The sequence below is a fragment of the Ruegeria profundi genome (assembly GCF_049800715.1).
Classification (GTDB): domain Bacteria; phylum Pseudomonadota; class Alphaproteobacteria; order Rhodobacterales; family Rhodobacteraceae; genus Ruegeria; species Ruegeria profundi_A.
The window spans coordinates 2,501-60,171 of record NZ_JBNAFO010000009.1; the positions used below are offsets into that span (position 1 = coordinate 2,501).

General features: G+C 57.7%; 47 protein-coding genes, 1 tRNA gene and 2 rRNA genes (1 of these 50 cut by a window edge). 33 read left to right on the forward strand and 17 right to left on the reverse strand.

Annotation, left to right across the window (positions count from 1 at the left end; translation table 11 throughout):
* Positions 1-166 precede the first annotated feature (166 nt).
* From ACP15L_RS14670 to ACP15L_RS14735, 14 genes are all read left to right on the forward strand, one after another.
* A 23S ribosomal RNA gene (locus tag ACP15L_RS14670) occupies positions 167-2,996 on the forward strand.
* 179 nt (positions 2,997-3,175) lie between these two features.
* Positions 3,176-3,290, forward strand: a 5S ribosomal RNA gene (gene rrf / locus ACP15L_RS14675).
* A gap of 124 nt (positions 3,291-3,414) precedes the next feature.
* A tRNA-Met gene (locus ACP15L_RS14680) sits at positions 3,415-3,491 on the forward strand.
* A 785-nt stretch (positions 3,492-4,276) separates the two neighbouring features.
* The gene (locus ACP15L_RS14685; protein WP_425084750.1) at positions 4,277-7,420 is read left to right on the forward strand and encodes an AAA family ATPase; all 3,144 of its coding nucleotides are present in this window, start codon (positions 4,277-4,279) and stop codon (positions 7,418-7,420) included.
* A gap of 278 nt (positions 7,421-7,698) precedes the next feature.
* On the forward strand, positions 7,699-8,637 hold the full coding sequence (locus ACP15L_RS14690) for a hypothetical protein (RefSeq protein ID WP_425084751.1): 939 nt from the start codon (positions 7,699-7,701) through the stop codon (positions 8,635-8,637).
* A 747-nt stretch (positions 8,638-9,384) separates the two neighbouring features.
* On the forward strand, positions 9,385-9,723 hold the full coding sequence (locus tag ACP15L_RS14695; RefSeq protein WP_425084752.1) for a hypothetical protein: 339 nt from the start codon (positions 9,385-9,387) through the stop codon (positions 9,721-9,723).
* Positions 9,716-10,942 carry a biotin/lipoyl-binding protein gene (locus ACP15L_RS14700; protein ID WP_170692426.1) on the forward strand — a complete coding sequence of 409 codons (1,227 nt, stop codon included), beginning with the start codon at positions 9,716-9,718 and terminating at the stop codon, positions 10,940-10,942. Before ACP15L_RS14695 ends, ACP15L_RS14700 begins: the two co-directional genes overlap by 8 nt.
* 32 nt (positions 10,943-10,974) lie before the next feature.
* A complete protein-coding gene (locus tag ACP15L_RS14705; RefSeq protein ID WP_170379822.1) occupies positions 10,975-11,301 on the forward strand; it encodes a potassium channel family protein in 327 nt (108 codons plus the stop codon).
* A gap of 529 nt (positions 11,302-11,830) precedes the next feature.
* Positions 11,831-12,727, forward strand: a complete 897-nt coding sequence (locus tag ACP15L_RS14710; protein WP_425084753.1) for a hypothetical protein — start codon at positions 11,831-11,833, stop codon at positions 12,725-12,727.
* A 256-nt stretch (positions 12,728-12,983) separates the two neighbouring features.
* Positions 12,984-14,906: a DUF3604 domain-containing protein gene (locus ACP15L_RS14715; RefSeq protein WP_170379816.1), complete on the forward strand. Its 1,923-nt coding sequence runs from the start codon at positions 12,984-12,986 to the stop codon at positions 14,904-14,906.
* 150 nt (positions 14,907-15,056) lie between these two features.
* Complete coding sequence (locus ACP15L_RS14720; protein ID WP_425084754.1) at positions 15,057-15,887, forward strand: peptidyl-prolyl cis-trans isomerase; 831 nt, start codon at positions 15,057-15,059, stop codon at positions 15,885-15,887.
* A complete protein-coding gene (locus tag ACP15L_RS14725; protein ID WP_425084755.1) occupies positions 15,884-16,873 on the forward strand; it encodes a HupE/UreJ family protein in 990 nt (329 codons plus the stop codon). The genes ACP15L_RS14720 and ACP15L_RS14725 overlap by 4 nt, the downstream gene beginning before the upstream one ends.
* A gap of 202 nt (positions 16,874-17,075) precedes the next feature.
* Positions 17,076-18,182 (forward strand): saccharopine dehydrogenase family protein, encoded by a 1,107-nt coding sequence (locus ACP15L_RS14730; RefSeq protein WP_425084756.1) that lies wholly within the window; start codon positions 17,076-17,078, stop codon positions 18,180-18,182.
* 18 nt (positions 18,183-18,200) lie between these two features.
* A complete protein-coding gene (locus ACP15L_RS14735) occupies positions 18,201-19,697 on the forward strand; it encodes an aldehyde dehydrogenase family protein (RefSeq protein ID WP_425084914.1) in 1,497 nt (498 codons plus the stop codon).
* Between the two features lie 36 nt (positions 19,698-19,733).
* Here ACP15L_RS14735 and ACP15L_RS14740 read toward each other — a convergent pair whose 3' ends face one another.
* Complete coding sequence (locus ACP15L_RS14740; protein ID WP_425084757.1) at positions 19,734-21,311, reverse strand: DUF5928 domain-containing protein; 1,578 nt, start codon at positions 21,309-21,311, stop codon at positions 19,734-19,736.
* A 141-nt stretch (positions 21,312-21,452) separates the two neighbouring features.
* Between ACP15L_RS14740 and ACP15L_RS14745 the strand changes: the two genes are divergently transcribed.
* Positions 21,453-22,271, forward strand: coding sequence for a sulfotransferase family protein (locus tag ACP15L_RS14745; protein ID WP_425084758.1), 819 nt, complete (start codon positions 21,453-21,455; stop codon positions 22,269-22,271).
* A gap of 502 nt (positions 22,272-22,773) precedes the next feature.
* Here the strand turns inward: ACP15L_RS14745 and ilvD are convergent.
* Positions 22,774-24,606: a dihydroxy-acid dehydratase gene (gene ilvD, locus ACP15L_RS14750; RefSeq protein ID WP_425084759.1), complete on the reverse strand. Its 1,833-nt coding sequence runs from the start codon at positions 24,604-24,606 to the stop codon at positions 22,774-22,776.
* 106 nt (positions 24,607-24,712) lie between these two features.
* Between ilvD and ACP15L_RS14755 the strand changes: the two genes are divergently transcribed.
* The 4 genes from ACP15L_RS14755 (at position 24,713) to ACP15L_RS14770 (ending at position 27,673) form a co-directional block, all read left to right on the forward strand.
* Entirely contained in the window at positions 24,713-25,267 is a 555-nt protein-coding gene (locus ACP15L_RS14755; protein ID WP_170379801.1) for an XRE family transcriptional regulator, read from the forward strand.
* A gap of 24 nt (positions 25,268-25,291) precedes the next feature.
* Positions 25,292-25,564: a CBU_0592 family membrane protein gene (locus ACP15L_RS14760; RefSeq protein ID WP_170379799.1), complete on the forward strand. Its 273-nt coding sequence runs from the start codon at positions 25,292-25,294 to the stop codon at positions 25,562-25,564.
* A gap of 70 nt (positions 25,565-25,634) precedes the next feature.
* Positions 25,635-26,489: a 3-mercaptopyruvate sulfurtransferase gene (gene sseA / locus ACP15L_RS14765; protein ID WP_425084760.1), complete on the forward strand. Its 855-nt coding sequence runs from the start codon at positions 25,635-25,637 to the stop codon at positions 26,487-26,489.
* Positions 26,489-27,673: an aromatic amino acid transaminase gene (locus tag ACP15L_RS14770; protein WP_425084761.1), complete on the forward strand. Its 1,185-nt coding sequence runs from the start codon at positions 26,489-26,491 to the stop codon at positions 27,671-27,673. The genes sseA and ACP15L_RS14770 overlap by 1 nt, the downstream gene beginning before the upstream one ends.
* A 55-nt stretch (positions 27,674-27,728) precedes the next feature.
* Here ACP15L_RS14770 and ACP15L_RS14775 read toward each other — a convergent pair whose 3' ends face one another.
* From ACP15L_RS14775 to ACP15L_RS14785, 3 genes are all read right to left on the reverse strand, one after another.
* Complete coding sequence (locus ACP15L_RS14775) at positions 27,729-28,094, reverse strand: STAS/SEC14 domain-containing protein (RefSeq protein WP_425084762.1); 366 nt, start codon at positions 28,092-28,094, stop codon at positions 27,729-27,731.
* Positions 28,095-28,251: 157 nt separating this feature from the next.
* On the reverse strand, positions 28,252-29,565 hold the full coding sequence (locus ACP15L_RS14780) for an ammonium transporter (protein WP_170644025.1): 1,314 nt from the start codon (positions 29,563-29,565) through the stop codon (positions 28,252-28,254).
* A gap of 34 nt (positions 29,566-29,599) precedes the next feature.
* Positions 29,600-29,938 (reverse strand): P-II family nitrogen regulator, encoded by a 339-nt coding sequence (locus ACP15L_RS14785; RefSeq protein ID WP_170379789.1) that lies wholly within the window; start codon positions 29,936-29,938, stop codon positions 29,600-29,602.
* Between the two features lie 260 nt (positions 29,939-30,198).
* On the opposite strand from ACP15L_RS14785, the gene ACP15L_RS14790 reads away from it, so the two are divergent.
* Positions 30,199-32,385: a transglycosylase domain-containing protein gene (locus ACP15L_RS14790; RefSeq protein WP_425084763.1), complete on the forward strand. Its 2,187-nt coding sequence runs from the start codon at positions 30,199-30,201 to the stop codon at positions 32,383-32,385.
* A gap of 72 nt (positions 32,386-32,457) precedes the next feature.
* On the opposite strand, the gene leuB is transcribed toward ACP15L_RS14790, so the two are convergent.
* Complete coding sequence (gene leuB, locus ACP15L_RS14795) at positions 32,458-33,561, reverse strand: 3-isopropylmalate dehydrogenase (RefSeq protein WP_170379785.1); 1,104 nt, start codon at positions 33,559-33,561, stop codon at positions 32,458-32,460.
* 91 nt (positions 33,562-33,652) lie between these two features.
* On the opposite strand from leuB, the gene ACP15L_RS14800 reads away from it, so the two are divergent.
* Positions 33,653-34,180 (forward strand): redoxin domain-containing protein, encoded by a 528-nt coding sequence (locus ACP15L_RS14800; RefSeq protein WP_425084764.1) that lies wholly within the window; start codon positions 33,653-33,655, stop codon positions 34,178-34,180.
* Between the two features lie 3 nt (positions 34,181-34,183).
* On the opposite strand, the gene ACP15L_RS14805 is transcribed toward ACP15L_RS14800, so the two are convergent.
* From ACP15L_RS14805 to ACP15L_RS14830, 6 genes are all read right to left on the reverse strand, one after another.
* A complete protein-coding gene (locus tag ACP15L_RS14805; RefSeq protein ID WP_425084765.1) occupies positions 34,184-35,212 on the reverse strand; it encodes an endonuclease/exonuclease/phosphatase family protein in 1,029 nt (342 codons plus the stop codon).
* Entirely contained in the window at positions 35,209-36,039 is an 831-nt protein-coding gene (locus tag ACP15L_RS14810) for a hypothetical protein (RefSeq protein ID WP_425084766.1), read from the reverse strand. Before ACP15L_RS14810 ends, ACP15L_RS14805 begins: the two co-directional genes overlap by 4 nt.
* Before the next feature lie 333 nt (positions 36,040-36,372).
* Positions 36,373-36,978, reverse strand: coding sequence for a 3-isopropylmalate dehydratase small subunit (leuD, locus tag ACP15L_RS14815; RefSeq protein WP_170379778.1), 606 nt, complete (start codon positions 36,976-36,978; stop codon positions 36,373-36,375).
* A 42-nt stretch (positions 36,979-37,020) separates the two neighbouring features.
* Positions 37,021-37,575, reverse strand: a complete 555-nt coding sequence (locus ACP15L_RS14820; RefSeq protein WP_170379776.1) for a DUF308 domain-containing protein — start codon at positions 37,573-37,575, stop codon at positions 37,021-37,023.
* A gap of 37 nt (positions 37,576-37,612) precedes the next feature.
* Positions 37,613-39,016, reverse strand: a complete 1,404-nt coding sequence (gene leuC, locus ACP15L_RS14825; RefSeq protein WP_425084767.1) for a 3-isopropylmalate dehydratase large subunit — start codon at positions 39,014-39,016, stop codon at positions 37,613-37,615.
* 43 nt (positions 39,017-39,059) lie between these two features.
* Positions 39,060-39,167, reverse strand: a complete 108-nt coding sequence (locus tag ACP15L_RS14830) for an isopropylmalate isomerase (RefSeq protein ID WP_425084768.1) — start codon at positions 39,165-39,167, stop codon at positions 39,060-39,062.
* Positions 39,168-39,397: 230 nt separating this feature from the next.
* Between ACP15L_RS14830 and rsfS the strand changes: the two genes are divergently transcribed.
* The 3 genes from rsfS to ACP15L_RS14845 are packed head-to-tail and all read left to right on the forward strand — an operon-like array spanning position 39,398 to position 40,770.
* Entirely contained in the window at positions 39,398-39,757 is a 360-nt protein-coding gene (rsfS, locus tag ACP15L_RS14835; RefSeq protein WP_170379770.1) for a ribosome silencing factor, read from the forward strand.
* A gap of 44 nt (positions 39,758-39,801) precedes the next feature.
* Positions 39,802-40,272, forward strand: coding sequence for a 23S rRNA (pseudouridine(1915)-N(3))-methyltransferase RlmH (gene rlmH / locus ACP15L_RS14840; protein WP_170379769.1), 471 nt, complete (start codon positions 39,802-39,804; stop codon positions 40,270-40,272).
* Between the two features lie 12 nt (positions 40,273-40,284).
* Complete coding sequence (locus ACP15L_RS14845) at positions 40,285-40,770, forward strand: flavodoxin family protein (protein ID WP_425084769.1); 486 nt, start codon at positions 40,285-40,287, stop codon at positions 40,768-40,770.
* 3 nt (positions 40,771-40,773) lie between these two features.
* Here ACP15L_RS14845 and ACP15L_RS14850 read toward each other — a convergent pair whose 3' ends face one another.
* Positions 40,774-41,121, reverse strand: coding sequence for a hypothetical protein (locus tag ACP15L_RS14850; RefSeq protein WP_425084770.1), 348 nt, complete (start codon positions 41,119-41,121; stop codon positions 40,774-40,776).
* Between the two features lie 35 nt (positions 41,122-41,156).
* The gene (locus ACP15L_RS14855) at positions 41,157-41,867 is read right to left on the reverse strand and encodes a DUF599 domain-containing protein (RefSeq protein ID WP_170667202.1); all 711 of its coding nucleotides are present in this window, start codon (positions 41,865-41,867) and stop codon (positions 41,157-41,159) included.
* Between the two features lie 81 nt (positions 41,868-41,948).
* On the opposite strand from ACP15L_RS14855, the gene ACP15L_RS14860 reads away from it, so the two are divergent.
* From ACP15L_RS14860 to ACP15L_RS14895, 8 genes are all read left to right on the forward strand, one after another.
* Positions 41,949-43,388 (forward strand): FAD-linked oxidase C-terminal domain-containing protein, encoded by a 1,440-nt coding sequence (locus tag ACP15L_RS14860; protein WP_425084771.1) that lies wholly within the window; start codon positions 41,949-41,951, stop codon positions 43,386-43,388.
* Between the two features lie 49 nt (positions 43,389-43,437).
* Positions 43,438-44,538 (forward strand): FAD-binding protein, encoded by a 1,101-nt coding sequence (locus ACP15L_RS14865; protein WP_425084772.1) that lies wholly within the window; start codon positions 43,438-43,440, stop codon positions 44,536-44,538.
* 4 nt (positions 44,539-44,542) lie between these two features.
* Entirely contained in the window at positions 44,543-45,862 is a 1,320-nt protein-coding gene (gene glcF / locus ACP15L_RS14870) for a glycolate oxidase subunit GlcF (protein WP_425084773.1), read from the forward strand.
* 119 nt (positions 45,863-45,981) lie between these two features.
* A complete protein-coding gene (locus ACP15L_RS14875; protein ID WP_425084774.1) occupies positions 45,982-46,773 on the forward strand; it encodes a trypsin-like serine peptidase in 792 nt (263 codons plus the stop codon).
* Positions 46,770-47,585: a trypsin-like serine peptidase gene (locus tag ACP15L_RS14880; RefSeq protein ID WP_425084775.1), complete on the forward strand. Its 816-nt coding sequence runs from the start codon at positions 46,770-46,772 to the stop codon at positions 47,583-47,585. Before ACP15L_RS14875 ends, ACP15L_RS14880 begins: the two co-directional genes overlap by 4 nt.
* A 126-nt stretch (positions 47,586-47,711) precedes the next feature.
* Complete coding sequence (locus ACP15L_RS14885; protein WP_425084776.1) at positions 47,712-48,179, forward strand: Hsp20 family protein; 468 nt, start codon at positions 47,712-47,714, stop codon at positions 48,177-48,179.
* A 189-nt stretch (positions 48,180-48,368) separates the two neighbouring features.
* Entirely contained in the window at positions 48,369-49,409 is a 1,041-nt protein-coding gene (locus ACP15L_RS14890) for a glycosyltransferase family 2 protein (RefSeq protein WP_425084777.1), read from the forward strand.
* Complete coding sequence (locus tag ACP15L_RS14895) at positions 49,409-51,652, forward strand: glycosyltransferase family 2 protein (protein ID WP_425084778.1); 2,244 nt, start codon at positions 49,409-49,411, stop codon at positions 51,650-51,652. The genes ACP15L_RS14890 and ACP15L_RS14895 overlap by 1 nt, the downstream gene beginning before the upstream one ends.
* Before the next feature lie 3 nt (positions 51,653-51,655).
* Here the strand turns inward: ACP15L_RS14895 and ACP15L_RS14900 are convergent, their stop codons facing one another.
* The gene (locus tag ACP15L_RS14900; protein ID WP_425084779.1) at positions 51,656-52,624 is read right to left on the reverse strand and encodes a glycosyltransferase family 2 protein; all 969 of its coding nucleotides are present in this window, start codon (positions 52,622-52,624) and stop codon (positions 51,656-51,658) included.
* Between the two features lie 193 nt (positions 52,625-52,817).
* Between ACP15L_RS14900 and ACP15L_RS14905 the strand changes: the two genes are divergently transcribed.
* A complete protein-coding gene (locus ACP15L_RS14905) occupies positions 52,818-55,028 on the forward strand; it encodes a hypothetical protein (protein WP_425084780.1) in 2,211 nt (736 codons plus the stop codon).
* Positions 55,029-55,037: 9 nt separating this feature from the next.
* Here the strand turns inward: ACP15L_RS14905 and dxs are convergent, their stop codons facing one another.
* Both dxs and ACP15L_RS14915 read right to left on the reverse strand, forming a co-directional pair.
* The gene (gene dxs, locus ACP15L_RS14910; protein WP_425084781.1) at positions 55,038-56,966 is read right to left on the reverse strand and encodes a 1-deoxy-D-xylulose-5-phosphate synthase; all 1,929 of its coding nucleotides are present in this window, start codon (positions 56,964-56,966) and stop codon (positions 55,038-55,040) included.
* A gap of 16 nt (positions 56,967-56,982) precedes the next feature.
* Positions 56,983-57,671, reverse strand: partial view of a polyprenyl synthetase family protein gene (locus tag ACP15L_RS14915; protein WP_425084782.1) — the 3' portion only. Its footprint extends 178 nt past the window's final position; the window shows 689 of its 867 coding nt (coding positions 179-867); its start codon lies beyond the right edge, outside the window; it ends in the stop codon at positions 56,983-56,985.

Here is a 57,671-nt window from a genome sequence, read left to right on the forward strand (position 1 = left end):
ACATCGGCAGCGCGGGTTCCAGGATGGAAGGCGGGAAAGTATGCTTTTGGTTCAGAAGAAAGATCGCCTTTAGTTACCAGCTGGGCGGTCGCGATTGACATACTTGTGCTCAAGTAGCCGAATAGGCGGTAGCACAAATATCGTGTGTCTTTCTCTTTCTGGATCAAATCAAGCGCGAGAAGGGCGTTTGGTGAATGCCTTGGCAGCAAGAGGCGATGAAAGACGTGATACTCTGCGATAAGCCATGGGGAGCTGAGAATAAGCTTTGATCCATGGATCTCTGAATGGGGCAACCCACCTGAAAGTTCGTTGTAAATTGCTCCGCAATATTACAACGGATTTAAACAGGTACTTAAGACCTGAATACATAGGGTTTTAAGAGCAAACCCGGGGAACTGAAACATCTAAGTACCCGGAGGAAAGGAAATCAATTGATACTCCCCTAGTAGCGGCGAGCGAACGGGGACCAGCCGAGCCAGATAAGTGACTAGAACACGTTGGGAAGCGTGGCCATAGCGGGTGACAGCCCCGTATAGGAAGCTTTGATGGACGTATTAAGTAGGGCGGAACACGTGAAATTCTGTCTGAAGATCGGAGGACCACCTTCGAAGGCTAAGTACTCCTTGCTGACCGATAGCGAACCAGTACCGTGAGGGAAAGGTGAAAAGCACCCCGACGAGGGGAGTGAAACAGTACCTGAAACCGAACGCCTACAATCAGTCGGAGGATCCTCGAGATCTGACGGCGTACCTTTTGTATAATGGGTCATCGACTTGGTCTCACGAGCAAGCTTAAGCCGTTAGGTGTAGGCGTAGCGAAAGCGAGTCTTAATAGGGCGCATGAGTTCGTGGGATCAGACCCGAAACCGAGTGATCTAGGCATGGCCAGGTTGAAGGTAAGGTAACACTTACTGGAGGACCGAACCCACATCCGTTGAAAAGGATCGGGATGAGCTGTGCCTAGGGGTGAAAGGCCAATCAAACTCGGAGATAGCTGGTTCTCTGCGAAATCTATTTAGGTAGAGCGTCATCCGAATACCCCGGGGGGTAGAGCACTGGATGGGTAATGGGGCCCCACAGGCTTACTGATCCTAACCAAACTCCGAATACCCGGGAGTACTAGATGGCAGACACACTGCGGATGCTAACGTCCGTAGTGGAGAGGGAAACAACCCTGACCTACGACTAAGGCCCCCAATTCATGGCTAAGTGGGAAAGCAGGTGGGACGACCAAAACAACCAGGAGGTTGGCTTAGAAGCAGCCATCCTTTAAAGATAGCGTAACAGCTCACTGGTCTAAATAAGTTGTCCTGCGGCGAAGATGTAACGGGGCTCAAGCCATGAGCCGAAGTCTAGGGATGCGTAAGCATCGGTAGCAGAGCGTAGTGTGACATAGAACTCATCCGTATTTGCATCCACCTGGATGTAATGACGGATCGAGTTCTTTCGATGAAGCCGGGGCGTGAGCCATCCGGTGGAGAGATCACTAGTGAGAATGATGACATGAGTAGCGACAAAGAGTGTGAGAGACACTCTCGCCGAAAGTCCAAGGGTTCCTGCTTAAAGCTAATCTGAGCAGGGTAAGCCGGCCCCTAAGCCGAGGCCGAAAGGCGTAGGCGATGGGAACTAGGTTAATATTCCTAGGCCAGGAGGATGTGACGGATCACAGGTGTAGTTCAATCTTATCGGATTGATTGGGCTGCTGAGTGGTTCCTGGAAATAGCCCTCCATCAGACCGTACCCTAAACCGACACAGGTGGACTGGTAGAGCATACCAAGGCGCTTGAGAGAACGATGTTGAAGGAACTCGGCAAAATACCTCCGTAAGTTCGCGAGAAGGAGGCCCGGTTCCTAGGCAACTAGGGGCTGGGGGCACAAACCAGGGGGTGGCGACTGTTTATTAAAAACACAGGGCTCTGCGAAGTCGCAAGACGACGTATAGGGTCTGACGCCTGCCCGGTGCCTGAAGGTTAAAAGGAGAGGTGAGAGCCTTGAATTGAAGCCCAGGTAAACGGCGGCCGTAACTATAACGGTCCTAAGGTAGCGAAATTCCTTGTCGGGTAAGTTCCGACCTGCACGAATGGCGTAACGACTTCCCCGCTGTCTCCAACATCGACTCAGCGAAATTGAATTGCCTGTCAAGATGCAGGCTTCCCGCGGTTAGACGGAAAGACCCCGTGCACCTTTACTACAGCTTCGCACTGGCATCAGGATTGTGATGTGCAGGATAGGTGGTAGGCTTTGAAGCGGAAACGCAAGTATCCGTGGAGCCTCCCTTGAGATACCACCCTTCGCACTCTTGATGTCTAACCGCGGTCCGTTATCCGGACCCGGGACCCTGCGTGGCGGGTAGTTTGACTGGGGCGGTCGCCTCCTAAAGCGTAACGGAGGCGCGCGAAGGTTGGCTCAGAGCGGTCGGAAATCGCTCGTTGAGTGCAATGGCAGAAGCCAGCCTGACTGCGAGACTGACAAGTCGAGCAGAGTCGAAAGACGGCCATAGTGATCCGGTGGTCCCGAGTGGAAGGGCCATCGCTCAACGGATAAAAGGTACGCCGGGGATAACAGGCTGATACTGCCCAAGAGTCCATATCGACGGCAGTGTTTGGCACCTCGATGTCGGCTCATCTCATCCTGGGGCTGGAGCAGGTCCCAAGGGTACGGCTGTTCGCCGTTTAAAGAGGTACGTGAGCTGGGTTTAGAACGTCGTGAGACAGTTCGGTCCCTATCTGCCGTGGGTGTAGGAGACTTGAGAGGAGTTGCCCCTAGTACGAGAGGACCGGGGTGAACGATCCACTGGTGGACCAGTTGTCGTGCCAACGGCAGTGCTGGGTAGCTATGATCGGACAGGATAACCGCTGAAGGCATCTAAGCGGGAAGCCCCCCTCAAAACAAGGTCTCCCTGAGGGCCGTGGAAGACCACCACGTCAATAGGCCGGAGATGTAAGCGCAGTAATGCGTTCAGTTGACCGGTACTAATCGCCCGATAGGCTTGATTTGATCCAGTAACAGAAAGACAAATCAAACCAAAAGCATACACCGACCTTGACAATGGATGACGTCGTAGCGCCAAGCCGCGATGTTGATTGAAAACACAACCGAGTGGCAACGCACATACGCTAACTGCCACCTCGTCGCTTTCTTGCACAGCAAGAAAGTCAACATGGGCTTTTCCTCGGTTTGGTGGTCATAGCGCAAGTGAAACACCCGGTCCCATCCCGAACCCGGAAGTTAAGCACTGCCGCGCCAATGGTACTTGGGCTTAAGCCCCGGGAGAGTAGGTCACCGCCAAACCTAGTAAAAGCCCACAGTCTCTCTAATACGATCAGAAGAACACTACACGGCCTCAAGTAGCGTAAGCGGTAGGCCAACAAATGGTCTCAAGTAGCCGAATAGGCGGTAGACCAACGCAAAGTGTCGCGGGATGGAGCAGCCCGGTAGCTCGTCAGGCTCATAACCTGAAGGTCGCAGGTTCAAATCCTGCTCCCGCAACCAGCGTCAGAAAATCCAAACAGCCCGATCAGACTACAAACAGTCAAGCGAACTGTTTTTGTAGCAAAAATACCTCGTCAGGCTCAGGCAGTGGGCAGGGTTGTTACAAGCTGGGTTGACCAAATTGTTGGGCAAGCCGCCGTCTTATGTGGGAAAGTATGAATTGGTGGAAAGCCGGTTGGAGATCGTGGAAACGAAGGCGTTGAAAGCCGACGCCTCGATTGTCATCCGCGCAGTTTCCGATTTGGCTCCAGACCATCTACGGTGACGTGCCGCAGAGGAAAGAAGGAGTTTCTACAAAGGTCGTGCAGTTATGGTGCATTTCGGGACGTCATGATCAACGCTCTCGAAGCGTGATATAGTCCTAAGAGGAGCGTGGGGCAATGCGTTGCAATAATTACCATTCGAATCCAAAAGCGGACTCGCGACCTATGGGTGCCGTCAAGCCGGTGCGCAAAAGCCACTGGTTTTGCGGGTTGGCAGCGTGGTGGCCTGGGACAGTATAGGCAACTACATAGGTATTGCTAGGAAGAAGTGGCAGGTAGCTGAGAACCGCTCGGACCGCTTGGGGCAGGGGAACCTGGTACGATTCAGGTTGATAGAGCCAGACCAATGTGAGTTTCTTCCGCCCATTTCAGAAAATCGAGTTTTCTGTTATTATCATCAGGTCTAATCTGCACGAACTATTTTCACAATAAAATCAAGACCTTTCAAAAGCTGTTTTCACAACTTTGAGAATTGTCAGAAGTTTCTAATTTCTGACTATCTCCGAAGTTCGGAGGGGAGAGATGGACCAACTCAAAGCCTGGCTAGAAAGTCATTCGCTAGACAAACACTATGATGTGTTCGCCAAAAACTCTGTCGACCTAGAAATAATAGCAGATCTGGAAGAGGTTGACTTTACAGAGTTGGGTCTAAACGTGGGTGATCGAAAACGCATAATGCGTGCTTTGAAAACTCTCAAAGGGGCCTCCAAGAGTTCTCTGACGTCAGTCAAGACCAACACACTTATTCAGAGTGCTACCGGCCAACTTAGCAATACCCAATCTGGCAACATAGTAGACACAACGGAGAAGCTGCATCTGACAATGATGTTTGTGGACCTAGTAGAGTCGACCGCACTTTCCAGCGAGCTTGATCTGGAAGACTATCGCGATGTGATACATCAGTATCAAAGGGTCGCACTCGAGGCGATTGGTCACCATCACGGGCACGTAGCTCAGTTCATCGGAGATGCGGTCACTGCCTATTTCGGATATCCCACTGCCGCCGAGGATGATGCAGAACGAGCTGTGAAAGCTGGTTTGGATATTTGCGGTGGACTGAGCAAGCACCTTTCCGCAGTGGGCCGCACCATTCGAGCTAGGATTGGGATAGCTACCGGTGATCTTGTTGTTGAAGAGCAATCGATGCGCGAGGGGCTGGCTTACGGCGATACGCCGAACTTGGCAGCCCGGATTGTGGCTGTCGCTCGGCCAGGAACAGTCGCGATAAGTGACCGAACGAAGAGGTTGTTGGGCACGTCCATAGAGTGTGAGTGGCTCGGTGAGTATAAATTAAAAGGCTTTCAGAAACCCCAAGGCGTTTGGTCTGTCAACGAATCTCCCGATACGGGATTGCGGTTTCGTTCGCGTCAAAAACGTGCGATTTCGCCAATGGTCAACCGCGAAGAGGAAATACGCTTGCTCGAAAGCCGATGGAGGTCAGTTTGTGACGGCCAAACACAAACTGTTCTACTCTCTGGTGAAGCCGGTATAGGCAAGTCGAGGCTTGTTGAGGAACTATGGAATAGGATTGGCGACGATGGCGGGCAACGTCTGAACTTTCAGTGTTCTGTTCACCACCAAAGCAACGCGTTATTCCCTCTTGTCTCGCTTGTTAACCAAGCTGCAAAAATTCGACGCTCGGACACGCAAGAACAGCAAGAAAGCAAACTCAGACGCCTATTGAATAGTTGGTTTTCCGGACCGGACTATGAGCGTGCATTCGCATCATTTGCAAATCTTCTATCAATCCGTACGGGTGTTAGTGATCGGGCAATCGACCTTTCGCCAGAGCAACTCAAATCTCTACTGAATCAACTATTGGTAAATCTTGCTGTCCGGCTTTCAGATCAGAGCCCTGTACTACTGCTGTTTGAGGATCTTCATTGGGTAGATCCATCTACTGAAGAACTAATAGATATACTGATTGAGCGCCTTCACCAGCATCGAGTCATGATCTTGTGCACGTCGCGACCTGAATATCAGCTACGTTGGACTGGGCTATCACGCGTCACGTCCCTCACTATACCGCGACTAGATGATTTCTGTGCTCGCGAAATGATGCGCAACGAGCTTTCAGGTGAAATAGCCGCTCCTGAAATAGAAAATCAAATCATCCAAAAATCCGATGGTGTTCCGCTGTTTCTCGAAGAACTAGCCCATATGGTCCGGCGGCGCCTGAATAACCCTAGCTCGGCGCGCAATGATGGTGAGTTAATCTCGCTGCCTTCGACTTTGAAAGATCTACTACGCGCGAAGATTGATGGGCTGGTGACCGCCCGGGAGGTGGTCCCCGTTTGTGCCGCGATCGGACGAATGATCTATCCATCCATGGTTCAGGCCGTCACCGGGTTGTCCTTCGAGCAAGCGCGCAATCAACTAGACTATCTCTCTGATGTAGACATTCTCGTGCCGAGAGGAAATCAACCGGATCGAATTTACTCGTTCCGGCATGCTTTGATTCAAGATGCAGCTTACGATCTGATGCTCAAAAGCCGTGCCAAAACACTACACCGGCAGATCGCCAGAGTGATTGTGGCCTCATATCCTGACTTGGCGCTCCAACAACCAGATTTGCTTGCGCAACACTACACGCTTGCGGAAATGCCCGCCCAGGCAAGGGACGCATGGCGTGATGCAGCAATCCATGCAGCGAACCGCTCTGCAACCGAAGAGACAATCCAACATCTTGAAAATGCTCTAAACCAAAACAAAATATTAGGTGATCAGGAAACGGGTGCGTCCGAAGAAATCGCACTCCGTAAGATGTTTAATGTCGCGTTGAATACTCGTGCGTTTGGCTCGCATCCGGTTCTTGAGAACATGGCTCGATTGCATGAGTTACTTCTCAGTTCAGCAACGGCACCTGAGGATGCATTTCTCGCCATTCACGTTCAATTTGGCGTGCAGTTGATGCTAGGCGACGCTGCAAGCGCGCTTAAGATGTGCGACGATTTTGATCGAATTGCGGAAGAATGCGACGATGTTACTATGAAGTCGGTCGGCAACCACAATCGCGGAATGGCAATGTTTATGCTGGGGAATTTCTCAGCTGCGATCGCCCAATTTGACAGAGCGCTCGCGTTTCGTCGACACTGTACGGTCGAGGATATACTGCGATTTCACGCCGCAGACATTGGCCCAGTCGATGCGGCGATGCGCTGTTGGGCCCGAGCCTTGAATGGCGATGACCCCGCCGATGTTCGCTCCGGGATCGAGACCGCAGTCATAGAATTGAACTCCGAAGAACACGAGTTTTCGCGATGCTATGCTCTTAATATTCTTGCCACATCTTATCAACCTTTGGGTGACATCGACGCGTTGCTAGAATTGGTTGACGAAGCATCTAAGATCAGCAGCGAACACAATTTCAAGTACTGGGACGCTTGGAGCGCCATAGTTCGGTCATGGGCTCAAGCCTGTTCTGGAGAGCCTACGCTTGCAATTTCTGGTCTTTTAGAGGCGATTGATGCTTATCTGGCTACAGGCTCAACGCAGATCACGCAATATGCATACACGCTGCTGGCGGACGCATATCTTCGCGATGGCGATGTTGAACTCGCTCTCTCTACGATCAATAAGATGAAGGCAAACCAGAAAGAGGGCGGAGTTGCCTATCATTTGGGTGTTGCCGCACGAATTGAGGCCAACATCCGCGCTGCAGTGTAGCATTGCGGCGGAGAGGGAATAAGGCGCGGCAAGCGTCTGGCATTTTCGGCGAACTACCTAAATTCGTTCATCGAACTCCATCGATGAGTATTGCGCAATGCCAACCTCTGGCAAATCACGTGCAAATTAGGCTTAGCTGTGCTAATACCGCTTACCATGGATGGTGGGCGCAAAGCACCCGGATTGCAGGGACAATTTCTGCTAGTGCGCTAAAACTAGATGCAAATTGTTGATTATTGGTGCCTTTTTCGACGGTTTATTGCTTTGTGGAGGGTTTCATGACCACAAATTTTTGTTTTGGGATTCAGCGAATAAAGTTTCTGATAGCTCCTACAATGTTGGCGGTTTCTACTGTTGCTGCGACCCAAGTCCATAGTCAGGAGCAGGAAGTTCAACGTTTACCTCCAGTTAGTTACAGCTACATTACCGAGACCGGTGGAGAACGACAGAACATTGATCTTGGAATGCTTTCGGAGGCACTTTCCAATCAAGAATTCAGCCTCAAAACTGTAAATGAGCTATCAGTGCAATCTGTCGATGATCTTGAGGTAATGAGAAACGAACCACCTGCTGAGCTTCAACGACTCCTAGATGATGACACATCAGCGCCTCTTGGAGAGGCGTTGCTATTGGGGGGGATGTCGAGTGCCGCGGCGATTGCAATTCTCAACGTCACATCCATCGGTGCGGAAAAATGTGAGGCATTGGGTAAAAAGCTATATGGAACGCCACTACTCGGGAGCAGTTCCATGCGTGCTGTCCAGAATGCACTTCACGTTGGAACAGGAATAGGTCTTGGCCGCGGAGAGTTCGACATTCGGACAACTAAGTATGTTATGTGTCGAGATCCAAAGACGAATACTTTCGAAGGAATTCCTATCAACGTTCGTTGGACCTTCAATGTGAATGGCAACAGCCTTATATCTGAGACTACAGGAAACTTTTCAGATCCGCCGCCCAACAACGGCAACTACAAACAGCGTTTTCTAGCCGAAGGACTCGGGATTCAACTCGTACTGATGGAAATCGACGGAGTGCCGCTCGCGCCAGACAACCCAGTTTACTTGGTTGTTGAAAACGCCTGTATTGACATTTGGTTTGTGGACGAAGTCAGTGGTCACGATATCTGGGTACCAGCTTCGATGCCTGGCAGCGGTGTGTTTTGCGCGGGTGGTTATTGCAAAGACGTTCCGCCGGGCTTGGATGCAACCCAATAACAAATGGCGTTTTTGTCTCATGGATTTTTACGTGATGTTTAACACAGTTGACGCTGAACCGGGTGCGATGGAATTAAGGGTTACGGCTTCGGCCGTAACCTTTGGGTGGTGCGAAAGAGATTCTTCGCCACCAAGACTGGTCAGTTGCAAGGAATATGGTCAACCAAGTGTTGTGGAAAGCAATCGTGCTAGTCGAAGCCGAAGTATGGTTCTAAATCTCATCTGCTGCAAACCCATTCACTTGACGGTTGACTAGCCCCATTATTGTCAATTTCGTTTCCTAAGTAGATACTTCAACGGTGTTCGACAACGCTGGTTGCGTCCTCCCGCAACCAATCTTTAGTATCAGATAACAAACACTTAGCGCCGCCTTCGGGCGGTGTTCCTATTTACGCAAACCCTCTGGAAGCATTGTCAAATCAACACGAGCGGAAACGGTACGTTTTCGGGCGGGCAACAAGAAACTCTGCACGATACATACCCATAGGGCCGGGATGAGAGCAAAGCAGAAATGGCGTGCCATTTGAATGCTACGGATACATTCGAAAGCTACAACCTCAGAACGGACCCAACAGTAATCTTAACATATTTATGGCGGTTTCTATGCACCCGAGACCCACAGTTTGGTGGTCTAGCAAAATTTTCGATGGTGCGTTTGAACAAACCCAAAAGCCTCAACGCAAATTGGTTTTCTTGATTTCCATAAGTTATATTCGAATGTGATTACCTGAATGCGGGGAGGGGCAGGTGAACAGTTCTATTTCTGATGAGGCAATGGCAAGGCTCCCATTTTGGGTAACACCCCCGGGGGAGACAGACGGTTTTCTGATCGTTGTTGGGTTGGTTCTAGTCATAGTGCTGCTGGGTTTTGGTGCGCTTTACTTCACCGTACAGGCCATTCCAGACCGCATGGCAGCAGGTGCTCACAAAGTGCAAATGCAGTTAGTCGGTGTGCTTGGATTGATCTCCCTCTTCACCCTCAACAACGCTTTCTGGATCGCAGCAATTCTGATCGCCGCCGTGCCCTTGCATGAAATCTTTCCGCTCAAGACCGACGTAGACATCTCGGAGAGCCACGATGCTTGAGTTGGTCTTCTCTGCACTGATCACAATCGTTCCGGACTACCTCTATCGCCGCTACAAGCAGGGCAAGCGGTGGGGCCAAGAAATTACCCTGTTCAATGTCTGGTACGAGTTGCGGTGGGGTCTGACTGCCTGTGCAATATTGGCTGTGACGCTGATCACGGTGATCTTCTATTTCCACCCTTCAACGCGGAATGTCTCAGCTGCATTTCGCACAGTTACCATTCTCTCGGATCGCGTGGGGCGGGTCGCGGAGGTCTACGTTGCCAATAATGAGGACGTTATGGCTGGCGAGCCGATTTTCCGACTGGACACCACACGGCAGGTGGCGGCAGCAGAAACGGCTCAGCGACGTATCGAAGAGATTGAGGCGGCTTTAGGCCTGACCGCAACGGAAGTTGCGAATGCCACCGCCAGGGTTGAAGCGACAGAAGCTGACCTTGCTCAGGCGACGAGTGATTTGGAGCGACGCCTGGAGCTTGCGGAGCGAAACAACACCGTTGTTAGTGAGCAGGAACTGGAACGGTTGCAAACCGCAGTGACCGGCGCAGAAAGTCAGCGCGCAGCCGCTATTGCCTCGTTAGACGGTGCCAAATTGCGCCAAACCACCCTTCTCCCTGCACAGCTTGAAACTGCGCGTGCGGTTTTGAGAGAGGCTGAGAACGAGATATCAAAATCCACCGTTTTTGCCGAGGTGGATGGGACGGTAACGCAATTTCTCCTCAAGCCGGGTGATATCGTTAATCCAATACTACGCCCTGCCGGGATTTTGGTGCCTGAGGTTACGGGACAGGGGCGTTTTATCGCAGCTTTTGGTCAGATTTCTGCCAGTGTACTAAAGCCGGGTATGCTGGTGGAAATTACCTGCGCGTCTAAACCGTTGACCATAGTCCCGATGGTTGTCGATGACGTGCAAGGGGCGATTGCCGCGGGGCAGTTCCGACCGGGTGATACGCTGTTGGATCAGCAGGATCGAGCGCGACCCGGTACAGTTACAGCGTTCCTAGCACCTATTTTTCCTCAGCATCTTGATAGCATCCCGCCAGGTAGTGCGTGCGTGGGCGTTGCGTATACGAGCCGAGCAAAGGAGATCGACGCTGGTGAGATCACGGGCCTGTCTGCCTTCATCGCAAGGATTGTGGATGGCATGGGTATAGCAAATGCAATTGTCTTGCGTGCGCAGGCCATTCTGCTTCCTGTTAAGACATTGGTATTCAACTAGGCCCACAACTGGCAGTGAGGTAGAGTTTCGCTATGGGTTGCGACGCCAGCTACATTTGCACGTTTCTATCGGTTTTCCTTTGGGACCTGATCTACCTGTCACCGATACTTCTTTTCCTGTTGGTTTTGGTTTGCATGCTCGGGATATCAATTGGTCGGATCGAAGGCTGGTCGACCGGGGTGAGCCTTTACCATGCGTTCATAAACGCAACTACCGTTGGCTACGGAGACATTAGGCCCGAGAAACCCACGAGCCGGGTTTTGTCGGTTATCAACGCATTTGTTGGGCTTATCTTTGCGGGCATTGTCGTCGGTATAGGTGTACATGCCGTCGAGACCTCAATGAATATCGAATTTTGATTTGTCTAGGTTTCAAGAGACGCGAATGACCGTTTTATCCGCGTTGTGGCCGTCAATGACGACGAGTGCGGCACCCGTAGCAAACTTCAGCTTGGTAGCCACTTCAAGAAAACCAGAACTTCTCGCGCGCCTTGGCAAGCCGTTCTTTACGCGGAGTTGTAAGTCGTCGCTGACTAGAGGCGCAGAGGTACAAAGTAGCCCTTCGAATGCGGATAGATCCCCAAAGCGATCGCTCAAAAGAACAAAAAAGCAAAAAAACCACAGACTAATCTCCGGCTGGATAAAAAGTCCTTAGCTGCTACTCTGATCCTATGGTACCGCGCTTTGCACTTGGTTTAAGGAGTTTTTCCGTAGGTTGAGAATAATTCTGATCATATTGGCGACTATCTTCGGGCTTGTTGAACCGCGAGCCGGACACGCGTGTGGGGTTTGTATCGAGCGGCCCGAGGCGTCGCTTGCAGATCACATCCTGTCGGCCGAATTCATAGTGTTGGCTGGTCCTGCGATCGAAAACCCGTTCAGATACGGTGTGCAGGAGGTTCTGAAAGGACGGTGGGAAAGCCTTGGCGACCTGCCGGATATTCCCTTCCTCATTGATAGCGTAACGCGGCGCGCCCTCCGCTTGGATGCTACAAGATCTGTTTTGTTGACCTACGGGCCGGACTATCAAGAAAGCACTGATCGAAGCTTCTCGAAGGCATGGCGGCGTATTTTTCTAGTCGACCCGGAAAGAGCTGAATTTTTCGAGAACCTACGCTTGGCCGGTGCATTGTGGACCTACGGCGAAACGGACACTCAGGACCGTGTTCAGTTTTTTGCCGAATATTTGTGGCACGCGGACACCGCGCTTCATAACGCGGCCCTGATAGAAATCGGGCGGGCACCCTACAAGCTTGTGCGCCCAATCGGTGACACGTCCACGACCAGGCAGATTCTGCGGGACTTCAACGATTTGAACCGCTTCCCCTACAGATCCGTCGCAATTCGCCTGTTGGGTCTGCAAACAGATCCACAGGCGCGCTCGATAGTGAAGGCGCGTTTTGCTGATGTGCTGGCCTCGGGCGACTTGCATTCTTATGAGTGGGCACTTGCCGGTATAGAAGCAGACGAGGAAGCCGCTATCAACGCGATCGGATTGGCGCTGCAAGACAGGCAAAGGACTTCGGTCGACAGACAGCCACTTATTCGCGCTTTGGCTGAGGCCGGTGAATCGCAGGCAAGATTCAAGCCTCAGATCATCCAGATATTCTCGGAAGCTTTAGGAATGGACTCGGACCTGGCCCTGCAGATTGCAATTGCTACGCGGCAATGGGGGAGTACTCAGTTAAACCAGCAGTTTGAGGCTTTGCTTGCCCGGGCTGATACAGATCCGGCCACTCAGTTTGCCCTCAACCTGGCTTTGGGGACTGGTGTGGCGACTGACTAAGCTGCGTTCGAACGGTGTTTGTGTTGCTTGGGTTTCGAACAACAAGGAACGCTTCAACCGCTTGGTGAAGGGCCGAAGCAAAGCGCGCCATAGAGCAGATCGAATTGGCGGCGATGGACGTTCAAATTACGACTGAAGCACGCTTTCAAAAAAATTTCAAAGAAAGCAGAGACCTATGATATAGGTAAATTCTAATATGTTTTTCGCATGGGTGCCCGAAGGTACCTGACTTCATTTTTTGTATAGGGAGGTGAATATGTTTCGGCTATCCGTCTGTTTGGTTTCGCTTGTGTTGGCACCAACAAGCGTACTGTCTGACGCGGTTCCAAGCGAAGAGGCCGCAGAAGGCTTGTTCCAGGACCAACCATATTCACCTTACGCCAACCGAAGTTTCCCTGAACGTCCACTTTGGGGGGATACGCATCTTCACACGGGGCTATCGCTGGATGCCGGTGCGTTTGGCAACACATTGCTGCCCGATGAAGCCTGGCGCTTTGCCAAGGGAGAGCAAGTCATCTCATCCACAGGTCAACCTGTCAGGTTGTCACGACCGTTGGATTGGATGGTACTGACGGACCATACTGACCTGATGGGCTTTGCCCCGGACCTTCAGGCCGGTAAGCCGGGCGTTCTGTCTGATCCCAAAGGCTTGGAATGGTACGAAGGCTACAAGGCCGGAGGAGAAGAGGCTGGAAAAACGGCCTTTGATATCATCACCAATTTTTCGCAGATGACTTTGCCCGAGGTGCTTCTGGAATCCTACAGCCCGGGCGCGGACGCGTTTGCGTTTACGTGGGAACATATTGTTCTCGCCGCCGAGCGACACAATGACCCCGGCGAGTTCACGGCCTTCATAGGGTTCGAGTGGACCTCGGTCCCGAAGGGGTTCAACCTGCACCGCAATGTCATGCTGCGGGATGGCCCCATCCGAGCGCTTCAGATGGTGCCTCCGGTCACGCAACCGCCCTATGGTGATACGGATCCCAAGTCGCTCTATGCATGGTTGGAGGAGTATCAGGAAAAAACCGGTGGCCGGGCTGTGGCCTTTGCCCATAACGGCAACCTGTCGAATGGTTGGATGTTCCCGACAGAAGATACCTATCACGGCGGCAAGGTCGACGAGGACTACGTCGCAGCCCGTGCGAAATGGGAGCCACATTATGAGGTCACGCAAATCAAGGGTGACGGCGAAGCGCACCCCTTCCTCAGCCCCGATGACGAATTTGCAGACTACGAAAACTGGGACGTAGGCAATCTTGATATCACCGAGTTGAAAACCGATGACATGCTGGCCGGAGAATATGCCCGCGAAGCGCTTAAACGCGGTTTGATGCTGGAAGAGAAGTTCGGCGTAAACCCCTACAAGTTCGGAATGGGAGGGGCGACAGACAGTCATACCTCTTTGGCCACCGCGGAGGAGGACAACTTCTTCGGCAAGTCCGTCAGTGTTGAGCCTTCGGCCTCTAGGATCAAGCATCCGTTCATTGCCAATGATCTTGGCGAAATCCCCGGCGATCTGCTTGTGGCGTCCGGGTACACGGCCGTTTGGGCGACCGAAAACACACGCGCTGCGATTTTTGACGCGTTCAAGCGCCGCGAGACATATGCCACAACCGGCCCCCGTATTGGCCTACGGTTCTTTGGCGGATGGGATTTCAGTGACGCGGATGTGGAAACCCGCTTTCTTGCGGATGTTGGTTATACCAAGGGTGTCCCAATGGGGTCTGACCTGCGTCCACGCGAAGGGGATGGGGCTCCGTCCTTCCTGATCGCAGCGCTGCGTGACCCGGTTGGTGCCAATCTGGATCGCGTGCAGGTGGTCAAAGGGTGGCTTGATGCCGAAGGCGCCATGCAGGAAAAAGTCTATGATGTAGCGTGGTCGGACGACCGCGTCGCGGACGGCAATGGCAAGATCCCTGCGGTTGGAAATACGGTTGACGTTGATACCGCCAGCTGGACCAACACAATCGGCACGGCTGAACTGGTCACCGTTTGGTCCGATCCTGATTTCGACCCGAATGAGCGTGCCTTCTACTACGTCCGGGCGATCGAAATCCCCACCCCGCGCTGGATCCTGTATGACAAACTGCGGTTCGGGGCCGAATTGCCTGAGGACGCGATCCTGACACATCAGGAGCGCGCCTATTCCTCGCCGATTTGGTATACGCCGTCCGAGTGAACTGTCTTGAAAACACAGCCGACCGCCGGAGTCTGGAATATCACTCCGGCGGTTCCCTTGTGGCTCACCGCAGGTCGGGCCTAGATTTGTGTGCAAACCGTTTCCAAAACCGACGGTCAGAACCTGAGTGCATTTCCCGCAGGAGCCTTCATGCGTTTGCTAAAAGAACCGCTGTTCCATTTCTTCCTGATCGGGGCGGCCATATTCATCTGGTTCCACATCGTTTCTCCGGAATCCGAAGCCGCAGTAGACAGTGAGAGGATAGAAATTACCGAGCAAGACGTCACGCTGCTGTCTGAACAGTTCGAAGCCCGCTGGAAACGCCCACCCAACACGGCCGAGCTGCAAGCCTTGGTCGACGCCTCAATCCGGGAAGAGGTTCTGGTGCGTGAGGCGAAGAAGCTTGGTCTTGATCGTGGTGACACAGTCATCCGATCCCGACTCAGTCAAAAGATGGGCTTTCTGACCGAAGCGATCGCCGCATCAGTTGTTCCGGAAGACGAAGTTTTAGAGGCGTTTCGTCAGCAAAATCTGGACCAATACACGACACCTCACAAGATTGCTTTCACTCAGGTCTTTCTGGGCGAAAACCCCGCTGATGGCGAAGTCGAACGGGCCTTGGAAGCGTTGCGTGCGCAGCAAGAACCCGCTGATCTCAGCAGATCGACCCTTTTGCCCGCGTCGATGCCGTTGTCAGCCACACGGGTTGTCGACTCGGTTTACGGAAATGGGTTCTCGGATGGTTTGACAACCCTCGCAAAAGGGGAATGGGCCGGTCCGGTTCTGTCGGGCTACGGTGTTCATCTGGTCAAGGTCCTTGAGATTGAACCCAGCAAGAACCCGCCATTGGAAGACATTCACGAGGTTGTTTTGCGGGACTGGCTGCGTGCGACAAGCGAGGATTTGGCGCAGGCGCAATATGAAACACTGGCCCAAGGCTATGAAATCATCGTTCCAGACTTTGCGGAGCTGTCTGAATGAAGGCTGCACTTTGTTTTTTGATCTTGCTGCTGTTTTCATTCACGGCAGGCAAGGCCACCGCGCATGCCCTTGATCCCGGTTACCTGGAAATACGCCAAATCGCGTCGGATAGTTGGAGCGTTCATTGGCGCAAACCGGATGTGAATGGCCGACCGATGGCGATTGACGCTGTATTGCCCGAGGTCTGCACCCCGGCCCGAGGGCCAGACCCGGTGGCCGGGAACAGGGCCTGGGTCTCGTCGTGGGTCACAGAATGCAGCGCGGACATTGCAGGTCAGCCCATTGCGATTGAGGGCTTGGAGACCCAAAACAACGATGTTTTGGTGCGCTTGCATCCGTTGCAGTCAGAACCGCTGACCCTTCGTTTCACGCCGGATGCTGCCGTTCAGACCATACCGGTGGCACAGTCAACATGGTCCGTTTTGGCCGCGTATTCCGTCTTGGGGTTCGAGCATATCCTGGAAGGCTGGGACCACCTTCTGTTTGTCCTTGCCTTGTTTATTCTGGTGCGTGATCGCTGGCGGCTGGTCGGGGCCGTCACCGCGTTTACCCTGGCGCACTCGATCACTTTGGCGCTTGCGACCTTTGGCGTTCTGAACGTTCCTGGGCCACCAGTCGAAGCTGTCATAGCGCTCTCGATCGTTTTTCTGGCGATGGAGATTGCAAAGGATGGCGAAGGCAGGTTCCGACTGTCAAAGGAGAAACCATGGATCGTCTGCTTCGGCTTCGGGCTCTTGCACGGGCTGGGCTTTGCCGGGGCTCTGGCAGATATTGGTCTGCCTGCCAACGACATTCCTGCGGCCCTACTAGCGTTCAACCTTGGCGTTGAAGCCGGGCAGCTGTGTTTCATTGGGGCTTTGGCTCTCGTGGTCGCAGTATGGCGGCAGGTTGCGTTGCCACTGGGCCAAAAGGCCACGATCGTTGCTGCCTATGGCATTGGTTCCGTGTCGATGTATTGGTTGATTGAGCGCACGGCCGGATTTTGACGCGAGGCCCTGCCTTCGGATACTGAACGCGTCTCTGCTTTTGATGACAGCTTCGCGACCTATGTCCAAAACCTGTTTCGTCAAAAAGGGAAAAGGACCCGTAAAAATGACGAAATCATCCGTTAAATCGTCAATTTAGCTCCTGCGAAATGACGATATTCTCCGCCACTCTGGACTGAAAACCAGAAGGAGGAGGCGCGTTATGGGCTGGAATATTTGCATCGTTGGGGCTGGCAAGATTGGGCAGATGATCGCCACGCTGTTGAAGGGGTCGCCAAACTACAGCGTCACGGTTGCGGATCATGATCTCAAGGCCTTGGGCGACATCGCTAGAATTGGGGTAGCGACCAAGCAGATTGATGCCTCGGATATTGAAGGTCTGGCGCAAGGCCTGAAGACGTTTGACGCGGTGATTTCGGCCGCTCCGTTCTTTTTGACACCGAATATCGCGAAAGCTGCTCAGCGGGCCGGGGCGCATTATTTTGACCTGACCGAAGATGTGGCCGCAACCAATGCCGTGCGTGATTTGGCAGAAAACAGCAAGACCGCATTCATGCCCCAATGCGGGTTGGCACCCGGCTTTGTCGGCATCGCGGGGGCGTCCTTGGCGGCCGAGTTTGATGAGATTGACAGCCTGCATATGCGGGTCGGGGCCTTGCCTCTCTTTCCGACCAACGCTTTGAAATACAACCTGACCTGGTCGACCGATGGGCTGATCAACGAATACTGCAACCCGTGCGATGCCATCGTGAACGGCGAGCGGGTGAAGACCGCTCCGTTGGAGGACTATGAGGTCCTGGGCCATGACGGGGTGGAGTATGAGTGTTTCAACACCTCAGGCGGCCTTGGAACCCTTCCCGAAACCCTTGAGGGCAAGGCGCGGGCGGTGTCCTACCGCTCGATCCGCTATCCGGGTCATTGCGATATCCTGAAACTGCTCTTGAACGATCTGGGGCTGGGTCAACGCCGCGATCTTCTGAAAGAGATTTTTGAGGCCGCCCTGCCGCGCACGGATCAGGATGTGGTGCTTGTCTACTGTACTGCCAAGGGCAAGATCGACGGTGCCCTGCGCGAAAAATCCCTGATCAATAAAAGTTTCGCGCGTGAGATCAACGGACAAGTCTGGAGCGCCATTCAGGTCACCACTGCAGCGGGCGTACTCGGCGTGGTTGATCTGATGCGTACGGGCGTTCTGCCTTCGACCGGCTTTGTCCGGCAGGAGCAGGTGAAGCTGTCCGATTTCCTCAATACCGAATTTGGCCGGCTCTATCGGGCGGGCGACGTAACCCCACAGAACAAGGCGGCGTAAAAGATGAAAGACGTTGTGATGACTGCAGAAACCACTCTGGCAAACCTCGATCTGACCGCAGCGGAGCTGACAGGCGGAACCTTGGCGGTAAGGTCTCCGATCGACGGGCGCACCCTGGCTGACGTGCATGAAACACCGGCCTCTGACATGGAGGCCATTCTGGCCAACGCCAAAACGGCCTTCAAAGCGTGGCGCACAGTGCCTGCCCCGCGGCGGGGGGAACTGATCCGCCTGCTGGGTGAGGAATTGCGCGCCGCCAAGGACGATCTGGGCGCTTTGGTCAGTTGGGAGGCGGGAAAGATCACCTCGGAAGGTCTGGGCGAGGTGCAGGAGATGATCGATATCTGTGACTTTGCCGTTGGCCTGTCGCGGCAGCTTTACGGTCTGACCATTGCCTCGGAACGTCCCGGCCACCGGATGATGGAGACATGGCACCCGGCAGGTCCGGTCGGCGTGATCTCTGCCTTCAATTTCCCGGTCGCGGTCTGGTCGTGGAACGCGGCGCTGGCGCTTGTCTGCGGCGATCCGGTGATCTGGAAACCGTCTGAAAAGACGCCTCTGACCGCGATGGCTTGCCAGAAGATCTTTGAACGTGCGCTGGCCCGGTTTGAGGATGCACCCGACCACCTGCTGCAAACGCTGATTGGCGGCGCTGCTCTGGGTGAAGCTCTGGTGGCCAGCGAAGACGTGCCAGTGATCTCGGCCACCGGCTCGACGCGTATGGGTCGCGCGGTTGCGCCGATTGTGGCGGCGCGGTTCGGCAAGTGCATTCTGGAGCTTGGCGGGAACAACGCGATGATTGTCGGTCCGTCGGCTGATCTGGAAATGGCGGTGCGGGCGATTGTCTTCTCGGCGGTTGGAACGGCGGGTCAGCGCTGCACGACACTGCGCCGCTTGATCGTCCATAACTCGATCAAGGATGAGCTGGTCGCACGTCTGAAGAAAGCCTATGCCGGATTGCCCATTGGTGATCCGATGGCCGAGGGCACGTTGATCGGCCCACTGGTCGATGAGGCCTCGGGCGCGGCGATGACAGCGGCGCTGAAGGCGGCTGAAGCCGAAGGCGGCGTGGTCTTTGGTGGAAAGCGCGTCACCGACGGCGTGCCGGGCGGCGTCTATATGGAGCCTGCCATTGTTGAGATGCCCGGCCAGACAGCAACGGTAAAAACTGAGACCTTCGCGCCGATCCTGTATGTCATGGGCTATGACGATTTCGACGATGCCATCGAGCTTCAGAACGGTGTGCCGCAGGGCCTGTCCTCATGCGTCTTCACCCTGAACATGCGCGAGGCCGAGCAGTTCCTGACAGCCGCCGGATCGGATTGCGGTATCGCCAACGTCAATATCGGCCCGTCCGGCGCCGAGATCGGTGGCGCCTTCGGTGGTGAAAAGGAAACCGGCGGCGGGCGCGAAAGCGGCTCGGACGCGTGGAAGGCCTATATGCGCCGTCAGACCAACACGGTGAACTATTCGGCGGAGCTGCCGCTGGCGCAAGGCGTGAAGTTCGACATCTGAACACTCGTCCGGCGGCGGGGTCACGCCGCCGGGCCGTCAATCTGAAAACAGGTAGTCCAGTTTCATGATGGATTGGGCTGTCTCGGTTTTCACCCCAAGGAACTTGGTGATTGCGGCCTCATTCTCGGCCCGATCCGATGTCTCGCGCAGGCGCAGATAGCCATCAATCCCGGCCTTGCGGATTTCCTCGGACTCGTGTTCCAGATCATTGCGCAGGGTGGGCAACAGGCGTGCGACGGTCTCGGATGGGCTGTTTTCACCTGCCAGGCCGACACGGCGCGCATGGCCGATCAGGTAATCGTCGGAATACTGACACTCGATTTCCAACACATGGGTCTTGGCGGCGTCGCCGCAGAAATCCTGAATGGCGTCCAGATTGGCTGGATCGAGGCAAAGCGCCAGTTGGTTCGATCCGAAATGATCAAACAGCATGCGCACAACGGCCCGCCTGTGGCGTGAACGTTTGGTCAGGGTCGTCTCGATCCCGCCCAGATCAGGCAGCGGAGTGTCCTGCTCGTTGAACAGATATTCGACGCAAGGAATGTCGGTGACCGAAGCGATCTGATCCACCAGCCGCTTTGCAACATGCCACTTCTTGCAGACGATCAGAAACAGCTCTCGTTCCGGGCCCAGCGTATTTCCGGCCTCCCAGAACCGCTGGCCGAACCGGCGGCCCACACGCCCACGCCCGGCAAGGAAGGCATAGAGGTTGCGCCCTTCATCCGAGATTGGGAAATCGGCACCGGTACTGGCGTAGAGCGTTCCGAGACGCTCTTTCAACTCATGCGCTTCCGGGCTGATCTTGCGGGCGAAAAGGTAATTCTGCCCCAATAACATGTCGAAGTGATCATTGTAGAAGGTCACCGGCATGCCGTAATCCGAGAACATCAGGAACGTCAGCGTGCGGTTTTCAATCTCGTTCTTCGGGATCAGATGACGGACGAGCGTCTGAAAGAAGGTCTCGTCCGGGATCCAAGTGGAGGAGAAAAACCGGACCACATCGCGCCGCTGTTTCAGGAAATCCAATATCATCTCGACCGTGCGGCGGCGCAGGCACCACCACTGGCTGCCGATCATCACCTGGATATCGTCGGGGACGTTGCGTGTCACGTTGAAGCGTTTCTGCAACTCGTAAGAGGTATAGAACCGTTTGGGCTGAGTCCGTTCGTTGAAGTAGTGGCGGTAGATCAGCCGGTCTTCTTTCATGCCGGTCTTGATCCAGTTGCTGGCAAAAAAGTCGTGGCTTTCGATGAAGTCCGTGTCGTGTTCGTCCAGAAAGTTGTGGGCGTATTCTGCCGTTTTGATGGCCATGCAATCGCCCGACAACATGTAGAAATGCGTGGCACGGGGAAAGGCGCTTTCTGCTGCTTGCAAGGCGTGCAGGGTGGCCTGCACCAAAGACCACTCACCCCAGCCGCATTTGATGCGTTTAGCGGCGAAGGTGACGTTCGGGTTGTCCTTCAGGGAGGTGTGGATGCGGTCATAGTCCGATGCCTTGGCCCGCGCATCGAAATGGATTGCCATATAGTCGCCGACGGCGGTCAATTGCTCAGCCTGCGCGATGATCGCGTCGGGGTCCTTGTGACACAGCAATATGTAGGCAATCTTCGCCATGTGGGTCCGCTATTTCCGTTTCTGCCCGTTTACACTCGTGATACTGAGGATGAGCGATTGAATAAACCGAATAGTTTTGGTTCTTTGCTTGTAAAACGACTTGCGCGTAACAAGTTCCGAGATTTTGAGGAGGCATAGCAGATGGGGTTCCCCGGCACTTGGATGACCGAGAGCGAAAGCATGGTGTACCGTGTTGTGCCGAAATGTGCCTGCTCGACCATTGGTCAGATCATGTACTATTCCGACCATGGCCAGTTCTTTGATGGCGACATTCACGATGCCAAGGACGGGATGCACAAATGGGCCTTTGACCACAGCCAGGGCACGATCTCGGCCAATGTGCGCAATCATGGGTCTTATGCGTTCACCTGCGTGCGCAATCCCTACACGCGGATCCTCAGCTCCTTCTTCGACAAAATCTGTGGCATTCAGCGCAACGGTAAGCGGTACCGGGGCAAGCTGGTACCGACGCTGGTCTATAACTACGGGATCGAGGTTGGCGGTGACGATGGAAAGGGTGAGTTCGACCAGATCGCCAGCTTCCGCCGTTTCCTTCTGTTTGCGCGGGATACGATCCGGTGGCGCAGGCCGATGGACCCGGATATCCACTGGTCGGCCATGTCGGGCCACGTGTCGACCTTTGTGGTCAACGGCGGGCGCTACGACAACATTTTCTGGACCGAGAAGTTCAACGACGGAATGCAGGACGTTTTGAACCATATCGAAACCGCGCATCCTGTGACGCTATCCGAGATCCCAAGATTCAACGAATCCGAAGGCCACGGACCCAAGCGCGCTCACCCGGTCGAGGACTATTTCGACGATCTTTCGATGCATCTGGTCTATGAGATCTACAAACAGGATTTTGAGCTTTTCAAATACGATTTCGAAAACCCGGCAAACAAGATGCCGGTGGGTGAGATCGACTTGGATGAAATCCACGCAAAACTCGGGTCGTAGCCCTAGCTGATTTGGGGCAGGGGAACGCTCCCGCCCATCGTCAATGTCTCTGACGAGACATCTCCTCTTGTTGGGCCCGGGGGGGGGGGGGGGGGGGGCGGGCGGCGCCGCCGCCCCCCCCGAGGGGAGGGGGGGCGAAGAGGCGGCGCCCCCAAACCCCGTGGTGGGGGCCCCGGCCCCGGGGTGGGGGGGGCCCCGGGCCCAAGTCCGAACGGGGTATCGGCGTAGCCGATGGCACGGATCGGGCGCGGGAGCGTTTGGGATTGTGCCATTGATTGGCGAGGTGTCGATTCCCATCGTACTGGGAGTTGCGTATCCCCACGCTCAGTGCGTGGCGGAGGGGTTGACAACCAGTTTCTGTAGTCTGGATGGGACCCAAGATGTATCGGCCACCTGACTGTATCCCTAAGCCGAACGTCCAACCGTGGAATTGCTCCATCCGCCTCAAAAAAGGCCCCATCCGCCAGGCGGGTGGGGCCTTTGGATTTCGCTCCCGAAGACGTTACAGTTCTCGCACGGCTCCCTTTGCTGCGCTGGTGGTCAGCTTTGCATAGGCTTTCAGCGCGGTGGACACCTTGCGTTTGCGAGGTGTCTCTGGCGCCCAGCCTTTTTCGTCCTGAACTTTGCGCCGTTCGGCCAGATCCTCATCCGAGACCGCCAGATGGATCGAGCGGGCAGGGATATCGATTTCGATCTTGTCGCCGGTTTGCACCAAGCCGATGACGCCACCTTCAGCCGCCTCAGGCGAGACGTGACCAATCGACAGACCCGATGTACCGCCCGAGAAACGACCGTCAGTCAACAGGGCGCAGGCTTTGCCCAAACCTTTGGATTTCAGGTACGAGGTCGGGTACAGCATTTCCTGCATACCCGGCCCGCCGCGCGGACCTTCATAGCGGATAACCACCACATCGCCCTTTTTCACCTTGCCGGTCAGGATGTCGCTGACCGCCTGATCCTGGCTTTCGCAGACGTATGCCGTACCGGTGAATTTCAGGATATTCTCATCCACACCCGCAGTTTTCACGATACACCCGTCACGGGCGATATTTCCGAACAGAACCGCAAGACCACCGTCCTGACTGAACGCGTGCTCCTTGGAGCGGATGACGCCACCTTCGCGGTCGGTGTCCAGCTCTTTATAGCGGCTCGACTGGCTGAAGGCCTGCGTGGTACGGACGCCGCCGGGGGCCGCTTTGAACAGCTCTTGCGCCTTCGGGTTGTTGGCAACCTTGATGTCCCAGTTCGCAATCGCTTCGCCCATGGTAGCTGAGTGCACGGTGCTGCAGTCTTCGTGCAGCAGCCCGGCGCGGCTCAGCTCTCCGAGGATCGAGAAGATGCCGCCCGCGCGGTGGACGTCCTCCATATGCACGTTCTCGGTGTTGGGTGCGACCTTGCACAGACACGGCACATTGCGGCTAAGGCGGTCCATGTCGGACATGTCGAAATCAACGCCGCCCTCATAAGCGATGGCTAGCAGGTGCAGAACGGTGTTGGTCGATCCGCCCATCGCAATATCCAGCGACATTGCGTTCTCGAACGCATCAAAGGTGGCGATTTCGCGGGGCAGGAAGCCCTTCTCGTCCAGATCGTAGTGCCGTTTGGTGATCTCGACGATGCGGCGACCGGCCTCAAGGAACAGCTCTTTGCGGTCCGAATGGGTCGCCAGGGTCGAGCCGTTGCCGGGCAGGGCCAGACCCAGCGCCTCAGCCAGGCAATTCATCGAGTTCGCGGTGAACATACCCGAGCACGAGCCGCAGGTCGGGCAGGCGTTTTCCTCGATATGTTTGACCTGTTCGTCGGTATATTTGTCGTCCGCTGCGGCAACCATCGCGTCGACCAGATCGATCTTCTTCACGTCCAGATCGGCGATGTCGATCTTGCCGGCCTCCATCGGTCCGCCTGAGACGAAGATCGCCGGGATGTTCAGGCGCATCGCGGCCATCAGCATGCCGGGGGTGATCTTGTCGCAGTTCGAAATGCAGACCATCGCGTCGGCGCAGTGCGCGTTGACCATATATTCGACCGAATCCGCAATCACCTCACGCGAGGGCAACGAATAGAGCATGCCGTCATGGCCCATCGCGATGCCGTCATCCACGGCAATGGTGTTGAACTCCTTGGCGACGCCACCGGCGGCCTCAACCTCGCGCGCGACCATCTGGCCCAGGTCTTTCAGGTGGACGTGGCCGGGCACGAATTGGGTGAATGAGTTGACGATGGCGATGATCGGTTTGCCGAAATCGTCATCCTGCATACCGGTGGCGCGCCACAGGCCGCGGGCACCGGCCATGTTGCGGCCATGGGTAGAAGTTCTGGATCGGTACATTGGCATGATGCTGTTTCCCTTTTGCCCCGGTTGCGATATGCGGGGTGCGTACGTTATAGCGCACGTACCACATGTGCGTTATAACGCACAAGACAAATCGTTGGGCGCGGATATGGAATCGGACGAAATTACGCTGAAACTAAAAGAAGTGCGGGCGGCGTCGGGCCTAAGCCTGTCCAAAGTGGCCGAGTTGACGGGTGTCAGCAAAGCCATGCTGGGCCAGATTGAGCGTGGCGAATCAAGCCCCACAATCGCGACCCTGTGGAAAATCGCCAAGGGATTTCAGGTTCCACTGAGCGCCTTGATCGGGACTTCGGACGCGCGTGCGCAGGGCGTGTTCCGGACCGTGACCTTTCCGGGCAGCATTCAGGTCAAGATCGTCTTTCCCTTCGATCCCGCCCTTGGGGCCGAGACCTTCCATGTCGAACTAGCCGCCAATCAAAGCCACGAATCCCCGGCCCATGCCGCCGGGGTGACCGAGGAGGTCTTTGTGCTGAACGGCGCACTAGAGGTTTTGCAGGATGGCAAATGGGTCGCCCTCAAGGCCGGTGAGGGGCTGCGCTTTGCCGCCGATCTGCCGCATGGCTATCGCGCCGGGCCAGATGGGGCGGCTTTTCTGAACATGCATCACTATTTTCAACCGGCCGAGTTGGCCTCGGTCGGGTAGCCCGGCCTTTCAGGGTAATTTGCAATGACGGACGTGCTGAACAGCCTGACTATCGTGGATGCCGTGGGATCAGCCGGTGCGCTAGTCGTGGTCGCGGCCTATTTTGCGACGCAGATGCGGATGATGAATTCCGACGATCTGGCCTTTCCGGTGATCAATCTGCTGGGGTCGGTGCTGATCGCCTACTCTCTGCTGCATAACTTCAATCTGGCCTCGATGCTGATCGAGGGGTTCTGGATTGTCATCAGTGTGATCGGGATAATTCAGTATTTCCGGCTGAAACGGCGCGCGGAATAGCGCTAACCCGGCTTGAATACGGCCCTTTGCGCGTATAGGGAAAACTCAACCGCGCTTAGGGGAGGCTTTGATGCAAGACGATCCCAAAACCCTCGTTTCAACCGACTGGCTTGCCGCCCATCTGAAGGACCCGGATCTGCGGATTCTGGATGGTTCGTGGTACTTGCCTGCGCAGAACCGTGATGCCAAGGCGGAGTATGACGCGGCTCACATCCCCGGCGCCCGGTTCTTCGATATCGATGACATTTCGGACCACCGTTCGGACCTGCCTCATATGGCCCCTCCGGTCGAGAAATTCATGTCGCGCCTGCGTGCCATGGGTGTGGGCGATGGCCATCAGGTGGTGGTCTATGACGGGGCCGGGCTGATGTCGGCCGCGCGTGTCTGGTGGCTGTTCCGGCTGATGGGTCAGGAAAACATCGCTGTACTGGATGGTGGTCTACCGAAATGGCAGGCCGAGGGGCGCGAAGTCGAAGACTTGCCGCCTGTGATCCGGGATCGCCACATGACGGTGCGGGTGCAGAACCATCTGGTTCGGGACGTGACCCAGGTCTCGGCAGCCGCCAAGCTGGCCGATCATGAGATCATCGACGCCCGCTCGGCCCCGCGTTTCGCGGGTGCCGAGGCCGAGCCGCGGGAAGGTTTGCGCTCGGGCCGCATCCCGGGATCGCGCAATGTGCCCTTTGGCCAATTGCTGAACAAGAACGGCACGATGAAATCGCCCGAGGATTGCCGCGCCGTGTTCGAGGCCGCAGGTGTGGATCTGTCGAAACCCGCGATCACCTCCTGTGGGTCGGGCGTCACGGCTGCGATCCTCAGCCTTGCGCTGGAGCGCATGGGCAAAAAAGACCACTCGCTTTATGACGGGTCATGGGCCGAATGGGGTGCCTTCCCAACCCTGCCCGTCGCAACCGGAGAGAACTGATGTTCGAGAACCTCAAGCCACAGCCAGCCGACAAGATCCTGGCGCTGATGCAGATGTACCGTGAAGACCCGCGCGACCAGAAGATTGATCTTGGCGTCGGCGTCTACAAGAACGCCGAAGGCGTGACCCCGGTGATGCGCGCCGTCAAGGCCGCCGAAAAGCGCATTCTCGAAGAGCAGGAGACCAAAGCCTATACCGGTCTGGCAGGTGATCCGGCCTATGCCGATGCGATGATCGGTCTAATCCTCGGCGACGCAGTACCGCGCGCCAATATTGCCGCCGTAGCGACCCCCGGTGGTACCGGCGCCTGCCGTCAGGCGTTTGAGATGATCCGCATGGCCAACCCCGAGGCCCGCGTATTCGTGTCGAACCCGACTTGGCCGAACCACCTGTCGATCCTGAACTATCTGGGCATGGAGACTGTCCAGTATCGCTATTTCGATGGCGAAACCCGTGGTGTCGATTTTGATGGCATGATCGAGGACCTGAAAACCGCCAAGGCGGGCGACGTGGTTCTGCTACATGGCTGCTGCCACAACCCGACCGGCGCAAACCTGAACCTCGTACAGTGGCAAGAGGTGGTGAACCTGATCAACGAACTGGGCCTCGTGGCGATGATCGACATCGCCTATCAGGGTTTTGGTGACGGTCTTGAGGAAGACGCGCAGGCGACCCGACTGGTGGCCTCGTCGGTCAAGCGCTGCCTGATCGCGGCGTCCTGCTCGAAGAACTTCGGCGTGTACCGCGAGCGTACCGGCCTTCTGATGGCGATCAGCGATGATGCGGCGCAAACCTCGCTGAACCAGTCGACGCTGGCCTTCCTGAACCGCCAGAACTACTCGTTCCCGCCGGATCACGGCGCGCGCGTTGTAACCACGATCCTGACCGATGACGCCCTGCGTGCCGACTGGCAAGCCGAACTGGAAGAGGTGCGCCTGTCCATGCTGGGCCTGCGTCAGCAGCTGGCGGATGAGCTTCAGCGCCTGACCGGGTCGGATCGGTTCAGCTTTGTCGCCCAACACCGCGGTATGTTCTCACGTCTGGGTGCTGCACCTGAGCTGGTTGAGAAACTGCGTGCGGACCACGGGATTTACATGGTCGGCGACAGCCGGTTGAACATCGCGGGTCTAAACGCGACAACTGTGCCTATTCTGGCAAAAGCAATCGTGGATGTAGGCTGCTAAGTCATCCTTTGGAAATCAAGAAAGCCGCGAAATTCGCGGCTTTTTTCTTAGGTGGTCAAGACTTGATCCAAGCCCACGCCTTATCAAGTTCGTCGGTGGTAAAGTGCTTTTCACCGATGTCGAGCATAGCGGCAAATTTCGCGTCAATCTCGACAAGATGACCCAAAAACACGCTGTCAGCGACAATCGCTAGCTTACCAAGTTTCTTCACATTCTTGATGATCCATTTCAGATCAGTCATTGCGGCCTCAAATGTGGCAGAGACCCCTTTGTCAACGACCACGAGCACGCTGATCTTGGCGTGATCTTTTAGTATGTCTTCGGCTTTTGCGATCAATTCACGTTCTTGCGTGATGTCGATTTTGCCGGAGATTTCTAGGCCAAGTATATTGCCCTCGCTTTGGTCCAGCACCTTGTACATAATTCTCTCCCGATCAGGTGTACGTCTTTGCGACCGTTGATTGGTCGGCTGTGTTCAGTGTTCAGCTTTATACCAGAGTTAAGGGTGCAAGGGATCGGACAAAAGTAAAATGGCCCGGCATTGCGCCGAGCCATTCCAATGGTTATTTGAGTGGCACTTACCCTTTCGAGAATTCGGGGTACGCTTCCATGCCCAGCTCTGCCATGTCGAGACCGTTGATCTCGTCCTCTTCGCTGACGCGGATGCCAACGATGGCTTTCAGGATGGTCCACAGGATCAGCGCGCCAACAAAGGTGAACACACCGTAGGCCGCGATACCCAGCAGCTGGGTGCCCAAGGACGCCTCGCCGTAGAAGATGACGGCGATGGTGCCCCAGATACCTGCGAACAGGTGAACCGGAATTGCGCCGACAACGTCGTCCAGCTTGAACTTGTCCAGCAGCGGGACAGTGAAGACCACGATGATACCGCCAACTGCACCGATCCACAGCGCACCAAACAGGGTCGGGGCCAGAGGTTCAGCGGTGATCGAAACCAGACCGGCCAGAGCGCCGTTTAGGACCATGGTCAGGTCAGGCTTTTTGTACAGCAGTTGGGTCAGGATCAGTGCTGTAACAGCACCCGAAGCGGCGGCCATGTTGGTGTTGGCAAAGATGCGCGATACGTCTGTTACGTCACCCACGGTGCCCATCGCCAGCTGCGAGCCGCCGTTGAAGCCGAACCAACCCAGCCACAGGATGAACGTACCCAAAGTGGCCAGCGCAAGGTTTGAACCGGGCATCGGGTGGACTTTGCCGTCCTTGTACTTGCCGATACGCGGGCCCAGAACGATCACGCCTGCCAGGGCTGCCCAGCCACCGACCGAGTGTACAACGGTCGAACCGGCGAAATCCGAGAAGCCAGCTTCAGACAACCAGCCGCCGCCCCACTGCCAGGAGCCCGAGATCGGGTAAAGGATACCGGTAAGGACGACGACGAAGATCAGGAAGGGGAACAGCTTGATCCGCTCGGCCACGGCACCCGACACGATGGACGCGGTTGCAGCCACAAAGACCAGCTGGAAGAAGAAGTCCGACCCGATCGAGGCATAGTCCAATGCGGCCTCGGCAGGGTCAACACCAACCGGGTCCAGCACGGTTGGGCCGCCAATGGCAAAGAAGCCGTTGAAGTCGCCCGGGTACATCGTGTTGAAGCCAACCAGCCAGTACATGATCGCGGCAATGGAAAACAGCGCCACGTTCTTGATCATCTGCATGGCCACGTTCTTGGAACGCACCAGACCGCCTTCCAGCATGGCAAAGCCTGCCGCCATGAAGAAGACCAGGAAGCCCGCCATCAGGAACAGCAGGGTGGTGAAGATATACTGGGTGTGCAGCGCAGCTTCGCCTTCGGCGGCAGCCTCTTGCGCCAGACCCATCTGCGGCAGCGCAACAATCGCGGCAGCAGGGATGAGAGATTTCATCAGGTTCATAGTTAGTCCTCGAATGATAGTGAGTGTGGGCGCCTTACAGCGCCTCTTCGTTCGTTTCCCCAGTCCGCACGCGCATGGCCTGCTCGACATCGAGGACGAAAATCTTGCCGTCACCGATCTTGCCGGTCTTGGCGGTGTTGGTGATGGTCTCAACGATCTGATCGGCCATCGTTGCAGGTACCACGATCTCGAGTTTGATCTTGGGTACGAAGTTCACGGCGTATTCCGCGCCACGGTAGATTTCAGTGTGACCGGATTGCGAGCCGAAGCCCTTGATTTCGGTCACCATCATGCCGCGTACGCCCGCTTCGGTCAGTGCCTCGCGCACCTCCTCGAGCTTGAACGGCTTGATTGTCGCAATGATCAGTTTCACGTCTGTCCCCTCTACTACTCCGGATCGGGCCGGCTTGTTTGCACGTGCAGAAAAAGAGCGCGTGTCGGGGCGTTAAGGAACGATTCCCCGACGTGAAACCGACTGAAAATGACGCAATATTGCACAATTTTTGCACAAACAGTGCTTGATGATTAAAAAATAGGCGAAAATGGGAAGGGCAGTTCCGGAAAATCGGACCTCAACATAGGCGGGACGTCAGGGTATGGTGAGGCAAAAGTATAAACGGGCAGAGTTTGAGCATGTCTGAGTCCAAGCGCCGCAAACCGACACTGGTCGCGGATAAAAGATACCCTTCGAAGGCGCGCAAACCTTCGACGACCAAGCGGGCTGCCAAGCCTGCGGGCAAGAAGTCGACCGCCCGAAAAACCACGACGCGCAAGACGGCGCGGAAGAAAACGCGCAAGCGGTCGGGCGGCAATGGTGGTGGTTTTTTCCGTCGTCTGTTCCGCTGGATCTGGCGGCTGATCTGGGGCGTGACATGGCGCGTTGGGGCCGTGGTCGCCATGCTGATCGCACTGGCGGTGGGCGTGGTCTATACTTCTCTGCCCGATGTCGATGCCTTGCTGGATGGTCGCGCGCGCGGGTCGGTGACGATGCTGGACCGCGATGGCAAGGTCTTTGCCTGGCGCGGGGACCAGTTCGGCGGGGTGATCACCGCCGATACCGTCTCACCCCACCTCAAGAACGCGGTCATCGCGACCGAGGATAAACGGTTCTACCGCCATTTCGGCGTCAGCCCGCGCGGTGTGGCCAGCGCGGTTCGCATCAACCTGAGCGAGGGGCGCGGCCCGCTCTCGGGCCATGGCGGCTCGACCATCACGCAGCAGACGGCCAAGCTGCTGTGTCTGGGTGTGCCTTACGATCCCACCGAGTGGGAGTCGGAGGCCGCCTATGAGGCGGATTGCCGTCAGGGCTCGCTTTGGCGTAAGGGCAAAGAGGCGATTTATGCGCTGGCGATGGAGGTGAAATACTCCAAGGACGAAATCCTGACGATCTACCTGAACCGCGCGTTTCTGGGTGCAGGCGCACGTGGGTTCGAAGCGGCCAGCCAGCGCTATTTCGGAAAGTCCGCGGCCGAGGTTTCTCCGGCAGAAGCCGCGATGCTGGCCGGTCTTCTGGTGGCCCCATCGCGCTATGCGCCGACGAACAACCTGCAGCGCTCGCAGGATCGCGCGCGACTTGTAGTCGGGCTGATGGAGGCGCAGGGCTACCTGTCGGGTGCACAGGCCAGTGAAGCGCGTGCCCGTCCTGCGCAACTCTCCGAAGCCGCTGCTGCCCGTGCAGGCGGCTATTTCGCCGATTGGGTCATGGCCAGCGGGCCCGAGTTCTTCACCCGCAACACCACCGAGGATGTGGTGATCCGCACGACACTGGATCCACGCATCCAGACCTCGGCGGAGGAAGCGCTGCAATTCATCTTTCAGGAGAAGGTCCGGGAAGGGTCGAAAGCACAGGCCGCGATTGTCGTGATGTCGGCGGATGGGGCGGTGCGGGCCATGGTCGGTGGCCGCAAAACCCGCGTTTCGGGCGCGTTCAACCGTGCGACACAGGCGCTGCGGCAGACCGGGTCGTCGTTCAAGCCTTTTGTCTATGCCACCGCGTTGGAGCTTGGGTATTCGCCCTATGACACGGTGATGGATGAGCCCTACTGCGTGAACATCCCCGGATCGGGTCAATGGTGCCCCAAGAACTACACCAACAAATACTACGGGCAGGTCACGCTGGCGGATGCGCTCAAGAACTCTCTGAACATTCCGGCGGTGAAAGTTGCCGAGATTTCGGGTCTCGACAATGTACGTACGGTTGCCACCGGTTTCGGGATCGCCAGCGATCTGGCACAAGGCCCCGCGCTGGCGCTGGGCGCCTCAGAAAGCACCCTGATCGAGATGACGGGTGCTTATGCGGGTATTCTGAACGGCGGCTCGTCGGTTGAACCCTACGGCCTGACCGAGTTGAAACTGCTGGGCGATGAAACCCCGGTGATGGTGACGACTACAGGGATTGGTGAGCGGGTGATCAATGACAAAGCCGCCAAGGAACTGATCTGGATGATGGAGCGCGTCGTGTCCGAGGGCACAGGTGGCCGCGCCCAGCTGCCGGGGTGGCAGGTGGCAGGCAAGACCGGAACAACACAGGCGGCGCGGGATGCGTGGTTCATCGGGTTCACGGCCGACTACGTAGCCGGTGTCTGGATGGGCTATGACGACAACACGCCCCTGTCCGGTGTCACCGGAGGCGGGCTGCCGGCCGAAATCTGGAAAGAGACGATGCTGCGCGTGACCGAAGGGATGACGCCCACGCCTCTGCCGATGATCGCGCCAGAACCGCCTGTGCAGGTCGCGCAACCTCAGCCCCGCCGCAAACAGGGCGGAGGGTTTGAACGCGCCATCAACAACCTGATCCGGGATATCTTCGGCGGGAACTAACGCGTCGCGGTCCAAACACAAAAAAAGGCGACACACTAGGTGCCGCCTTTTTCAATTCAAACGGATCGAGGATCAGACACTGGCGTCCAGCGCGGCCAGGATCGCATCGCCCATTTCCGAGGTCGAAACCGGGGTCACACCTTCATCGGCCAACAGGTCTGCGGTGCGAACACCGTCGGCCAACACTTTCTCGATCGCGGCTTCCAGACGGTCGGCCTCGGCCCCCTGATCAAAGCTGTAGCGCAGCGCCATGGCAAAGCTGAGGATACATGCGATCGGGTTGGCTTTGCCTTCGCCCGCGATATCCGGGGCCGAGCCGTGGACCGGCTCGTACATCGCCTTCGGGCGGCCATTCTCCATCGGGGCACCCAAGGACGCCGAAGGCAGCATGCCCAGTGAGCCGGTCAGCATTGCAGCGCAATCCGACAGGATGTCGCCGAACAGGTTGTCGGTCACGATCACGTCGAACTGTTTGGGCGCGCGCACCAGCTGCATCGCGCCGTTGTCGGCATACATGTGGGTGACTTCGACCTCGGGGTAATCTTTGGCGACCTCGTTCACCACTTCGCGCCACAGAATGCCCGATTCCATGACATTGGCCTTTTCCATCGAGCACAGCTTCTTGTTCCGGCGCATCGCCAGTTCAAAGGCCGAGCGCGCAGCGCGTTCGATCTCAGATTCGGTATAGCGCTGAGTGTTAACGCCCACGCGCTCATTGCCTTCCTCGAAGATGCCGCGCGGCTCGCCGAAATAGATGCCCGAGGTCAGCTCGCGCACGATCATGATATCCAGACCGGCTACAACATCGGTTTTCAGCGACGAGAAATCCGCCAGCGCGTCAAAGCACTGGGCCGGGCGCAGGTTGGAATAGAGGTCCATCTCCTTGCGCAGGCGCAGCAAGCCACGTTCGGGCTTCAGGCTGAAGTCCAGATCGTCGTATTTCGGGCCTCCAACAGCGCCCAGCAGAACCGCGTCTACCTCTTGGGCTTTGGCCATGGTCTCATCCGACAGGGGTTTGCCATGGGCGTCATAGGCCGCACCGCCGACCAGATCCTCGCTCACGTCAAAGTGAAGGCCGCGATTGGTGTCGAACCAAGAGATGATTCTGCGCACTTCGGCCATAACTTCCGGGCCAATTCCGTCTCCGGGCAGGATGAGGAGCGAGGGGTTGGACATCGACAGTCTCCTTGCGTTTTGTCGCAAAGGGCCTAGCGTCTGCGCCGCACCGGGTCAATGAGACGATCTGGATGAATCACGAGGAAAATACATGTTGATACCGGGAAATCCCGCCCCAGGCCTAAAAATTGAAACAGTCGGGCACGGGGTGTTCGATCTTGAGGCCGACAAAGGCGAAAACGGAACGCTGGTGATCCAGTATCGGGGATTGCATTGCCCGATCTGTATCAAGCAGATGACCGAGGTCGAAGCGGCGCTGGATGATTTTGCCACGCTGGGCGTCGAGGTCATCATGATCACCACCGATACCGCCGACCGCGCGGCCGAGGCTGCTGAAAAGGCCGGTGTGTCCCGTCTGCGTGTCGGGCACAGCCTGCCTCTGGCCGCCGCGCGTGAGGATTGGGGCCTGAACATCTCAACCGCGCGTGAAGGCAGTGCCGAGCCCGCTTTCTTTGCCGAGCCGGGGCATTTTTACATCGCTACGGACCGGACGCTGTATTACGCGTGGCAGCAGACAACGCCATTTGGACGTCCGGCCATGGCGGATATTGTTGGCGGTCTGAAATTCACCCTCGGAAACAACTATCCTGCGCGTGGCACTTATACAGGCCCGCTCTAGGCCTTACTGAAACGTGATATCAACCCACACCAGCCGGTGACGGCTGGCGCGCTGGGCGGTCTCGCGCATCGGGTCCTCAGGGTTGGGCCAGAACACGCCCGAGTTAACAACCTGCAGGTCGGCTGAGGGCAGGACATAGTCCACCCTCAGCTCTCCGACGGCTTTCCAGTCTACAGTTGCGGCGTCACCCTTTGCGGTCGTGGGCTGGGGGTCCTGCAGGCGGGGATCGGAGAGAAGCGCGGCGACGGTCTCGGTGCGTCCGTCGCTCTCGCGGGGGTCCAGGTTGGCGTCGCCTGCGATGACAAAGGAGCCTTCCGGTGCGGGGCCGAGCTGACCGTCGAGCAGCAGGGACCAGAACCGGATCTCATCGCGATTGCGCAGGCCGTTGCGGTCCTCTGGCCCATCGAAGACCGGCGGAGTGGCGTGAAAGGTCATCAGATTAAGATGACCAAAAGGCGTGGTGACGGGAACCACCCAATGCCCGGTGGAAGACAGCCTCTGCGCCGCCTGCGCCTGTGCTGAGGGGTAGGGCGCGCCATTTACGAGCGGCAGTTCAGCCCCCGGAAGTTCTGACCACAGCAGGGACGCGAAATTCTGTGCCTCGTCCTGTGCGATCTCGTATCGGGACAGAACGGCTAGCCCACCATGACCCGTGAACAAGCCCCAACCCTGCGAGTCGCCCGGTCCTTGGGTACGTCCGTCTCCGTCCAGATCCAGACCGCTATCTATCCCTGTATTGGGCTGCGCTGTAAAACGATGTGGGTAGTCCAGCCCCGCCGAGCGCAGTGCCTCGGCAAAAGCGGTCAACGCCAAACCATCCATGTCCCAGTCGATCCCCTGCAACGCCAGAATGTCAGGCTGGACGGCCACCAAGACGTCGACGACGGCCTGAACCTGTGCGTCATCGCGTTGAATATCACGCAGCAGCAGTCCGGGGCCTTTACGGCTGAGTTCGGTGTTATAGGTGGCAACGCGCACTGCCTCTGCCTGTGCTGCCAGAGGCAGCATCAGCAAGATCAGGGCACGGGTCATGCGGTCTGAGTGGACTCGGTCGTGGAATAGGCGCGGCGTTTCTCAACGATCAGCCCGGCAATCCGCAGGGTCGCCATGCCGCGCATGATCATGCTTGCGGGCAGGAAGGCCCAAGCGCACATGGTCCAGATCAGGGTCTGTGGGTTGCTCAGCGAGATCGGGAGCAAGACATTTGTCAGCAGCTTCATCACTGCCGGGATCAGGAAGGGCAACAGAATGCCGATGCATATGTTCAGGCGCCCATCGCGCTGCAGGCGTGTTACCACGTCACCGCCCTTGGTCGGGTCGAACAGAGGCAGGTTTGTCCACACATTGAACGCCCCGTTTCCAGTCGGCCAGCCGCGCAGTTTCACAGCATAGGCGAAGCTTGCGATGGTCACCAATGCGGCCATGTAGGCGATGCTGGCAGCGACACGCACAAGCTCAACCAGCGGCTGGGCAGCATCTGCGGGCAGCATCAAAACGATCAACCGAACCGGCGAATAGGGAAAATCGACTACATTCGCGACGGACAAGCCCATCGCGTAGGAAAAGCGGGTCATTTCAGTCGGCGCATAGGCGTTTTTGCAGACCAGCGTCAGGAACGTGACCATCGACATCAGGCCAACGAACCGCAAACGGTTCACCGGCGGCGCATCACGGAATTCGATAAAGCTGGGGAAGGCCGAGTTATATTCGGCAAAGGTCAGGATGAACGCGAGGATCGCGAGGAAGACAATGACCTCGGTCCCGTTCGTCGATGAAACTGGCAGGTACAACGCGGGGGTCAACACCATAACGGCGACCAAAATCCCACGTATCGCCGCCCCTGTCGTGCGTGCAATCACTATCCGAACCCTTTTTCAAACCGGAACCAGCCAATTCTGTGTCGGCTTCATTCCAACTTGTGCCCGTCGCCTGCGTTTTATGACGGATACCTCTTTCGACCAAACATGGACGATAAGCGGTAATTCGCTCAAGCCAGGGTGCAGATAACACGTGATTTCGGGCAAAATGATGGCGCAACTGGTGCGGGATTGCATCAATTTCGACGCAAATCCGACGTGTATCTCAATTTGAGACCTACATGTTGTGTTTCTCGGATTTTCAACCCCAAGAATGCGAACGGAGCCACCTTGGCGACTCCGTTAGGTTGAGTATCAACAGATTCGTCCCCAGAATCACACCCAGGGACGGGCCTGACCGGCGTGATCCTCGAACTTGTCGATGTGATGGTCTTTTTCCATCGTCAGGCCGATATCGTCCAGACCGTTCAGCAGGCAGTGCTTGCGGTGCGGGTCGATGTCGAAGGTGATCTCAACACCGTCCGAAGTGGTAATCCTCTGGTCCTCCAGATGCACGGTCATGCGGGCGTTTTCACCCTTGTGCGCGTCATCCATCAGAACCGCGTGATGCTCTTCTTCGACCACGATGGGCAGGATGCCGTTCTTGAAACAGTTGTTGAAGAAGATGTCGGCGAAGCTGGTCGAGATCACGACCTTGATGCCGAAATCCTTGATCGCCCAAGGTGCGTGTTCGCGCGAGGATCCGCAGCCGAAATTGTCGCCGGCCACCAGAATCTCGGCCTCGCGATAGGCGGGTTTGTTCAGAACGAACTCTTCATTCTCCTGCCCGTCGTCGTGATAGCGCATCTCGTCAAACAGAACGACACCAAGGCCGGACCGTTTGATAGTCTTCAGGTGAACTTTGGGGATGATCATATCGGTGTCGATATTGATCAGCGGCATTGGGGCGGCCACCCCGTGGACTTTGTCAAACTTTTCCATGTCTACACTCCTGCGGGGTAGGGCCGCGCCCGTGCCTCGCGTTTAAGCTTCTTTCGCTTCAGTTGTTTCGTCTTTGGGTGCGTTCTTGACGAAGAACGCCATGAAGACCAATCCGAACCCGTTAAACAGCATCTCGATGCCCAGGAAGATCCCCAGAATGCTCAGCAGAGCCTGCGGTTGCTGCCCGACATAGCTCCAGATGATGCCTGCGAGGACGATCGACAAGATGCCCGAGATCATCGTGGGCCAGAAAAACTGCGTTCCCTTCATCTGGAACGACAGAATGATCCGCGCGATGCCGCCTGCCATGAACAGGATCAGCATTACGGTCGCCAGCGTAAGCGTACCCTGCAGCGGGTGATCCAGAAAGGACCAGCCCAGAAACAGCATGACCGCACCCATGATGAGTGACAGGATTTTGTTGCCAACGCCTTCAACTGTGAAGCCGCCAACAACCTGCAGCACGCCCGAGATCAGTAGCAACACGCCGGTTACCACCGTCACGGCGACAGATGCCACGACAGGTGCGCCCAGCACAAAGATACCGAACGCTATGGATAGGAGCCCCAGCAGGAGCCATTTGATCCAGTCACTCATTTGTTCAATCCCTCAAATATCTAGATATGAGGGGACCTTACATCAATTCACGGACGTCTGTCAGCCGTCCTGTGATTGCCGCGGCGGCAGCCATTGCCGGGCTCAGCAGGTGAGTCCGCCCACCACGCCCCTGACGACCTTCGAAATTGCGGTTCGAAGTCGCGGCACAGCGCTCGCCCGGTTGCAGCTGGTCGGGGTTCATCGCCAGACACATCGAGCATCCCGCCAGACGCCATTCGAAACCGGCCTCTTTGAAGATATCCGCCAGACCTTCTTCTTCGGCCTGCAGGCGCACGAGGCCCGAACCAGGCACGACCATGGCGCGCATGCCGTCCTTGATCTTTTTGCCCTTCAGAATCTCGGCCGCGGCGCGCAGGTCTTCGATGCGGCCGTTGGTGCAGGACCCGATGAAAACGGTGTCGACCTCGACATCGCTGAGCTTCTGACCGGCTTCCAGACCCATATATTCGATCGAACGGCGGGCCGCGTCGACTTTGCCGCCCTCGAAGTCCTCAGGGTGCGGAACGGTCGCGGTGATCGGCAGTACATCCTCGGGGCTGGTGCCCCATGTGACGACCGGCGCGATATCTTCACCGCGCAGCGTGATGACCTTGTCAAAATGCGCGCCTTCGTCGGTGTAGAGCGTTTTCCACCAGTCCAGCGCCGCTTCCCACTGAGCGCCTTTCGGAGCATGCGGGCGACCTTTGACATATTCAAACGTGGTTTCGTCCGGCGCGATCAGGCCAGCGCGCGCGCCACCTTCGATCGCCATGTTGCAGACGGTCATGCGTCCTTCCATCGACAGATCGCGGATCGCTTCACCGCAGTATTCGATGACATAGCCGGTTCCGCCAGCGGTGCCGGTCTCACCGATCACGGCCAGAGTGATGTCCTTGGCGGTCACGCCCGGCTGCAATTTGCCGGTGATCTCGACCTTCATGTTCTTGGACTTCTTCTGGATCAGGGTCTGGGTGGCCAGAACGTGCTCAACCTCGGACGTCCCGATGCCGTGGGCCAAAGCACCAAAAGCGCCGTGGGTCGCGGTGTGGCTGTCGCCGCAAACAACGGTCATGCCCGGCAGGGTCCAGCCTTGCTCGGGGCCCACGATGTGGACGATGCCCTGACGCACGTCGTGCACTGGGTAGTAGTGAATGCCGAAATCCTTGGCGTTCTTGTCCAGCGCTTCGACCTGAATACGCGATTCGGGGTTTTCGATCCCGTTCACACGATCCGGAGTGGTCGGAACGTTGTGGTCCGGCACGGCAATCGTCTTTTCCGGCGCGCGCACCTTGCGGCCCGCCATGCGCAGGCCTTCGAACGCCTGCGGGCTGGTGACTTCGTGAACCAGGTGGCGGTCGATATAAAGCAGGCAGGTACCATCATCGGCTTCATGCGCGACATGGGCATCCCAGATCTTGTCATAGAGTGTTTTGGGGGACATCGGTCCTCTCCCGTATGTAATGAGAAATAGCTGGCGAGGTGGCTTAGGTCGCCGATAGGCGGGCCAGAACCGTGCGGGCAGCCCCATAGAACCGTTCGCGCAACCGCGCGCGGTCTTCCAGATTTTGAAGTTGGGCTACATTGAGTCTCATATTCCGGTCAGATATAGACACTGGCCGAGTCTATCAAGGTCTTGTAAGGCCCCCAGATGCCATCAGGGCACATTCATGCGAGGCATCAGGCCTGCTTCATTGAAATGTCATGGGTCGCTTGCTACCTTGATTTTACCCTGCGCCGGGTTTTACGGCGCGCAGCAAAGGAGGACTATGTCCTGTCTCTACATACCCAGGCGGGTTTGCCCGCCGATGACGGGGCCAGTGTAATGGCCCACTCTCAGTCAATCAGCGACAAGCTGCTTGAGCGTATCCTTTCCTCACTTTCCGACGACAAGGCCGAAGACGTCGTGCAGATCAACCTGCAAGGTAAGTCTTCTGTTGCGGATCATATGGTGATTGCCTCGGGTCGGTCGACCCGTCAGGTCGCAGCCATGGCGGAAAAGCTGACAGATCGCATCAAGCAGGAATTCGGTTTCACCTCGAAGGTCGAAGGCAAGGATGCCGGCGACTGGGTGCTGATCGATACGGGCGACGTGATCGTCCATATCTTCCGCCCCGAAGTGCGTGAATTCTACCAGCTGGAAAAGATGTGGCAGCCTGCGGGCGGCAGCGCCTCAGCCAACTGAGGCGCCATCCCGGCCTTTATTGAAGGGCCGGAGGCGAGAGAGATATGCGTATCAGCATAGTTGCGGTCGGGCGATTGCGCGCCGGACCCGAGAAGACCCTGCTTGACGATTACCTGACCCGTTTCGACCGCACCGGCCGTGGCTTGGGCCTTGGGCCTGCGCGGGTGATCGAGGTTGAAGACAAGAAAAACGCAGGGATGGGCGCCGAGGCCGGTCTGCTGCGCAAGGCACTGCCCAAAGGCGCTGTGATCTGTACGCTGGATGAGCGCGGACGGCTGATGTCTTCACCGGATTTTGCCCAAAAGCTGGGAAACTGGCGCGACGCCGGGCGGCAGGATTTGGCGCTGATCATCGGTGGAGCAGATGGAATTGACCCTTCACTGCGCGCTGAGGCGGATTTTTCCATCTCATTCGGGTCCATGGTCTGGCCCCATATGCTGGTCCGTGTGATGTTGGCCGAGCAACTCTATCGGGCCGCAACCATCCTGTCGGGCGGCCCCTATCACCGGGTCTGAAACGGGTCTGACATGGCGCAGCTTCTGATTGTCTATCATTCGCGCACCGGCGGTGCTCGGCAAATGGCCGAAGCAGCGGCCGAGGCCGGTAGGGATGAGGCAGATATCGTCCTGAGAACCGCAGATCAGGCCGGGTCCGACGATCTGCTGGCCGCGGACGGCTACATTTTCTGCGCCCCCGAAAACCTCGCCGCGATTTCGGGCCTGATGAAAGAGTTCTTCGATCGTAGCTACTATCCCGTTCTGGGCCGGATCGAAGGCCGCCCCTACGCCCAGATGATCTGCGCCGGGTCTGACGGAGAGAACGCCGCCCGCCAAACCTCTCGTATCGCCACCGGCTGGCGGTTGAAAGAGGTGCAGCCGCCTTTGATTATTTGCACCCATGCTCAATCGCCTGAGGCGATACTGGCTGAGAAGACAATCCCCGAAGACCAGCTGGATCAGTGCCGCGAGATCGGCGCGGCTATGGCGGCTGGGCTGAGCCTCGGGGTGTTCTGAACCTCAGTTCAGGTTGATGACCGTGGTGTCTTCGCTCCAACCGCCGACGTTGTCGCGAGCCTGAATTTGCACCTGCGTGGTGTCTTCGGGAATCGAGACGCCGCTCAGTGAGCGGGTGAAGGGCTGTTCGTCCACATGCGGGTGATGCAATACGCGCATGCCAAGCTCGGCCCCCTCCATGTCCAGCACGCGCCAGCCGTCGGCGTAGTCATCCCATCCGGTATCCGGATGCCGGATCGTCACATCAAAACGCCACGCATCCCCGCTGCGGCTGGCCGAGACGCTCTCGATGGTCGGCGGATCCGCAAGAACGGGTGTGGCAAGGAAAGCGGTCAGAATCAGGTAGCGCATGGTCAGATCCTAAGGAATTGGTTGCGAAATAGGGATCACGTCTTGGTGTCAGGGGGCAAGGTCAGAAGCACCGTTCTCGAATGTGATGCGAACTCACGCCGGTAGAGAACACCAAATGTGATCACGGTGCCGATGATCAACGCGATGGGGCCAAGAAACCACGCGAGCGAGGCAAGCGCGAAGTAGGTGGCCCTGAGCGCGCGGTTGAAGCTGCGGGCGGCGGTCACACAGATCTCGGCGGCTTGCGCGGCGCGCGGGTAGGCTTCCGGGTCATCGGGTTCATTCGGCACGGCGGCCATCAGAACGGCGCAGTAGCCGAACAAGCGGTGCGCCCAGACGTATTTTAGAAATGCGTTTGCCAGAAACAGGATCACGACGAGGATCTTGATCTCCCACACCAACGCAGGGGCGCTGCCGATGGCCAGATCGCTGGCAACGCCCGCCAGCTGTTCGGTATTGCCCAACAAGGCCAGCCCGCCGCCAATGGCGATCATCGTGGTTGAGGCGAAGAAGGTGCTGCCCTGCCGCATCGCCGCAACAACCTGCGCGTCGAACATGCGGGGCTGGCGGGTGACCATCTCGTGCATCCAGCCACGGCGAAAGTCGTCCATCATCATCGCAACCGAAAGCTTGCCCGGCGAGGGGTGTTCGATCTTCCAGCCGATCCATTGCCATGCCGCCAGCAAAAGCAAAACGGCGGCATAGTCCAGCGTCGAAAACATAAGCGCGCGATCAATCCAGGTCATGGCGCGACAGTAGGGTCAGATCATAAAACTTGCCAGACGGAGAAATTGGTAATATTATTTTACCAAATTTGAGGATCAGCCATGGAAATGCCCCAGCCAAATCCTGAAGTGCTTGCGCGAAAGCAGGCCGTTCTGGCGCGATTGCTGCAGGTTTTGCCTGAGGATGCGGTGATTCACGACCCGTCAGAGACTCGGGCCTATGAGTGTGATGCGCTGACCGCGTATCGTTGCCCGCCCATGCTGGCGGTGCTGCCATCGACCACGCAGGAGGTCTCGGACGTGCTGCGAATTTGCCATGACGAGGGCGTGCCGGTGGTCCCGCGCGGCTCGGGGACTTCGTTGGCCGGCGGGGCGCTGCCAACGGCGGATTGTGTGATCCTTGGCGTCGCGCGCATGAATGACGTGCTGGAGACCGACTATGACAACCGTTTCATCCGCGTTCAGACCGGCCGCACCAATCTCAGCGTGACCGGCGCAGTAGAAGAGGAGGATTTCTTCTACGCGCCCGACCCATCCTCCCAGTTGGCTTGCGCAATTGCGGGGAACATCGCGATGAATTCGGGCGGAGCGCATTGTCTGAAATACGGCGTGACAACCAACAACCTGTTGGGCGTGACCATGGTGATGATGGATGGCAGCGTGGTCGAGATCGGCGGCGCACATCTGGACTCCGGCGGGCTGGATCTATTGGGCGTGATCTGCGGCTCGGAAGGGCAGCTTGGCGTCGTGACCGAGGCGACGCTGCGCATCCTGCGCAAACCAGAAGGCGCGCGGCCTGTTCTGATGGGGTTCGATGACAATGAGGTCGCCGGTCAGTGCGTATCGGACATCATCAAGTCGGGTATCTTGCCGGTCGCGATCGAGTTCATGGATACGCTCTGCATCAGGGCGTGTGAGAACTTCGCCCATGCCGGCTACCCCGATTGCCACGCACTGTTGATTGTCGAGGTTGAAGGCGCGGATGCCGAGATCGACTATCAGCTGTCAAAGATCGTCGAGATCGCGAAACGTCACAACCCGGTGGAACTGCGCGAAAGCCAGTCCGCTGAGGAAAGCGCCAAGATCTGGCTGGGTCGGAAATCGGCCTTTGGCGCGATGGGGCAGATGAACGACTACATGTGTCTGGACGGCACGATCCCGGTCTCGGCGCTGCCACAGGTTCTGCGCCGCATCGGCGAGTTGAGCGAGGACTATGGCCTGCCCGTCGGCAATGTTTTCCACGCAGGCGACGGCAATATGCACCCGCTGATCCTGTTTGATGCCAACAAGCCCGGTGATCTGGAGAAATGCGAGGCGTTTGGTGCCGATATCCTGAAGCTTTGCGTAGATGTGGGCGGCTGCCTGACCGGAGAGCACGGGGTGGGCATCGAGAAACGGGATCTGATGTCGCATCAATATAGCGCGGCCGATCTTGAAGCGCAGATGGCGGTGAAGGATGTGTTCGATCCGCAGTGGCTGTTGAATCCGGCCAAGGTGTTTCCGCTGGACGTGTCACAGGCGCGCCGGATGGCTGCGGAATAGGGGGCGCTGCCCCCGTCCCCCCGAGGTATTTTGGAACAGAAGAAGTGTCATGAGACCTGAGACAGAAACGGAGCTGGCCGAGATCGTGGCCGGGTTGCAGGGGCCGGTGCGAATTGCAGGTGGCGGGACGCGCGGGGTGGATGGCCCGGGGTCGGTTTTGAATGTGGATGGGTTGCGTGGGATATCCCTCTATGAACCCGGCGCGCTAACTTTGGTTGCGCAAGCGGGAACCCCGGTGGCTGAGATTGACGCCGCGCTGGAGGCCGAAGGTCAGCAACTGGCGTTCGAGCCTGCGGACTATCGCGCGCTGCTCGGCGCCTCGGGTGAGCCGACGATTGGCGGGGTTGTTGCAGCCAACATCTCGGGGCCACGGCGGGTTCAGGCCGGGGCGTGTCGGGATTTTCTGCTGGGCGTGCGCTATGTCGATGGGCAAGCGCAGGTCGTGAAGAATGGCGGGCGGGTGATGAAGAATGTCACCGGCTATGATCTGGTCAAGCTGATGGCGGGCTCCTGGGGGACGCTGGGGGTGCTGACCGAAGTGTCTTTGAAAGTGTTGCCGAAACCCGAAGCGTTCGTGACCCTGGGCGTGCCGGTTGCCCATGCCTCGGGCGCGGTTGAGGTTCTGTCTGCCGCTTTGAGGTCACCTTATGAGGTGAGCGGGGCTGCCTTTGCCCCCGAAACAGGTCAGGCCTTGTTGCGGGTTGAGGGGTTTGCGGACTCGGTTGCGTATCGTGTCGGGCGATTGCAGGATGTGCTGTCCGGGTTCGGCGAGGTCGCCGTTGTTGAGGATTCAGATGCCACCTGGCGCGCGATCCGGGACGTGACCCCGTTCGCGGGGAAAGAGGGCGATGTCTGGCGTATCTCGGTCAAGCCCAGCGATGCGCCGGAAATCACTGCGCGGCTTGAGGCGAATAAACTCCTGCTCGATTGGGGTGGCGGTTTGATCTGGGCTTTGGTGGATGAGGGCACCGATGTTCGCGCGCGTCTTGGCGGTTTTCAGGGCCACGCCTCTATTGTGCGGGCGAAGGCCGAGACCGTTCAGGCGCTGGGCCGGTTCCAACCGGAACCCGCACCGGTTGCAGCCTTGAGCCAAGGTTTGCGGCAGCGGTTCGACCCAAAAGCTCTGTTTAATCCGGGATTGATGGGGTAGGCCGATGCAGACGACTTTCACCGAAGAACAGTTGCAAGACCCGGCGATCAAGCGCTCGAACGAGATCCTGCGCAGCTGTGTTCATTGCGGGTTTTGCACCGCCACTTGCCCCACCTATCAAGTGCTGGGCGATGAGTTGGACAGCCCACGCGGCCGTATCTACCTAATCAAGGATATGCTTGAGAATGAGCGTGTGCCGGACGAGAAGACGGTCAAACATATCGACCGTTGCCTGTCCTGTCTGGCCTGCATGACGACCTGCCCGTCGGGCGTGCACTACATGCATCTGGTTGATCACGCGCGCGAATATATTGAAAACAACTACAAGCGCCCATTGTCCGATCGTGTGCTGCGCTGGGTTCTGGCGCAGATTTTGCCCTATCCGATGCGATTTCGCTGGGCCTTGATCGGGGCCAAGCTGGGGCGTCCGTTCCGGTTTCTGATGCCAGATGCCCGGCTGCGGGCGATGCTGGACATGGCGCCGAAACATATCCCTCCGGTCAGTCGCAATGACGACCCGCAGAGCTTTGCGCCCAAAACGCCGCGCAAAAAGCGTGTGGCTTTGATGACGGGCTGTGCGCAAAAGGCGCTGAACACCGATATCAACGACGCAACGATCCGTCTTCTGACCAGGTTGGGATGCGAGGTGGTTGTCGCCGAAGGGGCCGGATGTTGTGGTGCGCTGACCCACCACATGGGCAAAAGCAAGCAGAGCCACGCGGCGGCTGCAAGCAATATCCGTGCTTGGGTGCGTGAAATGGATGGGGATGGGCTGGACGCCATCGTCATTAACACCTCGGGCTGTGGGACGACGGTCAAGGACTATGGGCACATGTTCCGAAATGACCCTCTGGCACAGGACGCGGCACGGGTGTCGGCCCTTGCCATGGATATCAGCGAGGTGCTGATGCAATTGGATCTACCTGAGCAGTCGGATCAAGGGCTGACCGCGGCCTATCACGCGGCTTGTTCCCTGCAACATGGTCAGCAGATCAAGACCTTCCCGAAAGACCTGCTGAAACGCGCTGGCTTCAAGGTTGTTGAACCCGCTGACAGCCATCTATGTTGCGGCAGTGCGGGCACGTATAACCTGATGCAGCCCGAGATCTCGGGCCAGCTAAAGCAGCGCAAGGTGCGCACGCTTGAGGCGAAGAAGCCCGACCTGATTGCGGCGGGGAATATCGGCTGCATGATGCAGATCGGATCGGGAACCAAGCTGCCGATCGTCCATACAGTCGAGCTGCTGGATTGGGCTACCGGAGGTCCCGAGCCGCGTGGTTTGCAGGCGGGTGGAGCGACCTCCGAGGTACCTATTCTGCGCTAGGCAGGCATGATGCGCCTTGGCATCAGTTGAACAGGAAATTTCCGCCAAGCCGACCTGCCCTATTTTCGCCCCACGCGACCCGTAGAACAGTTGACCGGAACGGATAGCCGGAGAACCGCGTGCGCAACTGGATCAAGGCCATCGTGCTGAGTGTGCTGCCAATGGCTGCCTCGGCGCAGGATACCGGGCTGAAAAGCCTCGAGACGTCGGATTCCGGGCGGCAATGGATGGCCGTGGGGCGGCTGGATATTGATGGCACCGGGTTTTGTACCGGCGCGCTGATCTCGCCCACGCTGGTGCTGACAGCCGCGCATTGCCTGTTCGAAAAACACACCAAGAAGCGAATCGACCCGTCGCGGATCGAGTTTCTGGCAGGTTGGCGACGTGGAAGCGCCTCGGCCTATCGTCCAGCGCGTCAGGCCGTGATTCATCCGAAATATGTCTATAATGGCAGGGCCACCAGCGACCGTGTCCGCTATGATCTGGCCTTGATCGAACTCTGGCAGCCGGTCCGAAACACCACCGTTATTCCTTTTGAGACCGGCGCGCGCCCCGACCAAGGCGAGCAGGTGGGGGTCGTGTCCTACGCGCATGACCGGGCCGAGGCCCCGTCGCTGCAGCAGGTTTGTTCGGTCATGGCCGGGCATCGGGGCGTTTTGGTAATGTCCTGCGATGTCGATTTCGGGGCCTCTGGCGCGCCGATTTTCTCTCTTAGTGGTGAGCGTCCGCGTATCGTGTCTGTGGTGTCGGCCAAAGCCGAGCTTAACGGGGAAAACGTGTCGCTGGGCACCGCGCTGGATGGATCGCTGCAGCTGCTTCAGGCGGAACTGTCCAATGGAAATGGGTTTGGCCTGTCTTCTGGCAACACCGGGTCTGGCAAGAATGTCGGGGCAAGGTTTATCCGGCCATGATGCGCGCTATTGCCCTTTTCGTCCTGTGCGCCTCTTTGGTGGCCACGGCAGCGCAGGCCCAAAGCAACAAACGCACGCTTACCGATCGCGATGACCTCTACGGGTGGGAGGCGATCGGCCGGCTTGATGTCGGCACGCGGTCTTTCTGTACGGGAACGCTGATTGCGCAGGATATGGTGCTGACAGCCGCCCATTGCGCCTTGGATAAACGCACCAGACAGGCCTATGAGCCGGGCGAGGTGACGTTCCGCGCTGGGCTGAGCAATGGCGTCGCCCTGGCCGAGCGCAAGGTGGTGCAGATTGCCACGCTTCCAAGCTATGGAGCCAATGACCCTCTGTCGTCTCAAGGCGTCCGCGAGGATGTGGCGCTGATGCGGCTGGATGAGCCGATACCCTATTCGATTGCCGATCCGTTCGTCTTGTATCAGGGGCCCGTCATCGGCTCGGAACTCAGTATCGCCTCTTACGGGCGAGGCAGGTCCGAGGCCATAACGCGCGAAAAATCCTGTCGAATCCTGGATCGGCAAGACGGGCTGATCACCTTTGATTGCGACGTCACCTTTGGCTCATCAGGGTCGGCTGTTCTGACCAAAAACGGCTCGCGCTGGCAGATTCTTTCGGTTGTCTCCGCCATTGGTGAGAGTGGGGGGCGCAAGATCGGCTTTGGAATGGAACTGTCTCCGGTCGTCTCCGAACTCAAGGCGATCATGCGGCGCGATGCCCCCCAACCCAAAGCCACGATCCGCAGATTGCAGGTGGGTTCGGGCAAGTCCGGTTCAGGCGCGAAATTCATCAGCTCTGGCGGGGGTTGAACTTACCCAAATTGCTACCCATGTGATTTGTATCGGATTGCCACAAAGGGGTCCGGTATCACAAAGGGCCCGTCCAGATCGGAGGGCTGAACATCGTAAATCGCTCTAGGATGAGGATAACGACACATGCGTACATTTGATTTTGCACCGCTGCACCGCGCCACCATTGGTTTCGACCAGATCGCCGACATGATGGACCGCGTTCTGACCAACGACGTGGCACAGCCCAGCTATCCCCCATACAACATCGAAAAAACCGACGCCGACACCTATCGGATTTCCGTCGCGGTCGCCGGTTTTTCCGAAGAAGACCTGTCCGTCGAGGTGAAGGAAAACGCACTGATCGTGGCTGGCAAGAAAGCCGCCGAGGACAAGGACCGCAGCTATCTGCACCGCGGTATCGCCACCCGTGCGTTTGAGCGCCGCTTTGCTCTGGCCGACCATGTCCGCGTGACCGGTGCCAGCCATGAGAACGGCATGCTGAACATCGACCTAAAGCGCGAAGTGCCCGAAGCGTTGAAACCACGCCGGATTCAGATTTCCTCGAGCAAGGCCATCGAAAAAGATGTGGTTGATGCCAAGGCCGTGAACTAACGCGCCTTAAGTTCCTGCGGCGGTCTCCTCCTCCCTGACTGCCGCAACACCCGCCCCGCGTTCCTCCAGACGCGGGGCGTTGTTTTTTGACGCCCGTCAAGGGCATCCTTACCTGATCAACCGCGTGGCTTTCCTGTTCCGATCTGCCTATAAGTGAATGAAAAGACCAAGAGCAGTCAGAGGTCATGCATGACCCTATTGGGCATCACATGTCAGAAGGATGACGGGCCGTTTCTAGTGGAATGGCTGGCCCATCACCTTGCGGCAGGCGTCGACCGGTTTCTGGTGCTGAGCCACGATTGCTCGGATGGGTCCGACGCGTTGCTGAAGGCGCTGGCACAGGATGCGCGGATTGAGCATCTTCCCTTCACCCCAAAGGGCAACAAGGCCGTGCAGTGGCAGGCGTTGAAACACGCCTCAGGTCACCCGGCTTACGCTTCGGCCGACTGGGCGCTGTTTTTCGATTGTGATGAATTCTTGTGTCTGCGGGATGCCACTCTGCCGGATTTGTTGACCCGGTTCGAGGCGGCGTCGGGATCTTTCGATGCTCTTGCCTTGCCGTGGCGGTTCTTTGGCACGGGTGGTCAAGTACAGCGTGAAAGCGGGTTAACGCCCGAGAGGTTCACGCAAGCCGCGCCCGAGGACCTACATTTTCCTCTTGGCCACCTGTTCAAGACGCTCCACCGTCCGGCGGCGTTTCAAAAGCTGGGGGTGCATCGGCCCCGCAGCAAACCGTCAAAACCTGCGCGCTGGATCGGGCCGGATGGGGCGGACCTGCCGGTGGGCTTCGTGTGGAATGATAGCGCGATTTCGCTCTATGGTCTGCCTGTGGACGCGCGTCAGGTCTGGTTGAACCACTATGCCTTGCGCTCGCGCGAAGAGTTCATGGTTAAACGCGCGCGCGGTTTGCCGAACCACACGGAGCGCGAAATCGGGGTGACCTATTGGGCCGAGCGCAACTGGAACACGGTCAAAGAGACAAGCATTTCCGCAATGATGAACGCGACCCGTGCTGTTTACGCCAACCTGATGGAGCTGCCCGGCGTAACTGCCGCGCATGAGGCCTGCCTGAACTGGCACCGCGCCGCCTATGCGGCCTTGCAGCAAGATATCGAGGCCGTGCGGCTGGAGTTCCGCCTAGGGCTGGTCAACAGCATCCCTCCCTCCGCTCAAGAGGGGGCTGCGTTTGTTGCCCGACAGGTCTCGCTTTTGTCAAAGGCGGCCGAGTGATGGGGCTGATCGAACGGCAGCTTGCAGGTCAGGATTTGGGTGTCGCGATCCTGCTCGATGCGGTCGTGCATCAGGACGATGGCGCGCAGGTCGTCACGTTGTTCTTCGATCGTTTGATTGTGGCTGAGGAAGTCATCCCCCCTGATGGCAGTACGCTTGAGGAGATGGGCGCTGTGGGCGACGCGCGAATCCTGCGATATCGCCTGCCGCAGGACGCCCACCCTAGATTTTCGATCCGCGGGGAGGCCTTTGATCTGAGTTGCGCGCCCTCCGAATGCGCGTTGTTTGAGGAGAAGAACGCCTTCATCGCCCAACGCAACGGCGAAAGCGCAGAGATCGTGTTGGAGTGGCTGGCCTACCACATCGAAACGCAGGGGCTTGAGGCCGCGGTGATCCTCGACCGTGCCCCTCCGGGTGCTGAGGACGGGTTTGCCGCTGCGCTTCGCGAGGGTCTGGAAAGCCATGCCTTGGCCTGTCAGGTGGTTCTGGTCCAAAGCCCGGTGCCGCTGGGCAAACCCGACCTTCCGCCCGAGGCGCATCCCTATTGCGTTAGCGAGTCTCCGGGCAAGGACCGGATGGAGATCCCGCCCGCTAGCCCGTGGGACAGCCCGCTTGGCGCGTTTTCGGTCTATGAGATCTTGCGCACACGGTTTCTGGCGCAGGCGCGCGCCGTGGCAAATATCGACGTGCATGATCTGATGGTCGAAACAGATACATTCGTCTTCGACGCAGCCGTTGCATCCGAGGGTGGACTGATCGCGTTGTTCGGACGGCATTGCTATCCGTGGCGCGTGCGTGCGGGACAAAAGGCGCATTTCGGTGATCATATCTGTGTGCAGTTCGATGCCACGGGCGGTCGGCAGCGCTGGTGCATCGCGCCGGCCAAGTCTGCCCCTGATGCGGTCTGGCGGTTGGTCCGGGTCGGAAATGCGCGCCCGGATTCGACCCTAACTATGGGGTTTTACCGCCATATGCTTTTGCGACACCCGACACGCTCGATCTCGAAAATCGTGCCAAAGACCTCTCTGATCGAGCATGAGCCGCTGTTGCATTTGTCCACCACGACCTGGGGGCACAAACCGGTGCGGATGCCCGAGTTGGAGGTCACCTCAAAGGAAACAGGGCGCGGACGCTGTGCCATCGTGACCACGATGAAGAACGAAGGCCCGTTCATTCTGGAATGGCTCGCCTATCACCGGGCCATCGGGTTCGATGATTTCCTGATCTACACCAATGACTGCACCGACGGCACTGATACGATGCTGGAGATGCTGAAAAGCAAAGGCCTGGTTCAGCATCGCGACAACCCGTTCCGTCAGATGGACATGCGCCCGCAGCACGCGGCCCTGCATTCCGCAGATGATGAGCAGATCGTCAAAAACGCCACGTGGGTCGCCTGCATTGATGTGGATGAATACGTGAACATCAAATGCGGCGACGGCACTCTGGACGCGCTGTTTGCCGCCGTGCCTGACGCCAACATGATCGCGATGACCTGGCGATTGTTCGGTAACGGAGACCTACACGGGTTCGAGGACAGGCCCATAATCGAACAGTTCCAGCGCTGCGCCCCGGAATATGCCCGCAAGCCGCATCAGGCCTGGGGATTCAAGACGCTGTTCCGCAATATCGGCCTGTTCCGAAAGCTCGGCGTGCATCGCCCCAAGGGCCTCAATCCGCAATTGTGGGAGGAGATCAACTGGGTCAACGGGTCCGGTGCGCCGATGCCGCGCTCGATGTTTCGCAATGGCTGGCGGTCCACGATAAACACCTATGGCTATGATCTGGTGCAACTGAACCACTACGCCGTCCGCTCGGCCGAGAGCTTTCTGGTCAAGCGCGACAGGGGCCGGGTGAACCATGTTGAGCGGGATCAGGGCCTCGCCTACTGGTTCCGCATGAACAACAACTACGCCGAGGATCATTCCATCGCGCGTATGGTGCCAGCAATGCAGGCCGAACTGGACCGCCTGCTCAGCGATCCCGAGATCGCCGCCGCGCATGCCCATTCGGTAGATTGCCACCGTGCCAAGATCGCAGAGCTCAAAGCTACGCCGAACTACGCCGCCTTCTACGTCGAATTGACCGGCGCGCGCCTGGAAAAGCTTGCGCGCCTGCACCGGCATTTCGGGGCGAATGTGTTCCTCAAAGGCCCTTCATCCATTCCGGATGACGTGCTGGAGCGTGACCCCGACAAAGATTGGTTCTTTACCGTCGATCATGATGGGGAAACCCAACATTAGAGCCTAAAGGGCGGCTTTTAGCCCGTTTACAAGTTCATCCATTTCCGGATCCAGCTTCATTGAGGCTGCCTTGCGCCGGTGCCATTCGACCGCCCGTGCATGCAGATCGCCCAAAACCGGGTCCGATTTCAACTCATCCGCTAGCTTGTTGCTTTTGGGGGCGTATCGCTCAATCGAGGTGTCTTTCTCGTCGTTGAGGTTGAACCTGTCCCAGTATTCCATGCCCAGCACGTGGTGGCTGTGGTTCGCCCGTCCGCGCGCGCGTTTGATCAGAAAACTCTCCATTGAGCGCAACGCATAGTGGTTGACCTGCGCATGGGTAAACAGGGGCGGGTTCTCGGTGCGCTTACCGTCGATGACATAGTCCCCGCCACCGGGCAAAACTCGTTTCGTGTCCGGGATATGCTCATCCAGAGACACCGGCGCATGCAGGCCCATCCGCTTGAATTTGTGCTGGTTGGTGTAGAGGGACTTGACGAATTTACCGGTTTTGGGACGATCCTTTGCGTCCCATTCGAATTCGCCCATGGTGAATTGCTGGGTAACGGGCGCATCGTCGAACCGTTCGATGTGGTCTGGGCCGAATATCCGCCAAGGCACAGAGATCACATCCGCATCCGCACCGGACCCTTCGACCAGCGCACGGGCCGAGCCATCGCCCATATGGATATTCAGGTACTCATCCACATCGCAGACAAAGACCCATTTGGCGTCCATCACGATGTCGTAGCGGCGCGAGGCCTGCCGCAGGGCCGAACGGTGAATCCCGCCGCTGCGAATGATTGTGTTGTGCTGGGTGACCAGCCCCATCTCTTGTAGGCGCACAAGGATTTCGACGGTGGGATCGGTGCAGTCATTCGTGCAGACCAGAATATGGTCAAAGCCCAGCGTTTTGTAATGCGCCACCCAATCAATGATGTAGGGGCCTTCGTTTTTCATCGTGGAGACGACTGTATAAGTCTCATTGCTCATGACTGTCTGCTCGCTTGCCTGCTTTGGCGCCTGGGTCTTGTCTATGCGGCGCAAAACGGGATGCAGCAAGGTCACGCCCGGCCAACTATTCGCGCCTGCTGCGTAATCTGGCGGTACCCAAGCGCGGCGCAAGACCTTAGGATCAAGAAAACGACGCGTGTGCCAAAATACACGCAGGCACAAGGATACGCGGATGGCACGCACGCGCGAGGTCGGCACGTTATGGATCGGTGGCCCGCTCAGTTGGCTTGAACAGCTGTGCCTGAAATCCTTTGTGGATAAGGGGCAGAAGATCACCCTGTTTTCCTACGAGGATATCCCCAACGTCCCTGATGGTGTGATCCGCCGCGACGGGCGCGAGATCATAGATACCGACGATTTCATCAAATACGAACAGAAGAACTCCTTCGCGCTGTTCGCCGATTGGTTCCGGCTGCACATGATCCAGAAATGCCCCGGCATGATCTGGATCGACACGGATGTCTTCTGCCACCGTCCCATGACCTATGACAGCGACTATGTCTTTGGGTATGAGCTGCCGGACTCGCCTCGGATCAACAACGCGGTGCTGGGGATGCCTTCGGACAGTGAGCTGCTGCGCCAGATGCTGGACTTCACCGAGGATCGCTATTCCATCGCACCGTTTCTGCCTAAGGCGAAACAACGCGCCATGCAGCAGGCGGCGGAAAGTGGCGACCCAGTTCACATCACACAGCAGCCATGGGGTGTCTGGGGGCCGATGATGGTGACCCATTTTGTTCATGCCATGGATTGGGAACATTGCGCCCTGCCGGTCAGCGCCTTCTACCCGGTCACCTTCCCCGAGCGGTACAAGTTCATGCGTCGTGTGGCGCTGGCCAAGCAGCTGATTACCGAAGACACCACGGCACTGCATCTTTGGGCCTCGAACAAGCGCCAGTTGGGCAATCATCACAACGGCCTGCCGCCCAAGGGCACATATCTTGCCAAGCTTGTGGCCGAGACGGGCATCAACCCCGTCCTCGCGCCGATCAAAGGGCGTGGGCACACGGTGTTTGACGGCGCGCTGATTGATGAGGTCGACCTGACCGAGGTCCGCTCGGTCGCGGATTTGACCGGCAAGGCGCGCAGCTTTGTTCTGGCGCTGCATCACAAGTTCGATTGCGACGTCAAGCTGGTCGACGTGAACCGCCGCGGCAAGTTCAAACCCGAAGAGGAGCCGTGGATTGCCGACTATGTCACCTTTCTGACCGATCATGAGGTCGACTCGGACCGGATCGAAATCATCACCTCCGAGGACCGGATCAAGCCGGTGGACGTGCTGTGTAACCTCGAAGGGTTCGGTGATCGCTACAAGGTGCCGTTCCTTGAGAAATTCCTGACCCGGATGCTGCATTCCGACACGCGGCTGTTCATGGATATCCGCAAAGGCTCGGGCGCGTTTCCCTTCCTCAAGGCGTTTGGGACCAATGAAAAGATCGCCATGCATGAGGTTGACGGGCACGAGGTCACCCGCGTGAAGGTCTTGCCTAAACCACCCGAACCCACTGACGCCGCAAGCAGCTGGGCGCGGATCGCGACGGATCTTGCAGGCAAGGACGGCTGGTATCGACCCGGTGAGAACGGGCACTCGCTGCTTTTTATGCCACGGTCCAAGGACACTCTGGTCGTGACTTTCGACAATCTGGACGTGGCGATGAACAATCGTAAAGATCGCCGCCCATGGGGATATTCCTTCATCAAAGAGCAGAACTGGTCGATGCTCTCGGCCATAGCTGGCGGCTGGACCTGGTATCGCGAACCTTGGGTCTATGCCCAATTCGATGAGCTGAAGCAGAGCGGTTTCTTCAAGCAGTTTCAGCGCGTTGTGTTCTATGGGGCCTCGATGGGTGGCTATGCGGCCTGTGCCTTTTCTCCGGCAGCACCGGGCTGCGATGTGGTTGCGATCTCACCACAAAGCACGGTCGACAAGTCCGTTGTTCCGTGGGAGACGCGCTATAAAACCGTGTGGGATCGGGACTTTACCGGCCCCTATGGCGATGCCGCGCAGGTCAGTCAGGCCGCACGACGGGTGTCGATCCTTTATGACCCTTATGAGCCGCTGGATGCGGGACACGCGGCGCGGTTCACGAACGCCAACGTCTCGCATCTGCGCGCGCCGCTGTTGGGGCATCGGTTGGGGTCGTCTCTGCTGCAGATGGGAATCTTGCACCCGATCATTCTGGGGGCGTTGAACGGAACCCTGACCGAGGCTGAGTTCTACACCCTTCTGCGCGCCCGCAGACAATTCCCGCGCTACCAGCGAGAGCTGTTCAATCGCGCGGTCAAGAAAGGGCACAAGGACCTCGCCCGCCGCCTTGGGGCGCATATCCTGAAACAAAACCCCAACCGGGCCGTGCGGCTGGGGTTGAAGGAACTGAGTTAGACGCGGCGATCAAGCGCGTTTTTCACCGATGGTCGCAACGCCCAGAATATCCAGAACCTTGGCTTCGATCTGTTCTGCGTTCATGCCCGCCACCGCGTACATATCTGCCGGGCTGGCCTGATCAATGAAGATGTCGGGCAAGACCATCGAGCGGTATTTGAACCCGCGATCAAACACGCCTTCCTCGGCCAAGAGCTGCGCGACGTGACTGCCGAAACCGCCCACGGCGCCTTCTTCGATGGTGATCAGCGCCTCGTGGTTTTCGACCAGATTAAGGATCAGATCACGGTCCAGCGGCTTGGCAAAGCGCGCGTCCGCAATGGTCGGGGTGATGCCGCGAGCAGACAATGCCTCGGCCGCTTTCTGCACCTCGGCGAGACGGGTGCCGAAGGACAGAAAAGCCACGCGCGCGCCTTTCTGCATCAACCGGCCCTTGCCGATTTCAAGAACTTCGCCCCGTTCGGGGAGGTCAACGCCAACGCCCTCACCTCGGGGATAGCGGAACGCAATCGGGCCATCATCATGGGCTGCGGCAGTGGCAACCATATGCATCAGCTCGGCCTCATCTGCGGCGGCCATGACGACCATGCCCGGCAGATTTGCCATATAGGCAATATCGAAGGACCCGGCATGGGTGGCCCCATCCGCGCCAACAAGGCCGGCACGGTCGATGGCAAAGCGCACCGGTAAGCGCTGGATCGCCACATCATGCACAACCTGATCATAGCCGCGCTGCAAAAAGGTCGAATACATCGCGCAGAAGGGTTTCATCCCGCCTGCAGCCAGCGCGGCACTGAAGGTCACGCCGTGCTGCTCTGCAATCGCCACGTCAAAACAGCGCGAGGGGTAGCGTTCGGCAAACAGGTTCAGCCCGGTGCCATCGGGCATGGCGGCAGTGACGGCGACGATCTTGTCATCCCGCGCGGCCTCTTCGACCAGCGTTTTGCCGAAGACCGAGGTATAGGACGGCGCGTTTGAGGGCGCTTTTTTCTGTTCCCCCGTGACCACATCGAACTTGGCGGTCGCGTGGCCCTTGTCGCGAGCCTGCTCGGCCGGGGCGTAGCCCTTGCCCTTTTTGGTCAGCACGTGGATCAGGATCGGCCCCGTGGCCCGTGCCTTGACGGTGCGCAGAACCGGCAGCAATTGGTCCATGTCATGCCCATCAATCGGGCCGAGATAAGAGAACCCGAGCTCTTCGAACAAGGTCCCGCCAACGGCCATCCCTTTGAGCATCTCTTTCGCGCGTTTGGCCCCTTCGCGGAATGGCTCAGGCAACAGCGAGACCGCGCCTTTGGCGGCGGCCTTCAGCTCGTGAAACGGTTCCTCGGCGTAGATGCGCGACAGGTAGGTCGACAGAGCACCTACGGGTGGCGCGATGCTCATCTCATTGTCGTTCAGGATCACGATCAGGCGCTTTCGCAGGTGGCCTGCATTGTTCATCGCCTCAAACGCCATGCCCGCAGACATCGAGCCATCGCCGATCACCGCAATCGCATCGCCCAGCCCCTCGGGTGTTACACCGCCCAGATCGCGCGCAACGGCAAAGCCCAATGCGGCGCTGATCGAGGTGCTGGAATGCGCCGCGCCAAACGGGTCATAGGGGCTTTCGCTGCGTTTGGTGAAGCCGCTGAGGCCACCCTTCATGCGCAAGGTGCGGATACGGTCGCGGCGTTCGGTCAGGATCTTGTGCGGATAGCTCTGATGCCCCACATCCCAGATGATCTTGTCGCGTGGTGTGTCGAAGACTGCATGCAACGCCGTCGTCAGCTCAACCACACCCAGGCCTGCGCCCAGATGCCCGCCGGTGACCGAAACGGCCGAGATCGTCTCGGCCCGCAATTCCTGCGCCACCTGATGCAGTTGCGCGTCCGAGAACTGCTTCAAATCCGCAGGGCGGTTCACAAGGTTCAGCAGTGGCGTATTCGGACGGTCAGACATTTGGCGCGTTCCTGGCTTAGCTGTCCCGGGCAATAACGAAGCGAGCAGCGTCCTTCAAGGTTTCAGCCTTGGCCCCATACCCATCCAGCGCGGCGCAGGCTTCGCCCACCAGCTCGGCTGCACGGGCCTTGGCTGCATCCAGCCCCAGAAGCGAAACAAAGGTTGCTTTGCCCGCATCCGCGTCTTTCTGCAGCCGTTTTCCTGCCTTTTCGGCGTCGCCCTCGATATCCAAGATGTCATCGGCGATTTGAAAAGCAAGCCCAAGGGCTTGGGCATATTGGCGCAACGGTGTCGGATCGGCTTGCGCCAACCGAGCACCCGCACAGGCGGACCATTCGATCAGTGCCCCGGTTTTGCCCGCTTGTAGCCGTGTGATTTCGTCTAGCGACAGCGGCGCAGAGGCCGTTTCGGCCGCGATATCCAGTGCCTGACCCAGAACCATACCCTGCGCCCCGCTTGCTTTGGCCAGGGTCATCGCCAGTTCGGCGCGAATCTCGGGCTTGCCGACTTCGGGCCGTGTGCAAAGCTCGAAGGCCAGGGTCTGTAAGGCGTCTCCGGCCAGAACGGCGGTGCCTTCGTCCCATTTCACGTGAACCGTTGCGCGCCCTCGTCGCAGGTCATCATCGTCCATGCAGGGCAGGTCATCATGGACGAGGGAATAGGCGTGCAACGCCTCAATTGCCGTCGCAGGCCAGATTGCCTGAG

What these genes read in the sequence shown, in the direction of transcription:
- ACP15L_RS14820 (WP_170379776.1), bottom strand. Translation starts at nt 37,575, where the DNA reads ATGAGTGACTGGATCAAATGGCTCCTGCTGGGGCTCCTATCCATAGCG.
- ACP15L_RS14755 (WP_170379801.1), top strand. Translation starts at nt 24,713, where the DNA reads ATGGAATCGGACGAAATTACGCTGAAACTAAAAGAAGTGCGGGCGGCG.
- ACP15L_RS14895 (WP_425084778.1), top strand. Translation starts at nt 49,409, where the DNA reads ATGGGGCTGATCGAACGGCAGCTTGCAGGTCAGGATTTGGGTGTCGCG.
- ACP15L_RS14855 (WP_170667202.1), bottom strand. Translation starts at nt 41,867, where the DNA reads ATGACCTGGATTGATCGCGCGCTTATGTTTTCGACGCTGGACTATGCC.
- leuB (WP_170379785.1), bottom strand. Translation starts at nt 33,561, where the DNA reads ATGTCCAACCCCTCGCTCCTCATCCTGCCCGGAGACGGAATTGGCCCG.
- ACP15L_RS14865 (WP_425084772.1), top strand. Translation starts at nt 43,438, where the DNA reads ATGAGACCTGAGACAGAAACGGAGCTGGCCGAGATCGTGGCCGGGTTG.
- ACP15L_RS14745 (WP_425084758.1), top strand. Translation starts at nt 21,453, where the DNA reads ATGGGGTTCCCCGGCACTTGGATGACCGAGAGCGAAAGCATGGTGTAC.
- ACP15L_RS14890 (WP_425084777.1), top strand. Translation starts at nt 48,369, where the DNA reads ATGACCCTATTGGGCATCACATGTCAGAAGGATGACGGGCCGTTTCTA.
- dxs (WP_425084781.1), bottom strand. Translation starts at nt 56,966, where the DNA reads ATGTCTGACCGTCCGAATACGCCACTGCTGAACCTTGTGAACCGCCCT.
- ACP15L_RS14780 (WP_170644025.1), bottom strand. Translation starts at nt 29,565, where the DNA reads ATGAACCTGATGAAATCTCTCATCCCTGCTGCCGCGATTGTTGCGCTG.
- glcF (WP_425084773.1), top strand. Translation starts at nt 44,543, where the DNA reads ATGCAGACGACTTTCACCGAAGAACAGTTGCAAGACCCGGCGATCAAG.
- ACP15L_RS14905 (WP_425084780.1), top strand. Translation starts at nt 52,818, where the DNA reads ATGGCACGCACGCGCGAGGTCGGCACGTTATGGATCGGTGGCCCGCTC.
- rlmH (WP_170379769.1), top strand. Translation starts at nt 39,802, where the DNA reads ATGCGTATCAGCATAGTTGCGGTCGGGCGATTGCGCGCCGGACCCGAG.
- ACP15L_RS14850 (WP_425084770.1), bottom strand. Translation starts at nt 41,121, where the DNA reads ATGCGCTACCTGATTCTGACCGCTTTCCTTGCCACACCCGTTCTTGCG.
- ACP15L_RS14805 (WP_425084765.1), bottom strand. Translation starts at nt 35,212, where the DNA reads ATGACCCGTGCCCTGATCTTGCTGATGCTGCCTCTGGCAGCACAGGCA.
- leuC (WP_425084767.1), bottom strand. Translation starts at nt 39,016, where the DNA reads ATGTCCCCCAAAACACTCTATGACAAGATCTGGGATGCCCATGTCGCG.
- ACP15L_RS14860 (WP_425084771.1), top strand. Translation starts at nt 41,949, where the DNA reads ATGGAAATGCCCCAGCCAAATCCTGAAGTGCTTGCGCGAAAGCAGGCC.
- ACP15L_RS14845 (WP_425084769.1), top strand. Translation starts at nt 40,285, where the DNA reads ATGGCGCAGCTTCTGATTGTCTATCATTCGCGCACCGGCGGTGCTCGG.
- sseA (WP_425084760.1), top strand. Translation starts at nt 25,635, where the DNA reads ATGCAAGACGATCCCAAAACCCTCGTTTCAACCGACTGGCTTGCCGCC.
- leuD (WP_170379778.1), bottom strand. Translation starts at nt 36,978, where the DNA reads ATGGAAAAGTTTGACAAAGTCCACGGGGTGGCCGCCCCAATGCCGCTG.
- ACP15L_RS14740 (WP_425084757.1), bottom strand. Translation starts at nt 21,311, where the DNA reads ATGGCGAAGATTGCCTACATATTGCTGTGTCACAAGGACCCCGACGCG.
- ACP15L_RS14790 (WP_425084763.1), top strand. Translation starts at nt 30,199, where the DNA reads ATGTCTGAGTCCAAGCGCCGCAAACCGACACTGGTCGCGGATAAAAGA.
- ACP15L_RS14775 (WP_425084762.1), bottom strand. Translation starts at nt 28,094, where the DNA reads ATGTACAAGGTGCTGGACCAAAGCGAGGGCAATATACTTGGCCTAGAA.
- ACP15L_RS14690 (WP_425084751.1), top strand. Translation starts at nt 7,699, where the DNA reads ATGACCACAAATTTTTGTTTTGGGATTCAGCGAATAAAGTTTCTGATA.
- ilvD (WP_425084759.1), bottom strand. Translation starts at nt 24,606, where the DNA reads ATGCCAATGTACCGATCCAGAACTTCTACCCATGGCCGCAACATGGCC.
- ACP15L_RS14885 (WP_425084776.1), top strand. Translation starts at nt 47,712, where the DNA reads ATGCGTACATTTGATTTTGCACCGCTGCACCGCGCCACCATTGGTTTC.
- ACP15L_RS14715 (WP_170379816.1), top strand. Translation starts at nt 12,984, where the DNA reads ATGTTTCGGCTATCCGTCTGTTTGGTTTCGCTTGTGTTGGCACCAACA.
- ACP15L_RS14720 (WP_425084754.1), top strand. Translation starts at nt 15,057, where the DNA reads ATGCGTTTGCTAAAAGAACCGCTGTTCCATTTCTTCCTGATCGGGGCG.
- ACP15L_RS14880 (WP_425084775.1), top strand. Translation starts at nt 46,770, where the DNA reads ATGATGCGCGCTATTGCCCTTTTCGTCCTGTGCGCCTCTTTGGTGGCC.
- ACP15L_RS14730 (WP_425084756.1), top strand. Translation starts at nt 17,076, where the DNA reads ATGGGCTGGAATATTTGCATCGTTGGGGCTGGCAAGATTGGGCAGATG.
- ACP15L_RS14700 (WP_170692426.1), top strand. Translation starts at nt 9,716, where the DNA reads ATGCTTGAGTTGGTCTTCTCTGCACTGATCACAATCGTTCCGGACTAC.
- ACP15L_RS14705 (WP_170379822.1), top strand. Translation starts at nt 10,975, where the DNA reads ATGGGTTGCGACGCCAGCTACATTTGCACGTTTCTATCGGTTTTCCTT.
- ACP15L_RS14830 (WP_425084768.1), bottom strand. Translation starts at nt 39,167, where the DNA reads ATGAGACTCAATGTAGCCCAACTTCAAAATCTGGAAGACCGCGCGCGG.
- ACP15L_RS14725 (WP_425084755.1), top strand. Translation starts at nt 15,884, where the DNA reads ATGAAGGCTGCACTTTGTTTTTTGATCTTGCTGCTGTTTTCATTCACG.
- rsfS (WP_170379770.1), top strand. Translation starts at nt 39,398, where the DNA reads ATGGCCCACTCTCAGTCAATCAGCGACAAGCTGCTTGAGCGTATCCTT.
- ACP15L_RS14760 (WP_170379799.1), top strand. Translation starts at nt 25,292, where the DNA reads ATGACGGACGTGCTGAACAGCCTGACTATCGTGGATGCCGTGGGATCA.
- ACP15L_RS14900 (WP_425084779.1), bottom strand. Translation starts at nt 52,624, where the DNA reads ATGAGCAATGAGACTTATACAGTCGTCTCCACGATGAAAAACGAAGGC.
- ACP15L_RS14685 (WP_425084750.1), top strand. Translation starts at nt 4,277, where the DNA reads ATGGACCAACTCAAAGCCTGGCTAGAAAGTCATTCGCTAGACAAACAC.
- ACP15L_RS14735 (WP_425084914.1), top strand. Translation starts at nt 18,201, where the DNA reads ATGACTGCAGAAACCACTCTGGCAAACCTCGATCTGACCGCAGCGGAG.
- ACP15L_RS14800 (WP_425084764.1), top strand. Translation starts at nt 33,653, where the DNA reads ATGTTGATACCGGGAAATCCCGCCCCAGGCCTAAAAATTGAAACAGTC.
- ACP15L_RS14770 (WP_425084761.1), top strand. Translation starts at nt 26,489, where the DNA reads ATGTTCGAGAACCTCAAGCCACAGCCAGCCGACAAGATCCTGGCGCTG.